Below are 55,824 nucleotides of genomic sequence, written 5' to 3'. Positions count from 1 at the left end.
TGCGGAGACCGGGCAGCTGCGCGCGGCTTCGGTGACGCGGGCGCGGTCGGCTTCGGGGACTTCGGTCTGGAGCAGCACGACGATCCCGTCGTCGTCCAGGTCGAAGTAGTCAGAGGCTCCGACGACGCAGTTCGCGTACCCCTGACAGGCCTGCAGATCGGCTTTTACAACGGGCATGGTCGAACTCCTTAGCTTGAGACGGTGGTGCTCTGGCGGTTGGGGTGTTTATTCGTCTTCGGCCACGAGCGGCCCGAAAGGGTGGCCGATCATGGCCGAGAACGTGGCCGGGGCCTGCCAGGTCAGGGACTCCAGTTCCAGCGGGCAGAGCGTTACCCACTGGCCCGAACGAGGAGATTGAATCATCAGCCGCGAACCGTTGCGGGTCTCGATGCGGGTGACCTGGACCTCCGAGAACTCGTTAGCGATCACGATCGGCTTGCCGGTGACGTGCTCTTCGAGCCGGCGGCGTTCCTCGGTGGCCTGGATCGCCGCGAGGCGGTCTTCCTCCTCGCCTTCCCATTCCAGTTTCACAGGAAGATCGCCAGGTTCTGCATGCGGATGACCGACTCGTCGACCATGATGGTGCGACGGGCCAGCTCCCACCCGGACCCGGATGAGGTACGGCGGAGGAGATCCTCGCGTCCTGCCGAGACAGTGGAGGACTCCCCGACGTCACCACGGCTGCGGAAGAGAAGAACCGCCGAGTCCACGATGATCTCTTGCGGGTCGGGGGTGCGGAAGGTGCGCACGTTGGTGATGTAGTGGCGCAGCCGCGACGGCGGATCTTCGGTCCACGCGTGCTCGGTGGCGAAGCGTGCCACGCGGCGACTGAGCGAGTACTTGTTCTCGTCCCAGTGCGCCATCCCCGGTGAGGTGGAGTATCCGGCGCCCAGGGCAGTGGTGACGCGGACGGGCATGAGATAGTGCACGTCATCGGCGATCCGGGAGAGCCACTCGTCGTAGTCCTGGGCGTCCAACAGGTACGCCTCATCGACCAGCCAACGATGCGCCTCCAGGTGAAGTTCATCGTTGAAAGGCAGGGTCTGCCCCGTCCGCTGAGTACGCGGGGCGTGGGCTCCCAGCGCCGATTGTTCGGACAGCGTCAAGTTCTCGTTCTCGTGTGCCGTTCCAACACTCATGATCAGACCTCCTCGTGAAGGGTTGCTGCGGGCGCGGTCTCTGCGCTGCCGCAGGCCGGGCGGGCGGGCCCCGATCCGGCGGCCGGTGGCGCTTGCACCGGGTCCGAGCCCACGTGCACCTGCGCTGCGGCTTCTACCGGACGTTCGAGGTGATCGGCCCACCGGCGCAACAACTCCCGCTGGTTGTACTCGCTGTAGCCGACACGGGTGGCGCCGGGTCCCGAGTATTCCTCGGGGGACAGGGCCTCGACGACGTTCTCGCCGTTCTCGAGCATGCCCATCCGGCTGTTGAGCAGCAGACGCCGTGCCATGGAGCCGGCGGCAGTATTGGTGAGGGACACCCAGTTCTCGACGTCGTCCTGCTCGAACATGCCGCCACTGCCGAAGCACATGAGATACGCCTTGTAGGAAAGCGCTTTGTACTCCTCCGGCGCGTTCTTGTCGACGGCGAACCACGAGAGGACTTCCGTCTCGTTCTCGCTGATCGGCTGCCACACGCGGATGGAAATGAAGGGGAGCACCTCGTCGGAGCCCTCTTCGACCCGCGGCCAGTTATGGACGAAGCTCATGTTCGGGAACAGTGAGGCCGCCGAGATCATGAACCCGTCCTTGCCGACCACGTCGAGCTGCTCCTGGGTCCACTGCTCCTTCATCCGGGCGATCATCTCGTCCGGGTAGCCCACGTAGCGCAGGCGCTCCTCCAGGCCACCTTCGGGCAGCTTGTAAGTGGTGCCGCCACCGTTGCCAGCCCAGTACGTGGTGCCGTCCTTGCGCTTCTCCGCCTTGGGCTCGCGGAAGAGGCCGATCTCCACCACCGAGGTGTGGGTCTGGGGCGTGTGGTACATGTCCCCGGCGAAGTTCTCGGCCCCGATCTTCCAGTTCGCCTTGACCCGCCAACGCTGAGGGCCACGCAGCTCGATGCCGTCCGCGCTCTGCTTCGTGTAGTAGTCCAGGTAGAACTTGAAGTCCCCCAGGAACTCCTCCAGGGGCTCGGCATCCGGGTCCATGCTGATGAAGATCAGACCGTTGTACGTGGCCAGCGAGGGAGCAGGCAACAGGGTCTGGCCCTTCTTCTTGAAGCCTTCCTCCCCGCCGTATGCCTCCTTGTGAAACGGCAGGCCAACGAGGCGCCCGTCGTTGCGGTAAGACCAACCGTGGTACGGGCAACGGAAGTGGGAGGCATTGCCCATCTCCGCCCGGCACACCTGCATGCCCCGGTGGAGGCACATGTTGAACAGGGCCCGGACCTCGCCCTGTTCGTCCCGAGAGATAATGAACGAGTCCTCGAGGACCCTGCGGACCACGTAGTCACCAGCCTCGGGGACCTCCGACTCGTGGGCGACGAACAGCCAGCTGCGGCTGAAGAGACGTTCCTTCTCGAGTTCGAAGAGCTCTTTGTCGTTGTAGATATGTGCAGGGATCATGCCCCGCCGTACGTCCTCGAGGACGCCGTGATGGTCTGCCATGGGAGAGCTCCTTCTCGATCATCGATCAGTCAGTCTGCAGAGCAGAGGTCCACTCTGTCGTGAAGAGGTTTCCGCATTTTGTGATCTACGTCAACCCCTCCCACTCTTCGTGCCAGGTACGGGTGGGTGCGGCAAGGGTCAGTGGCCGTTCTCGGGGGAGTCGGAGTCGCGGGCGGCGTTCTCTCCGCGGTCCAGCCTCGCCAGGGCGGCCATTTCCTCGGCAGTCAGGGAGAAATCGAACACCGAGATGTTCTCGACCAGCCATGCGGGTTTGGCGGCCTGCGGGATCGGGACGATTCCTTGCTGGACGTGCCAGCGGAGCAGAACCTGCGCCGGACTCTTTGCTGTCCGTTGCGCGATCTGCACCACGATGGGGTGGTCGCGCAGTCCCGATTCGCGACCAATAGGGCTCCAGGCTTCGGTGATGATGCCCAGGTCCTGGTGCACTGCCCGCGGGGGTAGCCGTGCGAGATCGGGGCTGAGCTGGATCTGGTTCACGTCGGGAACCACGCCGGTCGCGGCAATGACCTTCTCCAGATGGTCCGGCTTGAAATTGGAGACACCGATCGCTTTGACACGGCCTTCGTCCAAGAGCTTGACGAGGCCTCTCCATGCCTCGGTGTACTGGTCCAAGGCCGGCACGGGCCAGTGGCACATGAACATGTCCAGGTAGTCCAGGCCCAAGGCTTGGAGACTACGGTCGTAGGCCCGCTGCACACCGTCGACGCTGTGGGACTCCTTGTTGAACTTGCTGGAGACGAACAACTCTTCACGCGCAACGCCTGCCGTGCGGACACCGCGTCCCACCGCGTCTTCATTGCGGTACTGGAACGCGGTGTCGACGAGCCGGTAGCCGCTTCGAATGGCGTAGCGGACGGCCGTTTCGCACTCTTCCCCCACTAGTGGCCAGGTGCCCAGACCTAGATGCGGAATGCTATGCCCGTGCCTCAGGTGGAGCCTCGGGACCGTTGCGGGGTCATTGCTTGGATGGGTTTCCGTCGTCATGGATATCCTCTCGTCAAAATGTTTCCTGTCGCCGGAGGCAAGCAGCGCGAGCTTCAGGTCTTTGCCGGTCAGTCGACATCTTTGTTGGACCTCCAGGGGGTTGCGGCCGGGGTGATGATGAGCAGGCCCGCGGCCATCCTTATGCTCAGCCCGAACGTTCCGTTCGAGCTGCGAACCGATCGTCTCGATGCGTCGTGGCAGACGCCTCAGCTGTCCACCGATGACCTGGAGTTGCACGCGGCCGTCGGCGAACATCTCCCTTGAGTCCATCGCCAGACGTATGAAATGAGGAGTTCGAGCAAGGGCCCGATCGACCAAGTCGTAGTCGGCAACGAGCTGGCACAGCGTTCCCTCGAGTGACACGAAGGAAACGACTGGCGTTCTCCTCCGCTGTTGGGGACGTCGGGTCGGCTGAAATAATGGCCGGGACGATACGGTGGCGAGTCAGAGCGCCGTGATCCACCGCGCGATCTCGTCAGCGATCTCGTCGCTATTGTCTTCGACCATCAGCGAGTGGCCGTTCCCAGCGAGAAGAGGCAGTTCGGACGACCAGAAGGTGACGGCGGCGCCCTGATCGGTGAGCCAGGCCACGATGTCCTGATCCAGCTGCGAGGGGTGGTCGGTATCGGCTCCACCCGTGAAGACGAGAATCGGCTTGTTCGTGAACGCGTCGGTCGGCCCGATCCTCATTTGGCTCCCACCGATGTTCTGACGCTGATAAAGCATCCGGGCCGGGATCGGCCGAAGGGTGCGGCGGAACACCTCGATGCACTCGCGGGGGAACCGCCGGCTGGGTCCGATGGCCTTGTCGTTCACGAAGGCGCTTGTGGGTTCCCAGAAACCCATCTTCGGGATGGTCCAGTCGATGGCCGCTCCACGGATGGAGACCTCCTGGTCGGACTCCCTCACGATCTCGGGCACCGCCTGTATATTTCCAGGCGGGCCCGGAGCGACGGCTACGAGCCCGTCGATGAGATCGCCATGCGTCTCTAGGAGGCGGAAGCCAATCGGACCTGCCATCGAGTGCACGACCAGCACGACGTTCCGGCCGAGACCAGAGAGGAACACGCCCATCCCTCGGCACACGCTCTCATAGTCCAGCCGCGCAGACGCCGCACGATCATCGACGTGTTGGGCCGCCTCATAGGACAACCCCAGCCAGTCCACCACCAGCACACCGTAGCCAAGCGATACGAATCGTGCCGCCCAGCCCTGTCGGCCGTCGGGCGTCTCGAGATAGTACTCGTTCGAGGCACCACCCCCGTGCACGAGGACGATCCACCGAGCAGGCGCACCCGACGGCGCCAGTTCGGTGTACGAGATCGGCGCGACGTCGTCTGGGCGTGAAATCGAATCCATAGCTTCCCCAGGCCTGTTAGGCAATGACGGCGTCGAGGGCCCGTGCGAGCCTCTCCGGATGCGTGAGCATCACCAAATGGCTTCCGTCGATCTCGATCGTGCGCGGACTATCAAGCCGCCCGGCCGCGGCCTGGTAGATCTCAGCGGGAACGGCCTGGTCCTGAGCGAGGAACACATAACTTGACGGGATGCTGCTCGCCCAGAACCGGTCGAGGCGGATCGGCTCATCGGACCAGCCTGCCGGCGATGGGACGAGCCTCGGCTCGAGCGCGGCGAGCTGCTGCTGCTCGAACGGGGACATGTCCTGCATAGTCGCGGCCCAGAGCTCAGGCGGCATGACGATGGTGTTGTCGTCGGACTGACTCGCAAGCGCCTTCGTCGCTGCGACCAACGGATCGGGGAGCACGTCGTTAATGCTCTCGCCGTCGCGCAGCACCCAGGCGTCGACGAAGACGACCCGGCCGATGCGCTCGGGCATCGCCTCAGCGACGAGTTGGATGAGCGGACCTCCGCCGCTATGACCGACGAGCACGATGTCGAGCTGGGTGAGCTCTCTTACCTGATCGATCAGATCGCGCGCCATCATGCTCATCGTGACGCCGGAGCGGTCCACGTCACCGTCTTCGAGACCGCGCAGCGTCGGCGCGATCACCTCGTGCCCCATTCTGCGCAATTCGTCGGCGACGCCGTCCCACACCCAGCCGCCTACCCATCCGCCGTGCACCAGTACGATCTGCATTGATCATCCTCTTCGCATATTTATCTGCTGAGCAGAACTTGTTCCTAACTAGAAGACACAATAGCTTGCGCGGCGCCAACAGTCCAGCATGGCTCGAGCTCTCTTCAGAACGCGCCGAACGACCCCTGCACCAGGTCGCAGGGGAAAGAGACGACGAGCCTTCAGGAGGTCAGGTCGGCCAGACGTACGGCTGCCTCATCGAGGAGTGCGACGAGGGTCTTCACCTTGCGGGGAGGCAAGCGGAACACCGGGGCAGATGCGTTGATCGCCAACCGCAGCCCGCTCGCCGAGGGAACGGCCACGGCCACCGAGGCCACGCCCTCCTCGCTCTCCTCCCGGTTCGTTGCATAGCCCTGCTTCGCGACAAGATCCAGTTGTGCGAGGAGCTCGGTCTTGGTACGGATCGACTGCGGAGTCACCTGTGAGAGTTGCTCGTCGGGGTAGAGACGGTCCAATTGTTCTCGCGGGAGCTGCGCCAGGAGAACCTTTCCCGTGGAGGTGCAATGGGCCGGCATCTCCTTGCCCAACCGTGAAGCGACTCGCACCGCCGTCGTCGGTTCCGCGACCGGGGTCGTGCCCGACGTGAACCAGATCCAGCTCAGCCCCGACATCGCCCGTACCGTTCCTCGACGCGCGCACGAGGTGCTCGGTATCGTGACCGAGAGCTGGAGCCCGCTCGGCCGCGGGCCCGAGCTGCGGGAGAACCCGACGATCGTGCAGATCGCGGCGGACGTCGGACGAACGGCGGCACAGGTGGTGCTCCGCTGGCACGTGCAGCAGGGCCTCGTGCCGGTGCCGAGATCGTCAGACCCCAAACGCCTGGTCGAGAACCTCTCGGTCTTCGACTTCCGCCTTAGCACCGACCAGATGGCCACGCTTGCGTCCCTCGACAACGGCGAAGCCGCCGCGCGGGACTCTGACCTGCCCGAGAACGGTCATTAGTCCACCAAGAACACCAAAATCGTCACCGATCTGGTAAATTCAGCGCGCTCTGGAGACGCAGCAGAACGCCTCGCGCGGCTCCTGGACATTCGACTACACGCAGGACCGGCTCTCCGCCATCATGCGCTGCACACACGACCGCTGCCTCGAGACCGCCGACGAATACGGCTCGCCAGGCTTGCCCGGTGGACTTCGGCGACTGCGCGAAGCAACTGACCGGCGGCGAAGGTGATGGCTCGAACGTAGGCGCGATCTGCCTTGCTCGCCTCACCTTCGGCTCGCTCGACAGCCGCGTCCAAACCATCGCGAAGTCGCGTGCACTGCAGATGGCGGCGAGGGAGAGAGTAAGTTCTGCAGTGTGCCCGATCGGGAACAGGGGGTGGGCTTTAGTACCCCTGCCCGAATTCGCGAAGTCTGGGCCACAGATCGCCGCCGACAACGCCGAAGACCCCTACGTCCGCCAGCATGCCGCCGAAGCCCTGCTTGAGATCAACGAAGACCGGAAAGTCAACGGCCGCTACCTCGCCGTCAAGACCCGACAGAACCTCGCCCGCCTCACCGACTTCGCCGAACACACCCGTCGGTTTCCCTGCCTCTTCCGCCTCGATCAACGCCACCTGTGCACCCCTATCAGCGGGAGCGAGGGTCTCGGGAAGCTTCTCAAGCCGACGGGCAACTCGCTCGGCAGTGCTTGCGAATCGGCGGTACGGACGACCCAACTGTTCGCTCGTGTTGGGGTCCTGGCCGTGCCCCATGAGACGGCGGAGCTGCTCCTCGCTGACCTCACCACCGGGTTCGACGGCGCCAGAAATGTACGCGAGACCCGATCCGAGCCATGAGCCCGGCGGCGTGCTGTTCAGTCGTTCAGCCGGTGGAGCCAGTAGCCGGGTTCGCGGCGCTCGTGGGCGTAGGCGAGGATCAGGATCGTGTCCGGCTCCACCGTGTAGACGATGCGGTACGGGTATCCGCGAACGGCCTTGCTGCGGATCACGGTGCCATCGTCAGCGGTCGTGAATGGTGGGGCGGCGTTCGGCCATTGGTCGAGGTCTTTCCGGGCTTGCCTTGCTCGGTCGATGAGCGCAAGGCCGATCCCTGGCTCCTGGTCTTCGTACCAGCGCACGGCGGCGTCGAACTCCGCGACGGCCTCGGGGTGCTCTCGCTGGGCCAAGGTCATGCGGTGAGCAAGGCGCGCAAACGCTCGTAGTGCTCGTCGGCATCCACCAGATCGACCGCACCTTCACGCACCTCGGCCAGTCGCCGGGTAGCCTCGGCACGCCAGGCTGCATCGACCTCGCTCTCGTCGTCTGCATCATGGAGGCTTTCGAGCAGGGCGTTAGCGACGACCGCGCGCTGATCGGCGTCGAGCGCGAGGCCGTCTCGGATCAGAGTTGCGGTGTCGGGTGTCATGTATTCAAGTGTACGTCGAACGGCCGACAATCGCGCTGGGCGTCTGTGGCTCGGGTTGCGGGGCTGCTGTGAACGTCACGCCGACGCGACGTGCTGCTGATGCTCATAGGCCGCGTGCTGGCCCGTCATGTCGCGGGTCGTTGCGCCGCGGGTCGCGTTCGGTCGGCTCGCGGAGTTGCCGTTCGCGTTCGGCGAGTGCTTGCTGCCTTGCTTCGTGCTCGGCGCGGGTGGTTTCGATCCGTGCGGCGGCGTCGCGGATCGGTAGCGCGCGGAGGTAGTCGGCCTCGGCTCGGAGCGCGGTGGCTTGCTGGTGCGCCTGTCCTGCTTGCTGTGCTGGGTTCGGCAGTCGCATCCCGACCCGGTGGCGCATCACCGCCTGCGGCCCGTACTCGCTGACCAGCAACGCCCGGCGTTCCTGCTCGTGCCGCTGCCGCAACTCGTCACGGTCGGCTCGCGCGGCCTCGACGTGCTGGGCGGCGTCGATCACGCGGGGATCGGCCTCGGCGCGACGCTCGGCCTGTCGTGCCGCCCACTCGGGCAGGGTGTCGGTGGTGCGGGGTGGTTCGCCCCATGTTTCGCGCACCCGTGCCCGAACCGTCCGGGTGTGCTCGCTCGTCTGGCGGTGCTCCGCGCGGGCCTTGCGCCTGCCGAGCCTGCCGACGGTGGCGAGTCGGCTGCTTGCGGCGGCCTCGCGCTCGACAGCATCGAGATAGGTGGTGCCGTCTGCCTCGGCCTGCACCGTCAACGGTTCCGCGATTTCGGCACGGATGCGCGCCGCCTCGTCCTCGGCGTGGCGGAGCACGTCGGCGTGCTCGTCGTCCTCGGTCTTGTGTGTTGCGCGCTGGGCGTCGAACCTGGCAGCGGTCTGCTCCCAGCGTTCCGCCGCACGTTCGGCTCGTTCGGCTTCGGCGGTGAGGCGGGCGAGTTCTTCGGTGATGAGCTGCACGGGGCCATCGCTGACGAGGCCTTGCACGGCGTCGATGGCTTGGGCGGTGGCGTGGTCGAGGCCACGGTCTGCCGGGTCGCGTTCCATCGCCTCAACGAACCGCGCCCGCGCATCCGCCATATCAGCGGCGACGACGTGGAGTTGGTTCTGTTGGCGGCCTCTCGTCATGCCGACGTAGACGCCTGCCGCGCTCGTCGCCTCCGACAAGGCCGTGTGGGAGGCATCGACGGTTGCGCCTTGGACGCCGTAGGCGGTCGCGGCATACGACAGGTGCGCCCACTCGCTCACGTACTCGGCGGGGAGGGCGACGGTGCGGCTGTGCTTGCCTCCGCCGCTGACTTCGCGGGCGTAGACGCTGCCCTCGTCGGTCACATGCTGCACGATCCATTGCTGCCGGTTTGCCACGCCGAGGTCGCTGCTGTTCTTCCGGGTCTGGATCAGGTCGCCAGCGCCGATGCTCAGCCCGTCGCTGCCGGTCGTCGTCATAGTGTCGTCGACCTCGCCGCGCTCGACCCGCCCGGCGCGGATGTGCTCGTTCAGCTCGGTGGCCTCGTCGTTGGTGGCGACGGTGATCGCTTCGCCGTCGTGGGCGTGGGCGGTGATGTGCTCGCGGGCCGCTTCCTCGTCGGCATGCAAGGTCACGAGGCCCATCGTGGCGAGTCGGTCGAACACGTCGCCGGGGTGCTCCCGGTCACGCATGACCAACGTCAACGCCGCATACTCGGCATCGGTGAACCTGTGGAGTTCGGTCATGTCGTAGGTACGGCCACGAATCTGGGCGGCCATGTCGAGCACCCCGCCGCGCCCGACCGCCGGGAGCTGCGCCCGGTCGCCCACGAACGCGACCGACGCGCCTGCCTCGGCGGTGACGGTCAGCAGAGCGAGGGCGGTGTCCTGGTCGAGCATCCCCGCTTCGTCCACGATCACCCGCTCACCCCGCGACAGCACGGCGTCGTTTGGTGGGCCGGTGTAGATGTTCCCGGTTGCAGGGTCGGTGTCGCCGGGTGCGAGGCGTGTCCATACGCCGTCCTCGTTCCACCGCCACCCATGCGCATACACGAGCGCCGCGACGGAGGTTGCGGGCACGCCGAGTTCTTCGTGGGCGACCTGCGCCGCACGCAACGTCGGCGCAACCACCCGCGAGGATCGCCCGTGCTCGGCTGCAACCTCGATGGCGACGCCGAGCATGGTGGTCTTGCCTGCGCCCGCCGCGCCCTCGACAATCACGAGCGGGTTGGTCGAGGCGACGGCAGCGGCGGCCACGGTCTGCCCGGTGTCGAGTCCGGCGGCTTGCGCAGCGTCGGTCACGTCGGGGTGCTTCGGCTCCCGTTCCGGCGTCGCGGCGGTGAGTTGGTCGCGGAGTGCGGTCTCGGCGGCGACGACGCCAAGGCTGGTGAGGTGGGCGACGTGCTCGGGTTGCACCATGCCCGGCGGCAGCACCGAGAAACAATCCGAGGCGGCGAGTCCGGTGGCGAGGTCGATGAACTCGCGCAACTCCGCCGGGGTCGCTTGCACGCCTGCCTCGGTGGTGATGCGGGTGACGTGCTCTCGCACGGTGTGCGGTGTCCAGGTCGATGCAGCCGCCGCGCAGCGATCCAGCGCACGACTGGCGACCTGTTGCACGCTGAGGTCATCCAGCGATGCCGGCGCAACGGTGTCGGGGTGCTGCAAGCTCTCGGGGTGGTAGCCGGCGTCTCGGAGTTCCTGCTGCCACCACTGCTCGTTCTTCAAGTCCGCCGGTTTCTTGCCGGGCCGCTGGAACGCCCACGCCGCGTCCTGCATCCGAGCGGTCAACACCGGGCCGGGCGTCTCGCCGGGATGCTTCGCTTGCCACTCGGCCTCCATGCGTTCCAGGTTGCGTCTGATCTGCGCCGACCGCTTCGACATGACGGCGTTGAACGGCTCCAACTCCACAACCTCACCGCTTACGGGGTCGAGGGTCAGGCCATGCTCGGAGAGCGTGGCGGCGAGCTGGGGGTGCGCGGCGATCACCGCCGTACCGAGAGCACGGATCGCGCCCTGCTGCTGGAACAACGCCGCCGTGGTCAGCGCCCGCCACTTCCCGCCCGCCCACACCCTCGTGCCAATCTGGAAATGGATATGCCGGTGCGGATCACCCGCACGACTCGTCTTGTGCGTGATCGCGACGGTCTGCATGTGCTCGACCGGCAGCACCTCCTGCGCGCCGCGCGGCCCCGCCAACGTGACCGAATGCTGACCAAGGAAGTGCTGAATCTCCCGCGCCGCATCCCGCTGCGTCGCGTCCAACGCCTCGGACACGTCCGGGTGGAGTGCGGCGGCGACCGACAGGCTCTTCGGCGCGTTGATCGTCATCTCCGCGAACAACGGCGACCCCCGACGCACCTTGCCCGGCTTGCGCGGGGTACCCATCGACTCCCCGGTGTCCGGGTTCACCCAATCGACCCAGGCTTCGTACTCATCCGCCGACAGCGACCGAGCAGCGGTGACCTCGCCGGTCGCGTCGATCACGGCGTACTCGGCCACGGCCTGGTCTGCGCCGAGGTAGTACTCGTCAGCGCGGGAGCGGTCGGCCTCGACATAGGCGCGCGCGGCAGCACCGCTGCCGTGGAACAGCTTCACTCCACCCTTCACTCTGGCCTCCCTCACGAGTCGTCTCGTGAGAGAGGTGCGCACTACGGCCCCGCCGTAAAATACGTGCCTCACTGAGATAGGGGGCAGATGACTGATGGAGCCGAGCGTCAGCGCGAGAGCGTCGCACAGAGTGTCGCTGGCAAGAGTTGGCGTCACAAAGTTCGAGGGAACTTTCGGAGTTCGGTTCGATGAAGTGACTAGTCTTCTCGGCGAACTTCGTGACCTGATTACTGCCCGATGAGTCTTCGGGCAGCGGTGACGACGGAGGCACGGCGGCGTGCGTGTTCGGCGTCGCTCTCGGCTCCGGTGATCATGCGGGCGACCTGCGGTACCGCTGACCACCATCCGGCGAGTGAGAGCACGAGGAACATCAGGTGGTCGGCGTCGAGGTCGCTCGTTACTGTGCCCTTGGCCTGTCCGTCGGTCATGGCGGCGACTTTGTATCCGTAGTATTCGCGCCGCTCGGCCTCGTCGGGTACTTCGGTGTCGAAGACGAGCCCTTCCCAGCGCATGAGCCTGCCGAGTTCGGGGTGCTCGCGGTGGTAGTCGTAGACGCGCCCGGCGTAGTCGCCCACGTCCTCGGTTGCGAATGATTCGACGGGCACGTCGCGGGCTACCTTCGCCAGTTCCTCGCGCAGTACGGTGGCGAAAAGTCTGTCCTTGCCCCCGAAGTGCGTGTAGACGCGCTCCTTGTTCACCCCGGCGGCCTTGGCGATGCGCTCGATGGTCGTGCCGTGCGGCCCGTGCGCGGCGAACTCGGCCACCGCCGCGTCGAGGATGCGGCGCTTCCTGCCCTCAACATCCCAGCCCATCGTTCCCACCTCCCGTCTCGTGCGGCTCTACTCCCCGCGTGAAGGACGACGTTGCGGATGAGTCGGCTACAGAGCCATGTACCGACCAGACAGAAAACGACGACGAGTCACCCCTGCCGCCACAAGATAGCTAGGCCTCGTCATCACCGACGATTCCAACACCTCGACCCCCGTAGCCATCAACGCCTCCCGTTGCCCATCTCGGTGGACGCAGTCGTGAAAACCGAGACACAACAAGGAAGGGACCTCGCGCTGCGAGGCCCCTTCCTTCATTCCTATGTCCGTGGGGGGAGGCTTACGCCCGCAAGTCCCACGGCTAGTACGTCAAGTGTACGTTCTCAGAGTGCCGCCCGCCAAGCCCACTGATGCCGCAGCCATCCAAGCTGTATTGAGTGCCCCTCGAGCTAGTACCTACATCACGGCGGCCGGCGGGGACGCCGCCGGAGCCATGGCGCTGTACGGCTGGAACGCGCGCATCGCCGCCGCACTGATGCTGCCCTCCCACTTCGCCGAGATCTCCACACGCAATGCGGTCGACGAGGCACTTACCGCCGTATACGGGCCCAGATGGCCGTGGAACCAGACTTTCGAGCAGAGTCTTCCTTCACCCAAGGGGCCTATCTACAACCCACAGCGTGACCTAACCCAGACTCGAAGTCGTGAACAGACCGCAGGCAAAGTGGTCGCAGAGTTGAAGTTCTCGTTCTGGCAGGCCATGTTCACCGCTCGCCACGACGTGCGTATCTGGGACCACCAAATTCTGTCCCTATTTCCCAATGCCACCCAGGCCACCGCCAAAGCGCTTCGCGGACAGATCCGCGGCGACCTGGAGGCCATCCGGAAGTTGCGGAACCGCATGGCACACCACGAACCGATATTCACCCGCGATCTCGCTGACGACCTAGCGAGGATGCTTAATCTCGTGGAGCTGCGTTCTACGGCAACCGCGCAATGGGTCCGGCAGATGGAAGAAGTCAGCACCATCCTCGCCGAACGCCCGTGAACAGACACCCTCGTGGCACGACGCCTAGGTCCGTGGAACCGCGGCCGACTACGAATGCGCGCCGGCAGCGCACGCTACGCACCAAAACCCATTCGGGCGACTGCGTCGGCGGCGAGGGTGTTGAGAGAGTCGTTCATTCGGGCGACTGCGTCAGCACCGATGTTGCTGAAGGGGTGACCCGCCCGGGCGACTGCGTCGGCGGCGAGGGTGTTGAGAGAGTCGTTCATTCGGGCGACTGCGTCAGCACCGATGTTGCTGAAGGGGTGACCCGCCCGGGCGACTGCGTCGGCGGCGAGGGTGTTGAGAGAGTCGTTCATCCGGGCGACTGCGTCAGCACCGATGTTGCTGAAGGGGTGACCCGCCCAGGCGACTGCGTCAGCTCGTTCCCATGCCCGATGCTGTGGATCATCTTCTTGTGCCCGGATGGATTCAACCGTCACGTCAGATACTTGGTTGTCGGCAGTGAGCTCAATACGTCCAGCCAGAGTGAGTCTCTTCCTCACCAGCTCGACATCTCCAGATCGCCTGGAGACCTCAATGCCGGCATCTACTTCGCAAGTAAACCGCGCTGTCCAGGCTCCGCCTGCCCGGTACGCGGCCTCGGAGAGCGTCACACTATCGCTTGAGCGGACCGACGAGGCAATCCTCGCGGTCATCGTGTCTAGGGGGAGAGCGGCAGATCGCGGGTCGAGGGCCGTGGACAAGAGAACTTGTAACAAGACGGAATCAAGTTCGTGCCTATCGACCGTTCCCCACAATGAGTCACGGTCCGCGTCCTCGAGTGGCGAGAACTTAGCCAGAAGGTGTTGCTCCAAACGACGCAGGCTACGTGCATAGAACACTCGACCTGACAGGCCCAAGTTGCCTAGCTCAGGCACCAACTCAGAGTGCCAGTCCAACGGATAGTCCGCGGTGTCACGGGTGTCCTTGCTAGTCGGCTTCGCGCCGAAGTCCTTGAAGTTGTCGCTGACGAACCACACATCGCACTCGGGATGCCTCTGCGCGACATCAAGCACGCAGAACCAGATCAAGGTGTCCCGGTAGCCATCCTTGGATTTCGCGCTTTCTCCCTCACCAGCGACGCCGTAGGGTGCCCGACGCTCAGACGCTCTGCTTGCAATGTCCAGGTGGTCGATCGTGGCGGGCAAAGGCTCGATCTCAAACCCCAGGTCGTCAAGCCGGTCCCTGAGCGAGGTCTCGTAGGTGGCGGCGCGATCGTCGGCCGCGGCGAGGATCGACTGAAGAGCCTCACCCATACCGAGCTCGTGAACCCATGAGGAGAGCTGCTCCAGACGGCTCTTATCTGGCTTCCAGTCCCGGCGAACAACGTTCACGGTCTCCATCAGAACAACATCAGGGACTAAGAAGTGGAGATGCCACTCGTCTGAGCGGTTGGAGAGATCCGTCCACTCGGATGAATCCAGAAAGGGGCGCCGCACCAAGATGTTGGTGTCCAGGACAATGATCGTCTTGCTCACAGCGCGATCCTCTCATCCTGGATCCAGTGGTGATGTCGTACGTGCTTGCCATGCTGGGTCCCGTGACGACTTTCGACCTGCTTGAAGAGGCTAGGGATCTGTGGAGACTGGTCCCGCAGCCGATCCGCTTTGCGATTGTGTGTGGTGCGGTCTTGGTTGCGGCGATAGTGACGGACATGTCAGTGCTGGAGGTGCCAGTGGTGGCGACCTTCTGGGTCGCGCAGCAGGCGATAGAGAAGATGGTGCAGATACTGAACTACGTGCTTTCTGTTGACATTCCTGTTCCACAGATCCTCTGAGGGGAGACCGGCCATGTGGGATTCACAGACTGCTCTCCAGGCGGTCGCCGTTGTGGCTGTGGCCGCGGTGTTGGTGCCTCCGTTGGCCCGCAGGGTCGGGGGCTTCTGCGAGGTGATCGGGTTCTGTGGGGTGTTGCAGTCGAGCAGTTGGGCGCCCACGGTGATGGCACTCGGGTTGTTGGCGTGGTTCGTTGGGCACTGGTACTTCGCGGTGCGCAACGACGTGCACTACCGGTCGCGGCTTGCCCTGGTGGTGATCGACAAGACGCCGCTTCGCTGGACGATTCCGAGGTACTGGCAGCTGCGCCGGGAGCGGCGGCTCGCCACCGCCCGCTGACACTTCTCGTGTCGGGTTGGCGCAGGAAAGGCCCCGCCGTGTGGCGGGGCCTTTGTTGTGGGTGAGTGTACGTCAGGGCTAGAACAGCGGGGGCGTGTCGAGTGGTGCGGTGTTGCCGCTGACGCGGGCGTAGGCGCCCGCGTACCATCCGCCGGCGACGGCGTCGCGGACGGCCACAGATCGGGCGTGGCGATCTCGTCGTTCGGCGGGGTTGCGGATGATCCCGGTGCGCCCGCAAGCGACGGCGTAGAGCAGGTTCGCTGATTGGGTGGAGGCGATGAGGTGCCCCGGGTCGACGCGCACGCACAGCGGTTCGTTGCAGCGGTGTTCGCCGATCACGCCCTCGCGGAGCTGGCCCGCGATCAGTAGCGCGAACCGGTGGGCGTACTCGGTGCGGCTGACGCCGGCTGAGCGCCAACTGATCCTGCCGTACCCATCGGATACCGCTCCGGTCCAGATCCAGCATCCGTTGCCGGGCGCTTTGACCACGCGGGAGGCAAATGCCGCGATTGCGGCATCAGTGGGGGCTAGGTCCGGATCGTAGGGCCTGGATCGGAGAGGGAACGGCTGGGCCCGTGGTGCGTAGTCCATCCCGGGCAGCGGGATGTCGTCGAACCACGGGCCGCCTGGGGGATCAGTACTGCTCGGCACCGCGGTCGTCCGAGGGGTGCTCGCCGTTGTTCTGGCCGGCCGCGTCGTCGTTGGACGGGGTGGCCTGCTCGGCGCTGGTGCCACTGTCCTTGGCGCTGCGGATCGCCGCCCCCACCTCGCGGGCGGACAGGCCGGTCATCTCGGCCAGGTCGGCCTGGGCGACGCCGAGGTCCCGGAGTTCGATGAGTGCGCTGCCCAGAGCCGCTTCTGCTTCCTCGCGTGCGTCGATCGCCGAGAACACGGCCACGAGCTTGGACTCACGCTTACGCGCCCGCTCCAGCTCGAGGGACATCGCCTGACGGGCGCGAGCCCGTGCGGTCTGAGAACGTGAGTCAGACTTCGTCGTGGCCATGACCGAAGCCTATGGGCCCACCCGGTCCCCCGCAATCCTCACCCGCTCCCCCACGACCGCCTCCGTGCCGCACCCCGTCACTTCACGTCGTCGTCGCTTCGCTCCCGACTTCCGCAAACCCACGGTCTCGCTTCCGCTCCCCCTGAACTGCCATACACAGTAGGCACTACTAGTGACGTCCGGAAAATGCCTGCTCAGCGCGCCGCCGACGCGTCGTGCGTAGACGCCGCCCCGCGGCGGCTCTACGCTGGGGCTCATGATGAGCCTCCGAGCGGTACACGCGGGTACTGGATACCAGTACCTGCTGCGCTCGGTCGCCACCCACGACGCTGACCCCGAGGGCAAATCGCTGTCGGACTACTACGCGGCCAAAGGAACACCGCCCGGGCGGTGGATCGGCAGCGGATTGACCGGCCTGCTCTCTGAGACAGCAACTGCCGGCGCAGTCGTGGGAGAGCTCCAAATGGCCGCCCTGTACGGCGAAGGGCTACACCCGGACACCGATCAGATGATGGCCGAAGGGAAGAGCCTGGGCGCCTGCAAGCTGGGCCGGGCCTACCCCCTGTACTCCGGAGATGTCCCCGTGCTCGCGGCGATCTCCGCCGCTGAGAAGGCGTTCCTCGCCGCCGAGGGGCGCCGCCCCACTCCCGACGAGAGAAACCAACTCGCCGAGAGCGTCGCCCGCCCGTTCTATCGCGATGAGTTCGGCTACGAACACGCCTCCGGCAAGGACGTCATCGCCTGGGTAAACCGCGAACGGGACAAGGTCCGCCAGGCCGTCGCCGGGTTCGATTTCACCTTCTCACCGGTCAAAAGTGTCAGCGTTCTGTGGGCGCTGTCCGACGAGCGCACGGCCTCGAAAGTGGCGGCGCTACACCATGAGGCCGTGGCCGAGGCCCTGCGATGGGCCGAGGACAATGCGATCTACACCCGCGTGGGTGCCGGCGGCATCGAGCAGGTGAAAACCAGGGGCATCGTCGCCGCTGAGTTCACGCATTTTGACACCCGTGGCGGGGACCCGGACCTGCACTCGCACGTGTTGATCGCCAACAAGGTGCAAGGCCCCGACGGCCGGTGGCGCACGCTGGATTCGCGGACGATCCACCAGATGCACCAGGCGATCTCGGCTCGCTACGACGCTGTCCTGAACGACCTGCTCTCCCGCCGGATGGGTCTGGAGTTCCAGGCGCACTACCCGCACCCGGACAAGGCACCGATCTGGGAGATCAAGGGCATCGACCGCCGTCTCATCGACGTGTTCTCCACGCGTCGAGCACTAGCGCGCCCGGTCTACGAGCAGCTCGTTGCCCAGTACGTAGAGAGATGCGGACGCCAGCCCACCCAGCGAGCGGCGTACGCCCTGTGGCAGAAGGCGATCCTCGATACCCGCGACGCCAAAAAGCCCGCCCAATCCCTCGATGAGCACCGTGCCACCTGGCGCCAGGTGGCTGAGCAGGCCATCGGCGCCGACGCCGTCTCGTCCGTTGTCCGCGACGTCACCGAGCAGGCCACCGTCGATGCGCAGCGCAAGGTTTTTGACACCGACAGCCACGCCCGACAGGTCGCTGAGCAGGCCGTGAGGTCGGTGTCGTCACGCCGCGCTCAGTTCCGCCGGTCGCACGTCGACACCGCCGTATCCACAGCTCTAAAGGGCTACCGGTTCGCCTCCTCAGGCGCCCTCGACCAGGCCCACGCCAAGGTCATGGACATCGCGCTTCGCGAGCTCATGGTGGAGCTGACGCCGCCTGAGCCACTGATCCTGCCCGAGCCCCTGACCGGTCACACTGGCGCAGGAATCGACCGGCACGCCAACGCGGAGAAGTACACCACCCAAGCCGTGCTCGACGCCGAGACCCGCGTCCTCGATGCAGCCCGCACCCCGGTGACAGTGATCGCATCCCGCGCCACGCTCGAGAAGGCACTTGCCGCCCACGCCAGGACCACAGGCTGGCCGCTCAACACCGGCCAGAAGGAACTGGCCCACCACCTCGTCGGCGCTGGAACCCTGCTCGCCGCCGGCGTCGGACCGGCCGGCACCGGCAAGACCACCGCCATGAAAGTGGTCGTGCAGGCGTGGGAGAACACGGGCCGCCACGTCATCGGTCTAGCGCCCTCCGCGGCAGCGGCCAGCGTGCTGGCCGGCGACATCGGCACCGACTGCCACACCATCGACTCGGTGACCTTCACCTGGCTCGGCCGCAACCCATGCGCCCCGGGCCGTAGCCTCGAGGCGCTGCCGGTGACCATCCGCCCCGGCGACATGCTGCTAGTCGACGAAGCGGGCATGGCCAGCACCGAAAACCTCGCCGCGCTGACCGAAATCGCCGCCGAATCCGGCGCCGTCCTGCGCCTGATCGGAGACCCCAAACAGCTCGCCGCCGTCGAGACCGGCGGCCTGTTCGCCGACCTGACCCGCACCCCGGGAACAGTCGAACTGAGCGAAGTCATGCGCATGGGAGCAGACACCGAACAGGCCGAGGCAACGCTCGCCCTCCGCGAAGGCAACACCGACGCCCTGGGCCTCTACGCGCACCGCGGCTGGATCCGTGGCGGACACCGCGAGCAGATGCTCACCGACGCCGTTCAAGCCTTCCTCGACGACACCAAGGCCGGCCGCAAGAGCCTGGTCATCGCCTCGAACAACAGCGACGTCGACTCGCTCAACGAGGTCATCCGCGCCGACCGGATCGCCCACGGACACGTCGACGACACTCGCACCACGCGCCTTTCCCGAGGCGACACCGTCGGCGTCGGCGACACGATCATCGCCCGTGAGAACGCCAAGCTCTACACCTCCGACAGCAAGTACCTCGGCCGGGTGATCAACGGCCAACTATTCACCCTCACCGGCATCGCCGACGACGGCTCACTAAGCGTGCGTGACTGGGGCACCGGCAACGAGATGGTCGTGCCGGCCAGCTACGCGAGCAAGAGCATGCACCTGGGCTACGCGACGACTATCCACCGTGCCCAGGGCGCCACCGTCGATGTCACCCACGCAGTCGTCGACACCTCGGTGGACCGTGCCGGCCTGTACGTCGCGATGACCCGCGGCAAGAAGGAGAACCGCGCCTACGCCGTGTGCGAACCCACGGTCGACCTGTCTGCCGAGGACGCCCACATGCACTCAGCCGGCGACCACGACGCCCCCACCGCCGCCGAGGTACTGGCCGCCATTCTCAGGCGCGACACCCACCAAGCCTCCGCGACCGCAACACTGCGCGAGGAGATGACAGGCGCCACCGACCCGGCGCGCATTGAAGCGCTGTACCGCCACGGCGTCGACCTCGCTGCCCAAGCCTTCACCAGCTCCACGCTGCCCACGTACATCGACGCCCTGCCGCGCCTCTACGGCCGACACCTCGAGCCCGGAGGCGACCAATACGACGTCCTCGCCCGAGCCTGGACCGACGCCGCCACCACCGGCCACGACCCCCGCGAGCTGTGGGCCGAGGCCACCGCGAACCTGGAGACCGCCGACAATCCAGGGGCCGTCATCGCGCACCGGATACGTCACGCGACAAACCAGGAGCGGGACCGGGATGCCCTGCCCACCCCTCCCCCAATCGCGCCGGCCACCGACACCGAACTGGCAGCGTGGCTAGCGACCACATACGGCTCGCTCACCACCGCGCCGGCGCCCGCAGCGTCTGACGACTTCGCTGAGTCCTATCTGGCCCACCGTGCCGCAGAACAAGAACGCGGCCCGGAGACCCACACCACGACGAGCTGGCCATGGGGGCCGTCTACCGACTCCTCCCCCGACCTGTGGTGACTCGCCCCTGCTCGTTCGGCGCCAGTGGTCAGGCGGCGGTGCGGGCCCATTGGTGGGGTGCGAGCAGCATGTCGGGGGCGGGTAGTGCCGCGCGGGCTGCGGCGACCAGTTCCCACCAGCTTTCGGGGTCGGTCTCGCGATGGCGATCTTGGGCAGCCATCGCCGCGCCCCAGGTGGTGGCTGATACTGGCGGGCCGGTGGCGGTGGCGCCGTAGGCCAGCGCGATGTCAGTCGGATGGACCTGTTCAGCCTCAGCAGGGTTGGGGAACTCGCCCCACTCGGCCAACGCGTCGGAGCGCTCCGGCTGATGTCGGGTGGTGAACCACCACACAAACACCGCCGAATGCAGCCGGTACAGGCGCACCCGATCAGCGTGCGCACCATCAACACCAGCAGCAACAGCCGCTCGCGCTAACCGCGAACGACCGCGGTATACCCGGCCGTCAGCGGTGCACAGACCCAGAGAGCGCAGCGCGCGCAGTTTACTGCGCACAGTCGCCGGGCAGATACCCAGTGTGGTCGCCAGCTCACGCACCGATAAGCGGCCAGAGGCCAGCTGTGTCCACACGCGCATACCCAGCACCCCGAGTGGGCGGGCGTGCCAAATGTCCTCCCGAGCACACGCGAGCTCGTCCCGGAGCTGGCGATCCATTTCTGGGGAAAATACTGCGCCACTTCTCTGTTCCCCGCCCCCAGGCTCTACGATCCGCCACACTGCGGCCCAGGGGCCCGCTGCTTGCTGCACGCGGGCGACCCACCCCTGCTGCACCAGGGTCTTGAGGCGGTCGGCGACGGTGTCCCTGGTCAGGCCTGCCGCGAGGGCCCAGTCGCGTTCGGACAGGTGCACGGTGTCGGTGGCGGCTGCGAGCGTGCGGGCTGCCAGTGCCAGGAGCACGAGGCGGTCCTGGGTTCCGGTCTTGCCGGCCCACCTGGCGGGTTGGGCGTTCATGCGGGTGAGCAGGTCGGCGACAGCCGCTTCGGCGGCGTGGCGGGCAGGTGAGGGGCCCGAAGTGTCGCGGTTGGTGTAGCTGGCCGCGGTGACCGCTTTGGCCCACTGGCGGGCCAACTCGGCTGCTGCGTCGAATCGAGGGGTGCGTTCCGCCGCACTGGTGCGGCGGGTGCGGACAAATTCCAGGCCGGGCCAGCGGTCGTTGAAAGCGGCCTCGTGCACGTCGCGGTACTGCATCCGGGCGTGGGCGCAGGTCAACAGGATCGACCACCCCACCGCGGAGGCATCGGTGCGGTCGGTGATCGGGGCGCGGGCAAGGGCACGGATCTGAGGGTTCAGGGGGCGTCTGGGTCCGGAGAGGTACGGATGGCCTTGCGCATCGACGTGCACAGGAACCGGGGCGATCCCAGCACCGGCGGTGGAGGTGCCCTTGGTCTGAGGGGGTTGTGTCAGCTGCGTGAGCAGCGTGCGCAACGCTCGCAGGGACACCGGGCGGATATACGGATCTGTCAGGGGCACTGCTGTGCCGCCGGCGCGGTGGGGCGAGCCCGGGGCGCGGACACAACCCGTGCGCGAATTGGACAGCGGGCCCCGATCCAGCGAGGGCCACATGGCGCAGAAAGCGTCGATGAGCGGTGCCAGGCGGTGCGGGGAGATGGCGGTGCTCAGCCGGATCCATACGTGGTATCCCCCACCAGGTCCTGACGAGCACACCAGATGCTCGATGCCCGCGCCAGTCAAGGCAGCTGTGCACGCTGCAAGGTCTGTGTCCGCGGTTGAGCCAGCATGGTGGGCGTCAAAATCCAGGGCGAGGAGCCGAAACTTGCCCGATTCATCGGTCAAGTGCAGCGCGAAAGGCGTCCCCTCCCCCGGCGCGCCGTCGGTGAGACGCCTGGCGGCGGCGAAGGTGTGCGCCTTGTGCGTGTCGACGCGCACATACGGGCGCGGACTCCACGCGCACACCACAGAGTCCCACCACCAGGTGGGATCGGGGGGTATGATGATCCCTCCCGGGATTTCCGGAGGGCTCCTCTCAAGGGAGGATGAAACCTATGGCAGCAGGATCGAAGCGGTACTCGGCTGAGTTGAAGCGAGACGCCGTGGACATGGTGGCCCAGTTGGTGGCCCACGGGTCGGCGGAGTGGCCGGCGATGCGCAAGACCGCAGATCTGTTGGGGGTGACCTCGGCGGAGACTGTCCGTCAGTGGGTTCGTAAGGCCCCGGCCGCTGATGCGGAAGGCGCCTCGAGGGCCGACAACGAGGAGATCCGCAGGCTCAAACAGGAGGTCGCCGAACTCAAACGGGCCAACGGCATCCTGAAAGCGGCGTCGGTTTTCTTCGCGGCCGAAATCGACCGGCCACACCGGTAATTGTGGACTTCATCCGCACCCACCAGGGACATCGGGTGGGTGCGGATGGTCTTATCTGGGGTGTCGATTCGATGTGCGCCGTGCTCTCTGAGCACGGCTGGCGCATCGCCCCGTCCACATACTACGACCACATCAACCGCGGGCCGAGCGCCCGTATGCTCGCTGACGCGCAGGTCATCGATGCGATCTTCATGCTCCGCAAGAACAAACCCCTGACCCGCGTTCTGGGCTCACGAAAGACATGGATAATGCTGCGCAGCAACGGATTAGATGTCGCCCGTTGCACGGTTGAACGGGTCATGCGGGAGATGGGATGGCACGGCGCGATCAAGAAGAAACGGGTGCGCACGACCATCCCTGACGCGGCGGCCAAGCGGCCGACGGATCTGGTCGACCGGCAGTTTTATGCCGCGGCACCCAACCGCCTGTGGGTGGCCGATTTCACCTACTGCCGCACCGAATCCGGTTGGGCGTACACAGCCTTCGTGACTGACGTGTTCGCCCGCAAGATCGTCGGCTGGAAGGTGGCCACGGAGATGACGGTGAACTTGGTGACCGATGCGATCAACAATGCGATCGACAACAGAAAACGTTGCGGGGTAGTCGATTTGAGCAAACTCGTCCATCATAGCGACGCCGGATCGCAGTATACTGCCATCGTGTTCGGGCAGCGATTGGCCGAGGAAGGGATCGCGGCCTCTATCGGCACCGTCGGGGACAGTTTCGACAATGCCCTGGCCGAATCGGTGAACTCGGACTACAAGAACGAACTGGTCGACAACCAGCCCCTGTTCCATGGAGCCACTGAGTTGTCGCTGGGCACCGCCGAATGGGTGGCGTTCTACAACCGAGAACGACCACACAGCTACTGCCACGACCTCACCCCCGACCGGGCAGAGCAACTCCACTACGATCGCATGCGCACCCTCAATCCGGAGGAAGCGCTCACACCATGAGCTCTCCGGAAACGCCGGGAGGGATCATGAGGTTGTCACTGTCAGAGCTAGACACGCCGATCGGATCGACTGGACCATCCGATGGGTATGACTTACCCTGAGAGGTGCCTGGAAGCACAGCTCTCCTAATTGGTGAGCAACACCGAGTTTGAGCGGTAACTCGAACTCTTGACTTTCGATCCCGGTCCACCTGCCAGTGGGCCGGGATCAGTCATTTCAGGGTTGCGGGGTGTTCAACTGTTGGCCGGGCGCGGGCCGGCCACCGCTTCACGCTGAAATTGCCTCCTCATCTGCAGGTGGAACTACGGCCTCGGGCAGGCCAAGATTGATGGCGGCGAGGTCAGCCAAGTATTGAGACATCGAGACGCCTCTAGACCTGGCTTCCACCCGAAGTGCCTCGTACACCTCAGGGGCCATACGGACGGGCACGCGCATGCGCTCGCCGAATGACGGTCGCCCGGGGCCCCGCTGCTTCGTCGCCATGGGAGGAAAACGGCACTGTCACGTTAATCGAAAAGTATAGCGGCACAGCTCGTTTGGGACGAACTGCTACGGAACATCTTCGGGCCGTTCACTTCAGGCGGCGTCGGTCACGGTGACTTCCTCCCAGACCGCGAATCGGTCGGCCATCTCGGTGCGCCACTCGGTCGCGGTTAGTCGATGCCGGCGGGGCCGGAAGTGAGGTGAGATGCTGCTGAACGCTGACAGGAATCGTTGCGCGTGCCCAGGTGAGGTGAAGCGTTTCATCGCACGTTCGCGTTGTCGGGTCGGTTGGTGCGAGTTCTCGGCGCGATTATTCAAGTACTTCGACTGGCGATGCTCGACCGATCCCAGCAGTTCGCGGTGGGCGACCTGGTAGCTGCCGAGTTTGTCGGTGACGATCACCCGCGGCACATACTCCAGACTTTTGAGCAGCTTGCGGAAGAACCGTTTGGCCGCCAACGCGTTTCGGCGGGACTGGACCAGCACGTCGAGCACGTTTCCATCCTGGTCGACCGCCCGCCATAAGTAATGCAGTGTGCCGTTGATTTTAATGAAGACCTCGTCGAGGTACCACTTGTCACCGGGCCGGGCCCGCCGTCGGCGCAGCGCGTTGGCGTAGGACTGCCCGAACTTGGCGCACCACCGGCGGATCGTCTCGTAACTCACCACGACACCGCGTTCGAGCATCATCTCCTCGACTTCACGGAAGCTGAGCGGAAACCGGAAGTACAACCACACGCAGTGGTTGATGATCTCGGCCGGGTATCTGTGGCCTTTGTACGACAGTAGTGCGGTGCTCACCCCACCGATTCTCCCAGTTCGCCGACTTCAACAACGTGACAGTGCCCTTGGGCGGGCGTGGGGCGTTCAGGTCGTTCCATGCGGCTTTGAGCACCGACCGCAGTGGGCGATCGGCGTTGACGTATTTCGTGACCTTCGAGGTGAGCACGACACCGAGCGCGAGGATGATCACGATCGACTGGAAGTTGATCGGGACGTGCACGATCGCGCGGGCGATGATGAAGATCGCCACGGGGATGACGAAGCCGATTCCGACCGCTCCGTAGCGCACTCGGAACGGCAGTGTGAAGCCGGTCGGGCCGAGATAGTGCCGGTCCACGCGGTGCAGCATGTCGTCGTTGTCGATCACGGTCGTGCCCTTCAGTCGTCGGCCGGTGGTTGCAGGTAGCGGTCAGACCTGGATGCCGACCAGACCGAGGAGCCAGTTGCCGATCCCGGTCGCCGCGTTGGGGTTCGTCGCGACGCCCAGATACGCCATGCCTGCCAGCGACAGGCCGCCGACGGTGACGACCTTCGACAGGTTGCCGCGCAGGCCACCCATCAGCACCACGCACGCGATGAGAATGAGGATCGTGAAGACGATGTTGTCTTCGATCCATGCGCGCACCCCCGTGGTGCTGACCTCGGTGGTCTGGGCGAGTGCGTCGCCGGTGGGGATCGTTGTGATCGCCAGTTCGGCCAAGCTTGACGCGAGAGACATGAGCGCTCCATTGATGGTTCGGTCGATACACCCGAGTTGGGATGGGCGAGACCGTAAAACGGCGAGACGTTTTTCCCCAACAGGGTGACCGCACCTATCGCGTGTGTCCGCAGAGGTCGACAAGCAGATCGAACGAGACGGACACGCACCGCCGAGCGCCCCCGAAATGCGGTGCAGACATGACGCATCCGACGGTGGGCCGTAGCAGTGTCCACGAGCTCGCTCTCAGCGTCCACGCAACGATGCGCTCGTCGATGCCTATGGGGCGGTAGCAGTTATAGCTCTCATATGGGTACCCAGTACGCCTATCCCAGCGCCACTCTCGCGCGATGCGGCAGTGGTGGTCGCCCGGCGGTGATCGAGCACGGGAGAAGGGCGGCGCGGGTCAGACGTACGCGCACGGGGGGAAGAGCGCTCGTGTGAGCGCATGAAATCAGCGGTGGATTGGGGGATCGATTCGAGCGGTGGATTCGACCGCTCGAAAAAGCGCTCGTAGCGCCTACCCCTCCGGGGTCACTCCCCCCCGGCGTTCCTTGGGGGGGAGTGTAACTCAGAATTCCGCCGAGCGCCAACGCTATTCGCGACCGCCCATGTCGAACGCTATTTCAAGCGCTCGATGCACTGGTCGTACACACGCGCAGCGGCGGTGACGTCCAACGCTGTCGTGACCGCTCATCGGAGCGATCGTGAAGGCGGGGCGACTCGCACGATCGAGCACTCTTTCGCGCGGCGCGCGACCACTCCAGCGAGCGCTCGAAGAGCGCGACGCACGTGCATCGACGACCGCCATGTCGAGCGCTCGGCAAAGCGATGCGCACACAGGTTTTCGACCGCTGATTCGAGCGCTCCAAACAGCGGCGCCCAGCCGAGTGGAAGAGCGCTCGATGCAGCGATCGAACGAACAGGGGACGTACGCGCCTTAAGCGTCTGCCGAACATGTTGGAGAGCACGTCAATCGGCGGCCGGCGTCCCGATGCGACATGCCATCGCTCGAAAGGGCGGAAGGTGTCCACCCTGTTGGTGAAAACAGCACCCCTCTGTAACTCTGCTCGCACCCACCGAACAGCAGCCACATCGTCAGCGACGTCGACACGAGCGAAAGGCACAGGCAGTGAGCGGAACTCCAGACCCACTCAAAGACTGGTTGGTCGCTGTGTGGCGCGACACGGTCGGAGACAGTGGCGATGCTCGCGGCCCCCGGATCGGTGACGATGGCCGCCCCACCGGAGTCTCGCGCTTCGTGCCGTTCTCACCGTTCACTGCGGTACCTGCCGCAACGGCCTTCGCCAGCTCCCATCTCATTGCCTCCGCAGCCGGCAACCAGGCTGCGATCGACGTGCTGACTCAGCTGCACGACTACCGGTGGCCGCTGGCGGTAGCGACCGCACCGCTGATCGGTCTCGACCTTGTCCGTCACCGTGCCCGCCGGTGGTCGCAGATGCTCGAATCGATGGTCCGGCAGAGCACCGGTCACCTGCCCACGAAGGTGACTGTTCCGCTGTCCGCTGGTCGGCGCACGATGCGCCGCGCGACGATCAAGCTGCCGCGTGGTGCGGTGATCCGACCCAAGCAGTTCGAGGAATTCTCCCAAGCGGTCGAGTCGGCATTCGGTGGCAACGACTCGTGGGCGATGACGGTGCGGCACGACGCGCACCGCGACCGACTCGTCCTCACCCGCACATCGATCGCCCCGGACACCCGCAGCGAACGGCAGAAGGCTCTTCAGGACGCGCTCGATGCGGCGTCGATCTTCTCCGACCCCAAGGTCACCGTTGAAACGATCGATGAGAACGGCATCGAGACCGGCTATCGGATCACCTTCGACAAGTCGATGAATACCGGCTCGCCCGGCTTCCAAATGAAAGTCGAGGAAGCGCTCGCCTCGTTGGCGGGGGAGCACGAGTCAGGCCGCAATTGGACCACTGATTGGTATCCGAGCAGAGGATTCCTCGTGATGCGTTTGGTCACTGCCATGCCCACGCGTGTGGACCACCCCCTCGAATTGGTCGACGAGAACCTGCGGCACCTGCCCTATGCGACCGGTGCCGCGGACCGGATCATGTTCTGGGATGTGTCCACCAGCTCGAACAAGCCGCACTGCCTGATCGTCGGCCCCACCGGCGGTGGCAAGACCTCCGTGATCCGCACGCTGCTCACCGAAGCGGCGCGGCGCGGGATCCCGTTCGTCGGGGTCGATCCGAAGATGATCGAACTCGACGGCCTCGAGGGCTACCCGGGGTGCGGGGCGATCATCTACGACGCGCTGCGCGCGGCGATGTTCGTGCGCGCCCTGCACACCGAAATGATGGCGCGCAACGCCTACATCCATCAGATGAAGATCGAAGGCTCGCAGCTGCCGCTGATGATCGCGGTGCTCGACGAGTTCTTCATCCTCTCCGGCAAGTGGCAGCGCCTGGCCAAGACCGGCGACGACGAAACCAAGACGCAGCTCAAGGAACTCGATCCGCTCGGCGCGTGGGCGGATCTGGCGGTGCTCGCGCGCTCGGCCGGCATCCGACTGTTGCTCGGGGTGCAGCGCCCGGATGCGTCCCTGTTCGGCGGCGCCTCGGGTAATGCGCGCGACAACTTCGGCACCCGCATTTCCCTCGGCAATCTCTCGCAGGACGGCGCGCTGATGATGTGGGGCGACTCCACCGTCGGGCGGGAGGTCGACACCTCGGTCAAAGGCCGCGGGATCGCCCTCGGCGACGACGGTAATCCGGTCGATGCGCAGATGTGGTGGACCCCGAACGTCGACAAGCACCCGAACAAGTGGAACCAGCTCTCGGAGAGCGAGAAGGCGATCATCGACGGGTTGGTGCCGGCGGAGGCGCCGCAGTTCACCTGTTACTCGTCGGAGTTGGCCGAATTCATCGAATCCGAGCGGGCGCTGGCGAAGCGGGCCCGCAGCCACGGCAGCGTGCCCGAGCCGGTCGTCATCGGGGCGGGTCGTTCCGACGATGCCGCGGTGTCGATGGTCAAGGCAGAGCCCGAGTCGGCCTCGGAACCGGAGGTGGAAGACGACGACTTCGCCGATGCCATTCCGGCGTCGAGTGTGCAGGCCGGTCAGACGGTGCTTCTCGACGACTCCGGCGGCGAGCTGGTGCCGGTCACCGTCGACGACGTCGAGGTGCGCCGCAACAAGAAGGGCGAGGTCAGCTCGACCGTTCTGATCGTGGGCACCGGCCGCGTCAAGACCCGCATCACCTTCGATGCGACCGGCGTCGTAGCCCTGCCCGATCCCGACTCCGTAGGAGCGCCCGTATGACCTTGTGACCGTGCCGCATCGCACCGATGGGCCGACCTTGATCAGTGGCTCTCGTGCCGAGAGTCCATCCGCTACCGCAACACCGGAAAAACACCCTCGAAAGGATCACCATGACCCGCCGTATCTCCCAGTCGATCACCCCCACCACCGAGGACGTCGTCGCGCTGCGCGGACCGTTCATCTCCAAGGGCGCCAACGATCCGGTCATCGCCGCGCTGCGTGAATACTTCAAGGCATCGGTGCCTGCGTGGCTGCCCAAGCTCGACGAGAAGCAGGAACTGACCCGCGAACGTCTCGCCGAGATCCGCGACGCTTCGACCAAACGCCGCGCGGTCATCGAGGCGTTGCCCGAGGGCAAGGCCCGCGAGCAGGCGTTGGCCGAGTTGGAGCAGACCGAGGCCGTCGTCGAGGACATGGACACCGCGCTGGCCGGCGCCGGTGCCTTCGGCGGGAACTGACGATGACGCCGACCGTAGAAATCGAGGCGACCTCTGCGACGACAGCGCGCGCACAGCTCGCCGGTGCCGACGTGCCGCCGATGGAACTGGCTGCGACCGAGTTCAAGAATCTGGCAGCTGTCGTGCACGAGTTCGTGCGCACCATCGCGGTGGAGCAACAGGCGGCGGTCGAAGTCGTCTATCGGACGGGCAAAGACACTCGTTTTCTCACGGTCGGCCCTGACGGTAAGCTCACCGAGAACGCCCCGAGCGTGCCCATCCCGGTCGTGGCGACCGATCCGGAACCGGCGGCCGCGGAGCCTGCCTCCCCGCCGCCGGCCGGACCGGTGACCGTGGCCGCCGAATCGATCCCGTACGAGGCGCCCGCTCAGCCTGTCGAGCCGCCCGTGCGGCCCGCGCACACGGCTGCACCCACCGCGGGGCTTGTCCGGCCCGTAGACGCGGCCACAGGCCCGATCGGGGTGGTGCCGGCACTGTCGGCACCGGGCGTGAATCCCGCGGCGAGCCTGCCCGCCCGGATCGGTATGCGGGGCCGTCTCAATGCGATGCTCGGCCTGGCCTTGGCCCCGAAGGCGGACTCGCTCGAGATGCGGCTGCGCGAGGCACAGGCAGCGATCGCGGGCCCGCTGCCGGAGGGCGCGGTGATCACCTTCGCCAACCTCAAAGGTGGCGTCGGCAAAACGCCGATGTCGATCGCCCTGGCCGAGACGATTGCCGAGTACCGCGGCCCCGCCACGGCCGCGTGCTTGGACCTCGGGGAAATCGGCGGCAGTTTCGCCGACCGGGTCGCGGTCCCCCCGGCAGCAGGACACGACGCGGTGAGCTTGCTCGCGGATCTCGGCCAGGCACCGCACCAGGTGCGCCCGTCCACCCTGGCGCGCTATCTGACCCGCCAGCCGAACGGCTCCTACGCCCTGGCAGGACCGGCTGGAGCCGAAGCGCCACTGAGCTTCGACGATGCCGCCACACTCGGGACGATCCTCGAACGGCACTACGACCTGCTGCTCGCGGACACCGGAAACTCGAGTCACTCGGGCAGCTGGCAGTGGGCGATCACCGCCGCGAACACCGTGGTGGTGCCCGTTCCGCTGCGCCGCGACGCCGCGGTGGCCGCGCAGCGCACCCTCACTGCGATCTCCGCGGTCCGCCCGAATGTGCTTGCGCGCACCGTCGTCGTCATCACTGACGGACCGGGGGATGCGCCGATGGTCGAGACCGAGGCCGTCGAGGCGTTCACCGCGCTCGGGGTGTCGGTGTGCCGGATGCCGTTCGAGCCGGTCTTCGCGTCCGGGGAACGGATCGTGCTGTCACAACTGCGCCGCGAGACCTGCGATGCGCTGACCGTGCTCGCGGCGACCGTCACCCGGATCGGCAGTGATGCCGCTGGCTGAGTCGTTGCCCCCGCTGCGCGGTGGGCCCGTTTTCTTCACCTACTTTCACCGAGAGGTACAGATGAGCATCGACACCACTATCGGAAACCGCGCCGCGCGCCGCGCACAGGGACGGCATCGTCGTCGGTCGGCGAGAAGCACTGCGACGGCGCTGGCGGTGGCCTCCGCTGCGTTCGGGATGTCCGCGATGGTGGCAGGCCCGGCGTCGGCCGAACCGATTCAGGGCGGGGTGACCGGCGGCACCACGCAGGAAGGTGTGACCAGCGGCGCGCAGACCGGCGGCACCACCGCGGCCGAGACGCCTGCGCCGAGCGCCGCGGAGCCGAAGGCCGACAGCAGTTTCTGGGTCGCGCCGCCGGCACAGTACAACCAGGGCACGCGTGCCTACGACCCGCAGACCGGTGGCGGGGTGACCGTCGTGGACTACTCGACCGACTATTTGACCGACTACTCCGGTGGGGGTGGATACGGCGGCGACAGCGGTTACGGCCACTCGGGTGAGGCGACGCCGGCTGTGGACTGGAGCCAGCTGCGTGCCCCGACCCCGGTGATCGACCCGACCGTGCCGATCGAGGCACCCAAGGACACGATGCGCATGGGCCGCGTGGTGTTCGACCAGCCCAACTGGGTCTCCGACATCGACGCCGAACGCACCAACAACACCACCGCAGTGATCGAAGCTCAGGTCACCGATGCGTGGCGCTCGGTCGGCCTCGATACCACCGAAGCCGAACGTGTCGCCTCGGCGCAGGTCGCCGGCGCTGCGCTCGGTGCCGGTGCCGGTGCGGCTGCCGGGTGCGCAGCGGTCGGTGTCCCGGCCAGCCTCGTGGTCAGCACGGTCGCCGGTATCGGCGGCGCGATGGCCGGAACGATGGTGCCGCTTCCGATCCCCGGCGTTGCTCCGGTCACCAGCGGTGTGGCCGCGACAGCGGTCGGTGCGGCCGGCGGTCTGGGTGTCGGGTGCGCGATCGGCGGCGGTATCGGCGCTGCTGTCGGTGGTGCTGCCGGCCTTGCTGCCGGCACGGCCTACGGCGCCGGTGAGAACGCCACGCCGATCGAGGCTGAGGTTCCCGACGTCGAGGCCGAGACCGTCGGCGAGCAGGTCGACGCCACGCTCGAACAGTGGTCACAGGACCCGGTCGGTCAGGTCGTCGTCGACGCTGTGCAGACCTTCACCACCGACACGGCCCCGGCGATCGACACGCAGGCCCGCGATTTCGTGCAGGCACAGCCGGGCGGTGAGCAGATCATCGAACAGGTCGACCAGACCCTCGAGACGTTCTTCAACGACGCCACCCCGGGCCTGGCCGGAAACCTGATCACCAACGCCATCGGCGACGGAATCACCCAGTTCGGTATCTGAGTCGAGATGAAAGTGGGCAGCGTCATGAGGAAGCCGAACATCAAGCGGCGGACCCCTCGCCATCCCGCGGTGGTCGACCTTCTCGGTGGTGCACCCACCTCATCTGCGGCGACGCCGTCGACCCCGACCGCTTCGGCGGCACCGGGACCGGCGGCGTCGCCGCGCGCGGGTGGCCGTCGGCGAGTCGGCCGCACTGCCGCTGTCGTTGTGGTGGCCGCGGCCGTCGTGGCAGGCGCGATCGCCGTCGCCGGACAGTTCACCGCAGGTCACAGCGCCGCCGAATCAGCCGCGTCGACAGAGGCTTCGGACCCGGCATTCGCCCCGGTCGACGACAACGGTCTGCCGGTGCTCAATCTGCCAGAGGACACCGAGCCGGCCGCTGCCCCCGCCGATCCGGAGGTCAGCGATGAATGCCGCGCCGATCGCGGTGATCAGCGCAGTGGGCAGGGCGTGATCGCCGCGTTCAACTACGCGTACTACAACCGCCGCGATGGGGTCGCCGCCCGCGCCCTGGCCACCCCGACCTCGACGGTCACGCCCGCCCCGGAGTTGCAGACCTTCATCGACAAGCTCCCGCAGGGCACCAACTACTGCCTGCGCACCGTCGAGCTGTCGGCCGGGGTGTTCCTCGTCGACCTGTCGGTCATGCGACCCGGTGAGCCGGTCGAGCGCGGCACTCAGACCGTGACCACCGCAAAGATCGACGGCCTCTGGTACGTCGACGTGTTCAAGTGACCGGGCCCCGCGCCGCCGTCCCTGCTGTTCCGAAAGGACCACCCGGAGATGTTTGTGACCGACCAGCTGCGCCGCGCGGCGCTCGCGGGGGCGGCCCTCGCGAGCGGACTTGCCGTGTTGACCGGATGTGGCGACCAGCCGCGCGCCGCTGCGGCAGTGTCCACGTCGTTCAGTGGCCAGGTTGTCACCGGTACCAGCACCGATCTGGGAAGCATCGTCTTCGGCTGGGGAGATACGCACTCGGACACCGAGATCACTACACCTCGACCGGACGAGGTCACCGCCCGGTGCACCGGCCACGGCCACGACTTGGCCGTCGAGATCACTGCTGCGCACGGGTGGACGATTCGCGCTGCGTACGGCTCACCGGTGCTGACGGTGGCCAACACCGACCAGCAGCTGCCGGCCGCCGAGATCGACACCACCACCGCGTTGATCGCTGCGCCCGAGCCGGTGGACTGGTCCGAACCCGACCAGCTCGATATCGCCGTGGCCGCCGACCGCCCGGACGAGTGGAGCAGCGAGCACAGCGGTCGGGTGTATGTCTCGGTGCACGTGGACTGCCGCTGACCGGTGTCACATCACGTCCTTGGTGGACGTTGCTGGCGCACGTACACGACTGAGGTTCGTACTACGTGAACAGCGTTTATAAGTTTTCCTATATGCAGGTATGCTGGTGGGTGCGATCTCAGACAAGTGCGACGCCAGCAGGAGGTGCGCCATGACGACGATGATGAAGCCCGATGAGCAACTCATCGCGGATCTGGGCCGGGAGAAAGCCCGGGAAACCGCTGCGCATATCGCGTATCTGCGGCATCTGCGTCAGCTCCACGAGCGTGGTTTCATCCAGGTGCGCTTGGCCAAGATCGTCGGCGTGAGTCAGCCGACGATCAGTGACATGCTGCGCCGCGCTCGTGTCGATGCTCCTGATGTGCGGCCCGGTACGCACGGGGGGACCGCCTACGAGATCGCCGCCCGCTATGCCGCTGGTGAGATCTCGCGCACTGCCATGTTGCGTGAGCTGACCGGATGGAAGTACGAACGCCCTGCCGAGCCCAATCCCTTCGAGTGGGCCGAGGACGGAAACCCTGCCACAGAAGGAAGTTTCACCGTGCAGGTCGGGCGTGCTCTGCGTGACGGGTTCCTCACAGACGAGGACTACGATGCCCTGCTCGAGGCGCTGGCAGACCGCTGACCTGTGCTCACACCCGCCGACATCGACGCCCGCCGTAGTTTCCTCACCTCCCTCTCCGCAGGGGAGGGACCGCTCCAGCCTGATGCGCCCCATGCCACGGTCAACAATCGCCGCTGGTTCCGGCGGATCGACGGCGCCCCGGTGCCCACCAGCGCGCGCCGACGACTGCACGAGCAGATCCTCGAGCGGTGGCGCGCCGCGAACCCGCATGTTGCCCGCGAACGCTCGGCCATCGTGATGGCCGGCCCACCCGGTGCGGGCAAGTCCTCGTCCCACGATCAGCTGTTTCGGGGCCGTGATCGGCGTCGATGGCGCGAACTCGACGCCGATGTGTTCAAGCGCTACCTGCTCGAAGCGGCTCTCGCCGACGGCACCCTCGAGGAAATGTTGCCGCCGGAATTGCGCGCAGCACAGGGAGAGGACAGTCGGTTCTATCCTTTCGAGTTGTCGGCGCTGGTCCATCGTGAATCGACCGATGTTCTGTTCGCTGCTGCCGAACGCGATGCTATCGCGGACGGGGAGAACCTGATCATCGATGGCACTCTCGCGTGGAAAGCCCACGCCGAGCGGCTCCTGCGTCACTTGCAGCAGGCCGGTTACACGATCCACGTCGTCGATGTCGAAGCGCCGCAGCACGTGGCCGCCGAGCGGATCGTGACCCGCTGGCGTCAGGGGCTGCTGCGGGCGTTGAGCGAGCCTGCCGATCCCGTCGCACGTCTCGGTGGCCGTTGGGTGCCGGCCACCGCGGTCGACGCGCTGTTCACCGAGTTTCGCCAGCCCGATCATTTGCCGCTGCGCGGCCGGTCGGTCACGCAGGTCAATGCGCTCGAGGTGAGTGAGGCGAACACCGCGGTCGGGTGCTACGACCTGTATCGCACCGACGATGCGAGCCGCGGTGCTGAGCACATCGAACGTCGTGAGCGGTCGACCGAGGGTGGGGAACTACATCTGACATGGACGGCGGCTTCGACGCCGGTCGAATGAACAAGGCGCCGAAATCGCGAGAGTGCGTTGAGGTTCTCTCACGCCAGTGCATGTGATGTCGAAGATGCTCACCCGTGACAACAGTGAGGGGGTTCAGGAACGTGGGGTACGCGTAATCTCGCCGGGAAAGGGCGACGATCTACAGTTTTCGCCAGGGGGCTCTCGGGTCCGCGAGTGTGTCGAGCATGAGCTGGCACCAAAGGTAGGCGGCGTTCACAGCCAGGTGTCCATGACGTGGACCGAGACCTGTAGGTCTCCGATCGCGACCGTGGCCGGTGCCGTAGGCGTTGCGCAGTTCGGCGACGCCTATCGCGATGCTGAGCGCCCCGCCTAAAGATGTTTCGGTAATAGGGCGTGTCGTTGCACGTGATTCGCGCCGTGCTGCTTGATCATTGACGAATGGCAGGGAAGAAGACCGGTTCCGGCGAGGAACCCGACCCCCGGAAAGTCAAGCAGCGCGGTACCCGCCGTGATCTGGGGGCGTTGCGTGAGCGGCGGATGCGGGCGGCGGAGATGTTCGCTGCGGGGCGGCGGCAGATCGATGTCGCGGTCGAGCTGGAGGTGTCCCAGCAGACTGCGTCCCGCTGGTTTCGGCAGTGGACCGAAGGCGGAAGTGAAGCGCTCGAAGGTGCAGGTCGGGCGGGTCGCAGGCCGCGTCTCGACGACACCCAGGTCGAGGTGATCCGAGAAGAACTGCTCAAAGGACCCCAGGCTCACGGCTTCGCCACCGGGGTGTGGACCCTGGACCGGGTCGCGATCGTGATCGAGCGGCTCACCGGCGTGACTTACGGTCCCACCCAGACCTGGACGATCCTGCGGACCCGGCTGGGTTGGAGCCGGCAGCGGCCGACGCGGCGGGCGGTCGAACGCGACGAGGATGCCATCGTGGCCTGGCGCGAGAACGAGTGGCCGCGGATAAAAAAATAGCGCGGCGCCGAGGTGCATGGATCTGCTTCCAGGACGAAAGTGGCGTATCGCTGCTCCCGGTGGTCCGCGCGACCTGGGCGCCGAAAGGTGTCACACCCGTACTCCGTCACCGTTTCTCGTGGAAGCGCATGTCCATGGCCGGGGTGCTGGCCTATCGCCCCGACCGCAGCGAAAGCGCGTTCGTGTTTTCCATGACCGACGGCGCCTACAACACCGACAGGCTCATCGAGTTTCTCACCGAACTCCGCGCCCACTTCGCCGGTGAGAAGCTCATCGTGCTCTGGGACGGGCTCATGGCCCACCGGTCCCGGGCGATGACTGCCTGGCTGGCCACCCAACGTGACTGGCTCCACGTCGAACGCCTCCCGGCGTATGCGCCCGAACTCAACCCGATCGAACAGGTCTGGGGGAACATGAAATCCACCGAACTGGCCAACCTGTGTCCCGATACCCTCGACGAGGTCCGCACCGCGACCGAGACCGGGCTGGCCCGGATCGGCTCGAGCTACGACCTGTGCCTCGGTTTCCTCGACCACACCGGACTTTCCTTATGATCCCCACTCACTCAATTACCGAAACATCTGTAATATGCGCTTGACGCCGGAACCGCCATCAGGGCTGTTAACACCTGCTTGGTTAGGTCGGAGTGACAGTGATTCTTGTGCGCGGGTGGTGAGTTGCCCGAGGTCGTCGTCCTTGGTGAAGGGAACATCCCGGTCGTTGAGTACCAGCTTGGCGGTTGATTCGATCAGCTCTTTCGCGCTGCCGATTGCCAACTCGGGATCGTTCTCGACCGCTGATTGAATGCGTTTCAAGTGTGAACGAATCACAGATGCCTCGGTAAGATTTGCCAGCGCGCCTTCCGGCAGGCTGCGTGAGGGGAACTCGAGGCGTCCGGTTTCCATGTCGCGCTTGTATCCGTCCCGGGCTAGAGAAGACCAGAACTTCTCGACGTACTGTTCCTCGAAATCCTCGAGTATGCGTTCCATCGCCCGTAGTGCGCGGGCGACATGGTTTTCGTCGGTCCAATCCACCGACTCCATGTATGCCTGAGCAGTCTGTCGGCGAACGCTGGAGTCCTCGTAGGTCGAGTCGGGGTTCGGTGCGAAACCCTCGTCCTGGAATGCGGTGGTAATTGCCCCCACTGTGCTGTCGGTGGCAGCGTCTCGGAATCTTCCGCGTGTGCCTGGGCTGACGAGGTCCACCCGGATCATTCCGCAGCGTCCTTGGTGGGGGTGCGCCGGCGTGGCTTGCGTAGGTCGGTGCGCGCGCCGCGTCCTGGCCGGTTGCGGGCCCATTCGACGATCTCGCTGCGCTTCCACAGGGGTGTGTTGCCGATCTTCTCGACCGGTTTGGGGGCGTGGCCTCGGTTGACGTAGGAGTGGAAGGTCACCGGCTTGATCTCGTCGCCGGTTTCTTCTTTCAGTACCTCGACGCATTGCTGTGCCGTGAGGCGGTTCGGGTTCGCCATCGTTTCTGGCCTTTCGTTTCTCGGGCACGGTCATCGCGGATGTGCCGGGGTCCGGTTCCTGCAACTTTACATAGAGGGCTTGCTTTGTGGAAACGTGCGCGGGCCTGCTGGGATGTAGCCGGAGTTGCAACATAACAAATGTGAATTGTAAAGTTAGGGGCGAAAGAGCAGACCAGGGAAGGGGAATCGGATGTCGATCATCACCGCTATGGCAGCGACTGCGCTGGCGGCACTGCTCGTCTGGACGATCGGTGCTCCGATTGCCCGCCTCGGCGGCGCTCTGCTGGCGATCGCCTCGCTGCTGTGCATCATCTCCGGTGACCCGATCGCCGCCCGCACACCGCTGCTCCTGGGCGGTGTGGCGCTGTGGCTGGCCGGTCACTTCCTGACCGCCTACAAAACCCGGGTCTGGTCCTCACGGCTGGCCGAGAACTTCGTGACCCGCACGCCGCTGCGCTACCTCGATCCGGTCCGCGGCCATGAGCACCGCCATGCACGCCGCACCGCTGCGCACCGCACACCGGAGTCGAACACCCACCAGATTCAGTCCCCGATCGACCACTTCGCGCAGTGGGAGCAGGAACTGGCCGCCCACACCGCTCCCACCGTCCCGACCACATCCACTCGCCCCGTGGCCAAACGCGTCCCCGTACGTCCGGCCGGACCCTCGCGCAGCACCGTCTACGGCAAACGCGCCGCCAAAATCGCCACCAACATCGCCGTCCGCAAGGTCCCCGGTGCACGCGCCGCCCGCTCGGCCTGGCGCTTCGTGCGCTGACCGCTCCTTCTATCGGCTCCCTTCATTCGCACACACCCTCAGAAAGGTGGACCGCTCATGTCCGCACTGACCATCACCCACACCCACGCCGACGGCACCCTGATCGACGGCACCGCGCGCGGCGACGGCTCCGCCCAGATCCTCAAAGCCCAGCGCTGGCGCTGGTCCCGCAACCTCGGCTCGTGGTACCTCCCGCAGTCGCGGGACCGCCGCGCCAAGCGCACCCAGATCGACGCGACGGCCACCGCGTTGCGTACCGCAGGGTTCACCGTCGAGGTCGATATCGGCGACACCTACCGGCCCACCGCCGACGTCGAATCCGACAAGATCGCCCGCCAGGCCGATCGCGTGGACGCTCTCGATGCCAAGGCCGACCGCAAGGCCGGCACCGCCGAGGCCGCGTGGGCCGCCGACCAGGCCGCACATGATGCGCTGCCCGAGGGCGGTAAACCGATCAAGGTCGGCCACCACAGCGAGACCCGGCACCGCCGCGCGGTGGAGAAGTCCTGGAACGCGCTCAGCAAGGCCGTGGCAGCCGAACGTGAGGCCGCAACCGCGCGGGGTCGCGTCGACGCCGCAGCCAAGACCACCGATCGTCGCTACGCCCCGGTCACCGTCGCGCGCCGGATCGACAAGCTCACCGCCGAGCTGCGCCGCCTCGAACGTGACCGCGACGGATACACCCGGACCCTGCACACCAACAAGCAGACCGGCCAGAAGTACGTCGAGACCCACGAGGCTGCGAGCGGGGACTACCGCGAGCGGATACTCGCCGAGATCGAGCACACCGCCGACGAGCTCGTCTACTGGAAAGGCGTGCGCGCACACCAGATCGCCGCAGGCACCGCGACCGCCTACAGCCGCGACGTTGTGGCCGTGGGCGATGTGGTGCGGTACGTCGGGCACTTCCACCGAGTCCTCAAGGTCAATGCGAAGACGGTGACCATCGGCTCGATCGTCGGAGGTTCGTGGACAGATCGCGTCCCCTACACCGAGATCCGGGGCCTGCGAGACGGGCAAGGCCGCCCGGTACGTATCGACGACGGCGCGCGGGTGGTCGACACCGACGCCGACACCGGGCCTGACGCCGCCTGAACTGCTGCTTCCCGGGGCGCTCGGACAGTCCGAGCGCCTCGACCCTGCGACCTGGACACGATGGGAGAACACATGACCGAGACCCTCACCAACCGGCACGGCGACGAGATCGCCGTCGGGCAGCTGTGGACCGACGATCCGCGCCGCACCACCGTGCGGACACTGCGCATCGACGACCTCGTTCGCGAAGGCAACCTGGGCCCGCGCGCGGTGTGCACTGTCATCCGCTCCTACGACACCGAGACCGGGCAGGTCACTACCCCGGGGAGGGTGGTGTCGATCAAGGTCGACAGCCTGCACACCACCGCCTCGGGCCGGGGCTACCGGCTCGAAGCTGGCCACCCGCCGGCCCTCGGCATGTAGCGCCTTCGCGTACCCCGAGAAACCCCGTGACCTGCTGAGATGACACGTCCCATCGGGTCGCGGGGTGCTGGCGTCCCTGGACCGGGCCGCGGTTCGTGACAGAGGAGCGATACAGCCTGTGACCAGCACGAACGACACGTCCCGACGGGGGAGTCGGACCCGCGCACAAGGTCGAGATACGTCCCCACTGCGGCCCTAGGATGTCTGCCGATCATGATCGAGACTCGAGGAGGTGCAATGCCGCTACAGACACAGACGCCACGCGCATGGGCGAATGCCGTGCTCGCCGACGGGGCGGCCTGCATCGTCGATGTGGAAACCAGCGGACTGGATGGGTCGATCATCGAGATCGCCGTGATCGACGCCGCGACCGGCGATGTTCTGCTCGACACGCTCGTGGACTGCTCACCGGTCGAGATCGAACCCGGAGCCATCGAGGTGCACGGACTGACCGCTGCTGACCTGGTTGGTGCGCCGCGCTGGCCGGAGGTCTTCGCAACGCTCGCAGCGGTCACCGCGAGCCGTGTGGTGCTCGCCTACAACGCGAAATTCGACCTGGGCCGGGTCCTGCACGACTGTCGACGGGAGGGGATCGACCCGGCGCACCTGGCCGACCCCGACCGCTGGCAGTGCGTGATGGCCCGCCGCTGCGAGGCGCTCGGCCTCGGACCGGATGGTCGATTGCGGCTCGGTGGTGGCCATCGCGCGCTCGCCGATGTGCACGCGACTCGCGCGGTACTGCGGATGCTCGCCGATGGGCGACCCGATACCGATGGGTCTGCTGTCTTGGCGATCCGTGCCAGGGAGGGATCTTGAGAGGTGGCCGTCGACAGTCGATCACCCGGACGACGTCTCTGATAACTCGCCTGCTCATGCGAAGCTCAGCCCGTGGATGAACTGCGGATGGTGGGTAAGTGGTGGCTGTCGGAGACCCCTGAAGTGCGGGTCGGTGGGGTCCTGGAGATCGATACGAATGGACGGAGTCGTCTGGAACTGACGGATTCGCTCGCCGCCGACATGGGTGCGAAGGTGGTGCATGGCGCGGCTGATGGGCGCCATGTGACGCTGCTGGAATGCCTGCCCGCAAATGGCGGGAAAATCACCGTGGGCGAGCAGTACACAGTTGTTGAGGTCTTTCGGTCGCGGGTGGTACTCGTCGGCGTACATCTCGGGTCGGAGGACGAGCAGGCGTTCGATGGTCTTGAGGTGGAGCTTGCGAATCTCACGGCGTGGACACAGCGGACCGGCATCGATCGCAGGAGCTTTTACAAAGCGGATGAGGACGGCTCGGACAAGCTGAAGTTCCGTAGGATCACTGTGGACCCCAGTGAGCTGGATTCGGTCTCTGCTCAGTTGAAGGAGTCCGAGGAGACCGTGACGCTGGGTTGGACGGGACTGCTGCACGGATAGGTGACATCTGAACTGTGGTGCCGTGAGGCACTGCTGGAAGGATGGACCCCGTGCCCAAGCCCTATCCGAAAGAGTTCCGCGACGACGTCGTCCGCGTGGCCCGCAACCGCGAACCAGGTCAGCACCTGCGGCAGATCGCCGCCGACTTCGGCATCAGCGAATCCTGCCTGACCAACTGGCTCAGGAATGCCGACGTCGAGGACGGCACCAAGCCAGGGACGACGAACGAGGAGTCCAGAGAGAACCGCGAGCTGAGAAAGCGGATCCGGTTGCTTGAGCAGGAGAACGAAGTGCTGCGGCGGGCCGCGGCGTATCTATCACAGGCGAATCTTCCGGGAAAATGATGTACCCGCTCGTCCGCGAGCTGGCCGCCGGCGGGATTCCCGTCGCGGTGACGTGCCGGGTTCTGGGGATCGCGCGCCAGCCGTACTACCGGTGGCTCGCCGACCCGGTCACCGACGCCGAACTCGAGGAGGCGTACCGGGCGAACGCCCTGTTCGACGCCCACCGCGAGGACCCGGAGTTCGGCTACCGGTTCCTCGCCGACGAAGCCCGCGATGCGGGCGAGTCGATGTCGGACCGCACGGCGTGGCGGATCTGTTCGACCAACAGGTGGTGGAGTGTGTTCGGCAAGAAACGTGGCTCGAAGAAGGGCCGCTCCGGGCCGCCGGTGCACGATGATCTCGTCGGCCGCGTCTTCACCGCGGATGCTCCAAACACTTTGTGGCTCACCGATATCACCGAACACAGAACCGAGGAAGGCAAGCTCTACCTGTGTGCGGTCAAGGACGTGTACTCGAACCGGATCGTCGGCTACTCGATCAGCGATCGGATGAAATCCCGTCTGGCTGTCACGGCCCTCGAATCGGCAGTGGCACGGCGGGACTCGGTTGCCGGATGTGTGGTTCATTCCGACCGTGGATCGCAATTTCGCAGCCGGAAATTTGTCCGCGCCCTCGCCCGCCACGACCTGGTCGGATCGATGGGTCGGGTGGGTGCGGCCGGCGACAATGCCGCGATGGAATCGTTCTTTGCGCTGCTCCAGAAGAACGTCCTCGACCGGCAGAGATGGGCCACACGCGAGCAGTTGCGCATCGCGATCGTGACTTGGATCGAGCGGACCTATCACCGCCGGCGACGTCAGCTCCGGCTCGGCAGATTGACGCCTGTCGAGTTCGAGACCATCATGACCACACCAGCCACACAGGCTGCGTGACCGAATCTGTCACCGGATCGTGCAGCAGTCCCGACTCTGAATATGCCGGGAACGGCGGTAGGAGCCTGGGAGCGCGGGTTCACCGTAAAAGAACGTGCAACCGTTACCGTTCGCTCCGACGAGAAAAGAGCATGGAACGGGTTCGACGACACAGTGTCCGCAGTGCGTGATCTGGTCACGTTGGCCACCCAGGTGGGGTGCCGTGTAGGGAAGAAAACCCTCCTCATGAGGGACGATGACGCGGACTTGAGGGATTACCGCGTAGGGCTCTATTTCGATGCCGGCTCAGGTAAGGAACGCGCGGTGTCTCCCCACGACATCATCTTCACCCTGAAAGATGTGGACTGGGACACCCTCTTGCCCGCATGGGTGGCGCTGCGGAAAAAGGTGGGATTGCCGCTCGATGTGCTTTTCAGCCTGGACTACAACGAGGGCGGTTACTACGAGAACCAAATCTTCAACGCGGCGTCCGCCACCGAAGGGTTCCACGCCGCTTTGTGCCCCGAGTCAGTCGGACTCCCAACCGAGCTGCACGAGAAGGTGAAAGCCGCAATACGGGACTTGTTCCCAGAGGATAAAGACGCCCGTGCATGGATCAGACAGCGCACAGGTGACAACCGACCTGGACTGAAACAGAGGATCACGGAGATCGCGAAGATCCCGGACCAGACAGCAGTGGAGAAACTACTGACCGATGTGGATATGTGGGCAAGGTGGTTGCGAGATGCACGAAACGCTCTCGGCCACCTTAATACCGGCGAGCTAGAGGAAAGAGTTCCCGAGCAGGTCCGGTACCGGCTCGCCTATGTCACAAAGGCGTTGCTCCACTTGGTGCTCATGCAGGAGCTCGGGTTGAGCGCGGCTACACAGCAGAAGGCTGTAGAAAACAACTTCGGCTACTCGGCTCGCGCGTTCGGCGAAGGGGTCCGCGCGGCGAAGGCGTAGACGCCAGGGATGAGGGTCTGTGGTTGGGCGGGGTGCTCAATGCGTACAGCGAACTACTGAAAGTGGGCTCTGAGCTGCATAGATGACACGTCCCGCCGGGTAACCGGCGGTCAAGGCCGGGTGTGGGGAAGCGTTCCCTGCGCCCGGCATTTTGTTGTCGGTTTTCTGGTCCTCGAAAGATGCGTTGATCTGCGGTGACGGCACCCGAGTTGCACCAGGTGAGGTGGTTTCCGGGGTAGTCCGGTGCGTCTGTGCAGGTAGCAGCGGTGCGTGTACGGAAAATGGCACACTAACGGCTCGGTAGACTCCGCCTCATGGCCGCCTACATCCGCAAAGTCCGCATCGCCTCGGGAGCGACCGCGGTGCAGATCGCGGCCAAGCAGGGCCGCCGGGACAAGGTGCTCGAGCACCTCGGATCAGCCCACACCGACAGCGAACTCGCCGCCCTGCTCGAGGCGGCGCGGGAGAAATTGCTCGCCGGCCAGCAGGAACTCGACCTCGACCTCGGCACCACCAGCTCTGCACCGACGATCACCGGGAAGCGGTCCCGGTGGCTGGTCGAGGTCATTGCTGCTGCGTGGCGACGTCTCGGCTTCGATGTCATCGACAACGAGGCGTTCTTCCAGCTCGTGGCAGCCCGGCTCGTCGAACCGACCTCGGTTGCGGATGCGGGCAGAGTGCTGCGGGAGATCGGGATCGCCCCGGCCCACCGCAACACCTTCGTGCGGACCCTGAAGCGGTGCACTGGCCACGGTTACCGCGACGACATCGCACGACGCTGCTTCGAGCATGCCGCCACCGCGGGGGATCTGAACCTGCTGCTCTACGACGTCACGGTGCGCCGTGAGGCGCTTGCTGTTCGAGCGGAGGTGAGAGACCTTTGCCTTGAGCCTGGCCGTAGCCAGGAGTCTATGAAGCTGGGGGCAGCCTGACCGGGGAGACGCCCGGGAGGGTGGGAGCAGCCCTGACAAAGCCGTGTCGCGTCAGCACCGCTGGATGACGTGGGCGCGGCGAGCGATGCCGAAGAGGTATACGCGAGGAACCGGTGTCATCACCTGTCTTGACGTATAACCGCCTCTAACCCTGCGGATTTGGGGCGGGCGCGGTGAGCTGTCTGCCGGAGTGACGGGCAGGCAGACCGTCCGGGGGACGAGTTACTTTTCCCGGGCGGGGCCGGCGGCGAAGGACTACGGAGTAGTCGCCGGTGGGTGCCGCAGGCAGATAGCCGGGTGCCTCCTTCGGTGAGCGAACAGCGAGTGAACACGGGAAGGTTCTCGGATCTGCCACGACCGTGGTGCAGCCGGTGCTGCGGGGTGGCTGGGTGCGTCGTCCACCGACCGATCCGGGAGCTGGCGGAGCCGCCGTAGTACTGCGAGTCCGGGAGAGCCGGACACATCGGGAAGGGCGGCAGCGACAATGGATAGGAGGTACTGCGATGGCGCAAGACGCGTCGGTGAACTCCGGCGCCGGGCCTCGGGCGGATATCGCCCGGGATCGGGTAGCGCGGACGCAGATCAAGTATCACCGGTGGGCCAAGACCGACCGCAGTGCGCGGTTCGGGGACTTGTTCAACCTCGTGTCCCACCCGGACTATCTTCGGATGGCCTGGTCGGTGGTGGCACGCAACAAAGGAGCTCGCACTGCTGGGATCGACGGTGCGACAGTGCACCGGATCGAACAGCGCGGCGAGGTCCAGGCGTTCTTGTCCGGGATCGCCGCAAGCATCGAGGACGGCACGTATCGGCCCGCGCCGGTGCGGCGGGTGCTCATCCCCAAACCGGGCGGCAAGTCCCGCCCGTTGGGGATCCCCACCGTGACCGACCGGGTCGTGCAACAGTCGTTGAAGATGGTGCTGGAACCGATCTTCGAGGCCGACTTTCTGCCGGTCTCATACGGTTTCCGGCCGAAGCGGCGAGCCCACGATGCGGTCGCCGAGATCCATTACTACGCCCAACGCGGGTACCGGTGGGTGCTGGACGCGGACATCGAAGGATGTTTCGACCACATCGATCACCGGGCATTACTCGCACGGGTGCGGGCACGGATCACGGACAAGAAGACCGTCGCATTGGTGCGGGCGTTCCTCAAGGCCGGGGTGCTCGATGAGCTCGGCCGCCAGGGCGGCACCGATGCGGGAACGCCTCAGGGCGGGATCATTTCACCGCTGCTGGCCAACATCGCGTTGTCCGCTCTGGACGAGGCGATCATGGCTCCGTGGCAACCCGGTGGCGATCAGGCCACGCAGTGGGCTCGTCGCAAACGGGTGCGTAGCGGGATGGGCAACTGGCGGATCGTGCGCTACGCGGACGATTTCGTCATCATGACCAACGGCAGCAGAGATGACGTACTCGCCTTGAAAGAACAAGTCACCGAGGTGCTCGGCGGGATCGGACTCCGTTTGTCCGAGACCAAAACCCGCATCACGCACCTCGAGCATGGGATCGACTTCCTCGGCTTCCACCTCCAGTGGAGGCAACGACGAGGAGGCGGAAAGTGGTACTGCATGACCTTCATCGCCGACAAGGCGTTTCGATCGATCAAGCAGACCATCCGCCAGTTGACCCCACGCCGGTCTCCTCGGCCCCTGACGGCTGTGATCGTCGAGGTCAACGCGGCACTGCGTGGCTGGACCTACTATTTCCGCCACGCGCTGGCCGGGCGACGGTTTTCCTTCCTCCGGTATTTCACCTGGCGAAGGTTCGTGGCCTGGCAGCGCGAGCAGCGTCGTTGGAACTGGTCCAAGGTCAAACGATGGCTCCGCCGTTCCGACGGCAGTTGGAGACCCATCGCGACCTCGGATGCGGTCCTGTTCGATCCCACTCGAGTGCGGATCGAACGCTACTGGTACCGCGGGACGAAGATCCCCAGTCCCTACGACCCGATCATGGCTGCCTGACCGGCACCATCGTCGTGGAGAGCCCGTTGCGTTGAAAGGCGCACGGCGGGTTCGGCGGGAGGCCCGGGGAAACGGAGCAGCAGCAATGCCGCCACCGCGCCCCGGGTCCACCCAACACCTTGTATTTCGAAGCTGAGAAGGAAGACGAGCTCCGTAAGGTCGGCTACTCCAAGGAGCGCCGGGTCGACCCGCAGATCGTCGTCGGGCTGCTCGTCGACCGCACCGGATTTCCCTTGGAAATAGGGTGTTTCGAAGGAAACCACGCCGAAACCCGCACCATCGTGCCCATCGTGCGGCAGTTCCAGGCCCGCCACAATATCGACGGGGTGGAGATGGTCATCGCCGCCGACGCCGGCATGTTGTCGGCGACGAACCTCAAGGATCTCGACGCTGCAGGACTGAAGTTCATCGTCGGATCGCGGGTGACGAAGGCACCGGCGGATCTGGCCAGTCATTTCCACTGGAACGGGGACGTGTTCACCGACGGGCAGATCATCGACACCGTCACCCCACGGCACGCCAAAACCGTGGTCAACGACCTCACCCGTCGCAGTGAGCCGGTATGGGAGCCGACCGACGCGACGGCGTGGCGGGCGATCTGGGCGTACTCGACCAAGCGTGCCGTCCGGGACAACCAGACGCTCAACGCGCAGGAAGCCCGGGCCCGGGAGGTCGTCGACGGCACCCGTGCTGCTCGAACACCGCGGTTCGTCAAGAGCACCACCAGGGGCAAATCCCTCGACACCGATGCTCTGGCCCGGGCGCGTTCCCTGATCGGCCTGAAAGGCTACGTGACGAACTTGCCTGTCTCGCTGATGAATCCACAGGAAGTCATGGCGAAGTATCACGATCTGTGGCATGTCGAGCAGTCGTTTCGGATGTCGAAGACCGACCTGCGGGCCCGCCCGATCTTCAGCCACACCCGCGATTCCATCGAGGCGCACCTGACCATCGTGTTCGCCGCCTTGGCGATCTCACGCTACCTGCAGGACGCGACCGGGATGTCCATCCGGAAGATCGTTCGGACCCTGCGTCCCTTACAGGAAGTCACCATCACCATCGCCGGCCACGAGCACACCGCCTTCGATCCGCTCACCGACGACGCCGTGCACATCCTCCACTCCCTCGGCATCGCGAATCCCCGGTCGGGGTTGGCACACTAATCTGGTGCAACTCGGGTCAAGGCCGGGTGTGGGGAAGCGTTCCCTGCGCCCGGCATTTTGTTGTCGGTTTTCTGGTCCTCGAAAGATGCGTTGATCTGCGGTGACGGCACGTCCCGGAGGGATGCGAGCGGAAGGAGTGGCGGCCAAGGGGTTGCAACAATACAAATGTTGGTTGTATAGTTACCCCTGTCCGGAACGCCCAGCGAAGGAGAAGGAAATGTCGAATACCCCTGTTGCAGAACTGGTCACCGTCACCATCACCGGAACTCCGGTGCTCACCGAGATCGCCGAAATCCTCGACTACCGAACCGACTTCTTCGGCGGCCGGGTCGCCGACGTGCGCCTGGCCGACGGCACCATCGCCCGGCACGTCGATGCTCTCGACATCGAGGTGGGCGTCGCCGCGCGCGCCGCGCGCACCGCCGCCTGATGTGCCTGCCGATCTCGAATCCACGCCCCAGTACAGGAGAATGCCCATGACTGCACCCGTCACCGCACTGCCCGCCGGGTTCGCCACCGAGGTCGACGGAGCCGCCGCGCTCATCGTCGGCGGCGTCCACAGCTTCCCGCGTCATCCGCAGCGCGGCGCGCTGGGGCAGCCGTTCGCGGGTGCGCAGAGCTCGGCGTCGGAGGTCGGGGTGATCGGCGTGCCGCTGTACGCGCTGGTTGCGGTCGAATGGGCCACCGAGGTGCGCACCATCGAGCGGGACGGCAGCACTCGCACGGTCTTCGTTACCGGCTGGCTGGGCACTCCGCAGGGGGTCACCTGGTCCTTGCGCCCGGCTGTCCATGACGTCGAGCGTGGGCTCTACCGGCTCGATGATTCTGAACGGTTCGCCGCATCGGCGTCGACGGCCGAAGTGCCTGCTGCGATCGCGGGTGTGGTGCGGTCCTGGGGGCTGGGTGCGGTTCCGGAGCGGGTGCGGGTCCACAACTTCCCGCTATGAGGCGCATAGGTGCAGGTAGAAGGTTTGCCCACCTTGAAGTTGTCAAACGACAACCACAGATATAGAATCGAGTTGTCATTCGGAAACGGAAGGTGGAGGATGGACAAGTACAAGGGGATCGACAAGGACACCCGCAAGATCCTCAAGGCGGTTGAGGAGGCAGGTTTCGTGGTTCACCGCGCCAAGAGCTGCCACCTGATGGTCTACAAGGACGACGTGCTGATCACGACGTTCTCGGCCACCGCGAGCGATCCGCGGGCGTTCCGAAACGGTCTCGCCCCGCTCAAGCGAGCGGGCTTTCAGTGGCCACCGCGTCGCTGACGATCAAGGGCCGGGGGTGCTGATATCACCCCCGGCCCGGCCTCATTGTCCACCACCGACCGCGCCGACCCCGCACCGCACCCGAGAGGAAACACCGACCGTGACCGCACAGTCCTACAACGTCATCGCCGAACTCGACACCGAGTTCGGACCGGAAAGCGCCGAGCAGCTGCTGGGCCCCATCGCGGACTACAGCGGCGCGGCCGGGCGCTCCGAACTCGGCCACGCCGAGGTTATCTTCACCGTCCCGGCCGACTCGGTACGTCAGGCCAATTCCACCGCGCTGGCGATCCTCGAGACCTACCCGTGGCCGCTGCGCTCGGTACGGGTGCTGCTCACTGCCGATTACGACCGCCTGCTCGACGGCGTGGATCTGCCGCCGTTGCTGTCGGTTCAGGAGGCTGCCGACCGGCTCGGAATCAGCCGCCAGGCCGTGCTCAAGGCGATCACCGCCCAGCGGCTGCCCGCCGTCCGTGTCGGCGGCACCTGGATCGTGCGCGAATCCTCGGTGCTCGCCCACGCCCGCCGCAGCGCGTGAGAGTCACCCTGTTGGTCGAACCTGGCCCTCTCGAGGACAATTCGCGTCCCCGGGCACGCTGTCGTGCCCGGATCACTGCTCGACCTCCACCACAGAATCGACAAGGACCGTCATGCCCACTTCAGCGCTCGTGCTACCGGGAGATCGCCAGTGCCCGGTGCTCATCCACGTCCCGCACGCCTCCCGCGTCATTCCGGCCGAGATCCGCGCCGACCTGATTCCCACCGACGTCGAGCTGGCCGCCGAACTCGATGAATCCACCGACACCGCGACCGACGAGATCGCCGCCGCCGCCCGGCGACACAGCAGCCTGCGGCCGACGACCGTGGTCAACACACTCTCGCGACTGGTGATCGACCCGGAACGGTTCACCGATGCCGGCGAGCCGGCCGATGTCTTCGGCCGGGGCGCGGTCTACACCCGCACCTGCGCCGGCCGCCCGCTGCGCACCGAACCGTATCCGCGTGCCGCCGAGCTGATCGATGCCTATTTCCGTCCCTATGCCGACACGGTCACCGCCGCCGTCGACGAGTGTCTGCACGCGTGCGGGCGTGCGGTGCTCATCGACCTGCACTCCTATCCCGCCACCGCGTCCGGTTTCGAGGACCGGAGCGCCGCGCGCCCCGCACTGTGTATCGGCACCGATCGGGTGCACACCCCGGCGTGGCTGACCGAGGCTGTCCGTGGCGCATTCACGTCCCTGCCCGAGATCGACCGGATCGGCGAGAACACCCCGTATGCGGGCAGTTACGTGCCGCTGCGTCACTACGGTCGCGACGAACGCGTGGTCTCGGTGATGATCGAGCTGCGCCGCGATGTCTACCTCACCGACCCGCGCACCCCCGATCTCGCGCGCGTCGACCGGCTCGGCCGCGCCCTGGCCACCGTGATCGACCACGCCACCGCGCAGGTGGCCGCGAATGTGTAAACCCAAGCCCGGCCCGCGCTGCACCCCACACGTGCGCGCCCGCCTCGATCAGGCCACCGCGCGCGTCGCGACGGCCCGCGCTCGGCTGGCCGAGCATCCGACGCACACGCGGGTGCAACGCCGCCTCGCCGCCGCCGAAGCCGACTACGCGCAGACCCTGGCGCTGTACGACTCCACGCCGGGCGGCCAGGACGATCTGCGAGCTGCGATCGAGGCCGCGACCGACCCGCACGACCGACACGCGCTGACCGTCCGTCTGCGGGACGCTGAAAAGCTCAGAGCCGAGCAGTCGGACGCGCTGCGCCGTGCCCGAGCAGAACACACCGATGAGGAAGGAGTCGACGATGAGCAACGAGGAACCGATGACGCAGGAGCGGCGCGAAGCGTTCTGGAGGACGTTCGGCTGGAGTCCGGACCTTCCGGAAGCCGAGCGGAAGCAGATCGAGGATCGGTGGACCGATCCGAAGATCGAGGAGGCCGAAGCCCTCGGCTTCTGATCAACGGCCAGCAGATCACCCCGGTCGCGACGCACCCCCTGTCCGGCGACGTGCGCGCGAAGCTCGAGTCCCGGGGGTTGTCTGCGCCGCCACTGCACGAGTTGGCACCGTCCGATGCTGGGGTCTATCGCGAGCAGGTGCTCGAGCTGACCCGCAAGAATCCGCACGCGGCGTCGGTGTACGTCTACGACGAGGACGAATACCGGGCCATGCGGCTGCTGGTGACCGACGACGGCAAGGCTGGTGTCGCCCTCAAAGGCGACGAGATCGTTTCGGTGTTCGCGCACAAGGACTGCGCACACCCGCGCGCGGCGCGCGCGATGCTCCGGCACGCCACCGCGCTCGGCGGGCACCGGCTGGACTGCTTCGACACCGTGCTGCCGGACCTGTACGCCGATGCCGGGTTCGTGCCTGTGGCACGACTGAGGTGGAACGACGACTACGCCCCCGACGGTTGGGACTACGAGACCTTCCGCGCGTTCAATAACGGCCGCCCCGATGTGGTGTTCATGGCCTACGACTCCGATCGTGTCGACGGCAAGTACACGCCCGGGGCGGGGGAGTACGTCGAGGACTACGACGACGGTATCGCTCGCGCGCAGCGGTACCGCCCGAGCTGACCGGTGCGGCGCGCTGTGGCTCGAATCCGTCCCCGCAACCGATTGTGTCGGTTGCGGGGGCGGTGCTTTTGCCGGTCCGACCTGGGCAGATGGCATGTCCCGTGGCGGGGCTGCGGGCCTTCGGGGAATCGGCAACCTCGCACGGTTGACACATTGCAAACGATATTTGTATTGTTGGGGTGCGCCGCCCGGTGCGGCGAGGGTTCGCAGGCGAGTAGTTCGCCCACCTTCGGTCGGCGCGTGAATCCCCAGATCCGAGCAGCACTTCCGCAGATCCAACGATACAAAACACGTTTGTTTTGTACTCGATCGTGACGTGACCATTTCGGCAACGTCCTGACGACGGGAGCCCGACAGTGACCCTCACACCTCCGCAGTGGACCAACCCCACCGACTACCGCAGCCTGATGCGCCTGCGCCGCGCCCTGCCCGCCCCGATCCTCCACAAAGCCCTCGGCACGCTCTTCGAGGACATCGACCTGCACACCCTCGCCGTGCGCGGAACCCACCTCGCCCGCCGCGCCCCCGCCGACACCGCCGCCGCCGCAGAGCTGGCCGCCATCGCCCGCGTCCTGGCCGAGGTGGTCGCCTCGCCGAGCGCCGCCCGCATCACCACCACCATTGCCGCGCTACGCACCCGTATCGGCCACACCCACCGCAACGGCTTCGAGCTGCTGATGTTCGCCTACCGCGACCTGCTCGACGACCCCTGCGCTCGGCACTACGGCGCCGACGCCCAGGCAGCCGCACCCGCACACCCCCACGACACCCGCTGGAACGAGGCAGCCGCATCATGAGCATCGACTACGCAGCACTGCGGGCACAGGTTCTTCTCGCCGCCCGCGAAGGCCGCGCCACCTACCTGCCCGCCGGGGCACGTGCGAACCCCACGGCACAGGTCTTCATCGACGGCGAATACATCGGGCAGGCAAGCACGGTCGCGCACTACGTCCGCACCGACCACGACAACCCGGCCTCGGTATACGCGGAAACCGTTCTGCTGCCCGGCCGCGACCACCAGATCCCGGACCGCCTCAAGATCCCGAAGCACTGAGGCCGACGTCGAGACTCTCCGGCCACCCGGCACCACCGAATCTCCGACGAAAGGACCATCACCATGACCAACCCCACCGCCGCAGCGCCCGAGCCGTACCTGTGCGGCGGCGAACGCGCCGCCGCCCACGGCGCGCACTACATCGAAGAGACCGTGCGCGTGTACCTCATGCGCGACCTGGCCGGTACCGACACCTGGGTCATCGACCCCACCTGTTTCGGTGACGCGCTTCCCTCGGAGTACGACGAGCCGCAGAACTCCGAATGCCGGTGCGAGACCCCCGACGAGTGCGCCGACATCGTCGACCGGATGGACAAGGTCGGCCTCCCGGACGGCGAGGACCTGATGTTCATGCTCGCCGCCGCGCTCGGCTACACGCTCACCCAGACCGACGCCTGAGCGGAGCAGGCCGGGACGCGCAGCGCGGCCCGGCTGTGCGGCATGTGCTCATACGACCGACGACAAGGACCTGCCCGATGAACTCTCCCGACCTGTTCTCCACCACGCGCACGATCGCCGATCTTGCCGCTGTGCGCGACGCTCACGCCCCGATTGCTCTGGACCCTGCCACCGCTGCCACCGACATGGCCCCGGACCACACGAGCGCCACACGGGCGCTTTCGGCGCTGTGGGCGCTGGTGCCGTACGCCGAGCGCACCGGAGCGACCCCTGACGACCTCGAGTCGGTCCTGGCCGACCTGACCGCTGATCTTCGTCACCTGGCGGACCGGCTCGGCACCGACTGGCACGAGATCACGCGCCGCGCGGATGGCTACTACGGCGACGAAACCGATGGCACCGATCAGGGGCCGGCCCCCGCCCGCCGTCCGGCGGCTCCCGAGCTGGAGGTCATCGTCGTGCGCGATCCCGACGGCCCGTCCGTGATCGAGGCGTTCCTCGACGGCGTGCCCGTCCGGCCCACCGAGTACGTCATCGACGCCGGGGCAGGCTGGCACTGGAACGACTGGACCGAGGCACGCGATGCGAATCTGGCGACAGCCTCGCCCGCTACCCGCGCCGCGCTGCTGAGCCACTACGACAACCCGCCCGGTGGGCAGTACGTCGAAGACCGCGACGACGCCCCGTGGATCGATTCCGTCCCTGCGCCTGCCGCTACCGTCGACGGAGCGGCGCAGTGACCACGATGGCGTACCTGACCCGTCGCGCGTTCCCCTCGTCCGCCGATCGCTATCGAGCCCTGCTCGCCAGTCGCGCAACAGTCGCCGAAGTGCCGGACTACCTGCGGATCTTCGACTCGATCGGCATCACCACCGTGGCCGCGCGAGCGGTGCGCCTGGCGACCCGTCAGGCCCGAGGGACCGCGGAGGAGGTGGCCACCCTCGAGATGCTCGACCGCCGCACCGGCGAGATCGTCGGGCACCGGGTAGGAGCGGAGTTGTACGCGGCGGCAACAGTGCTCGGCGAATACCTGCGGCTGCCTGCCACCGATCAGTTCGTGACGGACATGGCCGATGTGCTCGCCCGCGAGCGGCGCTACGAGCTGCGTACCGACGTCGAAATGGTGATGCTCACCTACCGGCTGCTGCTGCTCGATCCCGGCGGGAGCGCAGAGAACATCCTGTGAACTGCGACGACGGCACGTCCCGCCGGGCACGTCCTGCGGCCGGATCGGGTGGTGCGAAAAAGCCGCTCCCCGGGCTTGACACGATACAAATCAGATTTGTATAGTTAGGGAGTCCCCAACGAGAGGAAGAATCATGGAGAACACCATCGAGCAGGCCCGCACCCGCTACGCCGCTGCGATCAAGGGTGGCGACGACGCCGAGTTCATCGCCGCGAAGTCCGCGCTGATCGCCGCGACCACCGGCACCGTCGTGACCGCCGAACAGGCCGCCTACATCTGAGCGGCCCCGCGAAGAACCCCACCGGCTGATATCCGGTGGGGTTCTTCCATTTCCAGCCCCTACCAGCGAAAAGGCGACACGACGCCGACGCTGGGCCTCGATCCCATCGACTATCCCGCCTTCAACGTCCCCGGCCTGGCCGGGAACATTCCCGGCGCAAACCTGTTCGACACCGTGCGGCACTGCCGCCAGATGATCACCTGGGGTGAACTCGTCAAGGCCGAGCCGCTGTGGGACTCCGAGCCCGATCTGTGGGTGGCCCTGCGTGAGCCGCCCGCCGCCTGAAGCTCGACCGCGAACACGAGAAACCCGCCTTTACCTGCAACGATGGCACGTCCCGGCGAGAGGGCCGGCACTTCGCCTCGATGGGGCCGACCGCGCCGATCCCCGCCCTGACCTGCGTCGACGCCACGTCCCGCACGGCGCGCGGGGTCCGTGCGATGCCGATGTCCGCCACGGTCCCCGGCTTGAACTATGCAAAACAGATATGTAAAGTAACGGGTGTTGGAAGCGTGACTGACCAGCCCGAATAACCCCGCCGAATCAGGCGGAGACAAGGAGTTCACTGTGGACAAGATGGTGACGGCAGTGCGGGTCGATGTGGATGGCACTGCGGCGGTGATCGAGCTGGCGGGCACCGAGGAACGGGGAGTCGGTGCGGCCCTGCGCGCGGCGCTGGATTGCCGGATGTTCGATGTGGTGCGGATCGGTCCGGGTCTGGACATGTGGATCGACGAAGAGGGCCTGTTGGTGGGGGAGCCGGTGGTCAATCGTGTGGCGACCCTGATCGCAAAGGCCCACGGCTTCGTGTGGCAGCCGTATGTGGGTGCGGTGGTGTTCACCTCGGTCGACGACGAGGGGGAGACGCAGAGCCTGCGTGAGGGGCAGGTGGAGGCGTTGTTGACGACGGCGCGTGTGGGCGGTGCGGTCGTGGTCGACGCGACTGTCGACGAGGCGGAGGTGGGCGCGTGATGCGTTCGGTGGTGATCGAGTGGACTGAAGTGTCGTCGCACCGTGCAGTGGTGAATGTGCCCGGCGATTTCGATCCGGAGGTCGTGGATCTGGGTGATGCGCTGGGTTCGCTGGAGGATGACGGTTTTCTGGGGGTGGTGAGGGAGGGGATTGTGGTGCGGTTTCTGGATGCGCCTGATCCGGCGGCTGAAGAGTTGTTCGGTTGTTGATGGGGTGGGGGCCGGGTCGTGTGTGGCGGTCCGGCCTTCTGCCGTGTTGGCGGTGGTGGTGTCGTGGTCTCGGTGCGTCCCTCGGCGTGTGTGCCCGGTGGTGGGTGTGGGGGTTGTTGTGTGCTGTGAGCTGGGGTGATGGCATGTCCCGGTGTGGGGCCGGCGGTGGTGCCGGCGGGTGTGGGTGGGGTCGGTGTAGGGGGTGTGTGGGGTGGTGGAGGCGCGGTGGGGTGCTGTTTTCGGCGTGTTTTTGAAATGTGTTGTGGCGCAATGCTTGTTGTGAATCATGTTGGTGTGCAAGGTTTCACTGTTGTAATGCGCATGGCGGTTCTGTGATATCGGGTTATATCCTTGCTGTGTAATGGAATTGGTGATTGGTAGCGTTTATTGTTGTCTGGTGCCGACTTGGGGTGTGGGGTATGATGGGAGCATGATGTCGGGACGGGGAGTCAGCAGCGCGGTGGTGGTGTGCGCGGCGCGCGCAGCGCGTCCCGGCCTGTCGTTGCTCTCCGGTGTGGCATGTGAGGTGACGATGAAAAACGTTGGTGAGCAGAAAATCTCGCTGTTGAGCGGAGCGCAGCGACGCGGGCGACGGCAACGTGACTGGACTCCCGCTGAGCCGCGCAGCGGCTC

Annotated in this window: 64 protein-coding genes and 1 pseudogene (1 of these 65 only partly in view); 42 read left to right on the top strand and 23 right to left on the bottom strand. The window is 66.0% G+C overall.

Features of this window, described 5'->3' with window-relative positions:
- The 8 genes from KXC42_RS24550 to KXC42_RS24515 all read right to left on the bottom strand — a co-directional run.
- Positions 1-177: the 5' portion of a ferredoxin gene (locus KXC42_RS24550; RefSeq protein ID WP_006897055.1), read on the bottom strand. 21 nt of this gene lie to the left of the window's left edge; only the first 177 of its 198 coding nucleotides appear in the window; the start codon lies at positions 175-177; its stop codon lies beyond the left edge, outside the window.
- Between the two features lie 48 nt (positions 178-225).
- The gene (locus KXC42_RS24545; protein WP_006897056.1) at positions 226-531 is read right to left on the bottom strand and encodes a hypothetical protein; all 306 of its coding nucleotides are present in this window, start codon (positions 529-531) and stop codon (positions 226-228) included.
- Positions 528-1,139, bottom strand: a complete 612-nt coding sequence (locus KXC42_RS24540) for a 3-phenylpropionate/cinnamic acid dioxygenase subunit beta (protein ID WP_006897057.1) — start codon at positions 1,137-1,139, stop codon at positions 528-530. The genes KXC42_RS24545 and KXC42_RS24540 overlap by 4 nt, the downstream gene beginning before the upstream one ends.
- A gap of 2 nt (positions 1,140-1,141) precedes the next feature.
- Complete coding sequence (locus tag KXC42_RS24535) at positions 1,142-2,605, bottom strand: Rieske 2Fe-2S domain-containing protein (RefSeq protein WP_219130567.1); 1,464 nt, start codon at positions 2,603-2,605, stop codon at positions 1,142-1,144.
- Between the two features lie 138 nt (positions 2,606-2,743).
- Positions 2,744-3,610 carry an aldo/keto reductase gene (locus KXC42_RS24530; RefSeq protein ID WP_219130585.1) on the bottom strand — a complete coding sequence of 289 codons (867 nt, stop codon included), beginning with the start codon at positions 3,608-3,610 and terminating at the stop codon, positions 2,744-2,746.
- Positions 3,611-4,054: 444 nt separating this feature from the next.
- On the bottom strand, positions 4,055-4,969 hold the full coding sequence (locus tag KXC42_RS24525) for an alpha/beta fold hydrolase (RefSeq protein ID WP_195692260.1): 915 nt from the start codon (positions 4,967-4,969) through the stop codon (positions 4,055-4,057).
- A gap of 16 nt (positions 4,970-4,985) precedes the next feature.
- Positions 4,986-5,708 carry an alpha/beta fold hydrolase gene (locus KXC42_RS24520; protein ID WP_219130566.1) on the bottom strand — a complete coding sequence of 241 codons (723 nt, stop codon included), beginning with the start codon at positions 5,706-5,708 and terminating at the stop codon, positions 4,986-4,988.
- A gap of 161 nt (positions 5,709-5,869) precedes the next feature.
- Positions 5,870-6,223: an IclR family transcriptional regulator gene (locus tag KXC42_RS24515; RefSeq protein ID WP_229382131.1), complete on the bottom strand. Its 354-nt coding sequence runs from the start codon at positions 6,221-6,223 to the stop codon at positions 5,870-5,872.
- Here KXC42_RS24515 and KXC42_RS27655 point away from each other — a divergent pair.
- Both KXC42_RS27655 and KXC42_RS27650 read left to right on the top strand, forming a co-directional pair.
- Positions 6,201-6,650, top strand: a complete 450-nt coding sequence (locus KXC42_RS27655; protein WP_024476682.1) for an aldo/keto reductase — start codon at positions 6,201-6,203, stop codon at positions 6,648-6,650. The two genes, KXC42_RS24515 and KXC42_RS27655, sit on opposite strands and share 23 nt — an antisense overlap.
- A gap of 37 nt (positions 6,651-6,687) precedes the next feature.
- Complete coding sequence (locus tag KXC42_RS27650; RefSeq protein ID WP_120298671.1) at positions 6,688-6,882, top strand: hypothetical protein; 195 nt, start codon at positions 6,688-6,690, stop codon at positions 6,880-6,882.
- A gap of 154 nt (positions 6,883-7,036) precedes the next feature.
- Here KXC42_RS27650 and KXC42_RS24505 read toward each other — a convergent pair whose 3' ends face one another.
- The 5 genes from KXC42_RS24505 to KXC42_RS24485 form a co-directional block, all read right to left on the bottom strand.
- Positions 7,037-7,462 carry a hypothetical protein gene (locus KXC42_RS24505; protein WP_231734932.1) on the bottom strand — a complete coding sequence of 142 codons (426 nt, stop codon included), beginning with the start codon at positions 7,460-7,462 and terminating at the stop codon, positions 7,037-7,039.
- A gap of 44 nt (positions 7,463-7,506) precedes the next feature.
- Positions 7,507-7,824: a type II toxin-antitoxin system RelE/ParE family toxin gene (locus KXC42_RS24500; protein ID WP_024476684.1), complete on the bottom strand. Its 318-nt coding sequence runs from the start codon at positions 7,822-7,824 to the stop codon at positions 7,507-7,509.
- The gene (locus KXC42_RS24495) at positions 7,821-8,057 is read right to left on the bottom strand and encodes an addiction module protein (RefSeq protein WP_024476685.1); all 237 of its coding nucleotides are present in this window, start codon (positions 8,055-8,057) and stop codon (positions 7,821-7,823) included. Before KXC42_RS24495 ends, KXC42_RS24500 begins: the two co-directional genes overlap by 4 nt.
- Positions 8,058-8,160: 103 nt before the next feature.
- Positions 8,161-11,616 (bottom strand): MobF family relaxase, encoded by a 3,456-nt coding sequence (mobF, locus tag KXC42_RS24490; RefSeq protein WP_024476686.1) that lies wholly within the window; start codon positions 11,614-11,616, stop codon positions 8,161-8,163.
- Positions 11,617-11,843: 227 nt separating this feature from the next.
- Positions 11,844-12,428: a TetR family transcriptional regulator gene (locus KXC42_RS24485; protein WP_024476687.1), complete on the bottom strand. Its 585-nt coding sequence runs from the start codon at positions 12,426-12,428 to the stop codon at positions 11,844-11,846.
- Between the two features lie 448 nt (positions 12,429-12,876).
- Here KXC42_RS24485 and KXC42_RS24480 point away from each other — a divergent pair, with 448 nt between their 5' ends.
- A complete protein-coding gene (locus KXC42_RS24480) occupies positions 12,877-13,431 on the top strand; it encodes a hypothetical protein (protein ID WP_257606221.1) in 555 nt (184 codons plus the stop codon).
- A gap of 74 nt (positions 13,432-13,505) precedes the next feature.
- Here the strand turns inward: KXC42_RS24480 and KXC42_RS24475 are convergent, their stop codons facing one another.
- Positions 13,506-14,909, bottom strand: a complete 1,404-nt coding sequence (locus tag KXC42_RS24475; protein WP_219130564.1) for a PIN domain-containing protein — start codon at positions 14,907-14,909, stop codon at positions 13,506-13,508.
- Positions 14,910-14,971: 62 nt separating this feature from the next.
- On the opposite strand from KXC42_RS24475, the gene KXC42_RS24470 reads away from it, so the two are divergent.
- Both KXC42_RS24470 and KXC42_RS24465 read left to right on the top strand, forming a co-directional pair.
- The gene (locus tag KXC42_RS24470) at positions 14,972-15,208 is read left to right on the top strand and encodes a hypothetical protein (protein ID WP_219130563.1); all 237 of its coding nucleotides are present in this window, start codon (positions 14,972-14,974) and stop codon (positions 15,206-15,208) included.
- A 13-nt stretch (positions 15,209-15,221) separates the two neighbouring features.
- Positions 15,222-15,545 carry a hypothetical protein gene (locus KXC42_RS24465; RefSeq protein WP_219130562.1) on the top strand — a complete coding sequence of 108 codons (324 nt, stop codon included), beginning with the start codon at positions 15,222-15,224 and terminating at the stop codon, positions 15,543-15,545.
- A 78-nt stretch (positions 15,546-15,623) separates the two neighbouring features.
- On the opposite strand, the gene KXC42_RS24460 is transcribed toward KXC42_RS24465, so the two are convergent.
- Both KXC42_RS24460 and KXC42_RS24455 read right to left on the bottom strand, forming a co-directional pair.
- Positions 15,624-16,034, bottom strand: coding sequence for a hypothetical protein (locus KXC42_RS24460; RefSeq protein ID WP_257606220.1), 411 nt, complete (start codon positions 16,032-16,034; stop codon positions 15,624-15,626).
- Between the two features lie 145 nt (positions 16,035-16,179).
- Positions 16,180-16,488 carry a hypothetical protein gene (locus KXC42_RS24455; RefSeq protein WP_257606219.1) on the bottom strand — a complete coding sequence of 103 codons (309 nt, stop codon included), beginning with the start codon at positions 16,486-16,488 and terminating at the stop codon, positions 16,180-16,182.
- Positions 16,489-16,804: 316 nt separating this feature from the next.
- On the opposite strand from KXC42_RS24455, the gene mobF (KXC42_RS24450) reads away from it, so the two are divergent.
- Positions 16,805-20,323, top strand: coding sequence for a MobF family relaxase (mobF, locus tag KXC42_RS24450; RefSeq protein ID WP_257606218.1), 3,519 nt, complete (start codon positions 16,805-16,807; stop codon positions 20,321-20,323).
- A 28-nt stretch (positions 20,324-20,351) separates the two neighbouring features.
- Here mobF (KXC42_RS24450) and KXC42_RS24445 read toward each other — a convergent pair whose 3' ends face one another.
- Positions 20,352-22,208 (bottom strand): helix-turn-helix domain-containing protein, encoded by a 1,857-nt coding sequence (locus tag KXC42_RS24445; RefSeq protein WP_219130560.1) that lies wholly within the window; start codon positions 22,206-22,208, stop codon positions 20,352-20,354.
- Between the two features lie 116 nt (positions 22,209-22,324).
- Here KXC42_RS24445 and KXC42_RS24440 point away from each other — a divergent pair.
- Positions 22,325-23,598, top strand: a protein-coding gene (locus KXC42_RS24440; protein WP_156354424.1) for an IS3 family transposase whose coding sequence is annotated in 2 segments (ribosomal slippage) — positions 22,325-22,604 and positions 22,604-23,598 — 1,275 coding nt in all. Because the reading frame shifts where the segments join, the coding sequence is not laid out codon by codon here.
- 576 nt (positions 23,599-24,174) lie between these two features.
- Here KXC42_RS24440 and KXC42_RS24435 read toward each other — a convergent pair.
- The 3 genes from KXC42_RS24435 to KXC42_RS24425 are packed head-to-tail and all read right to left on the bottom strand — an operon-like array spanning position 24,175 to position 25,582.
- Positions 24,175-24,882, bottom strand: a complete 708-nt coding sequence (locus tag KXC42_RS24435; RefSeq protein ID WP_064257844.1) for an IS6 family transposase — start codon at positions 24,880-24,882, stop codon at positions 24,175-24,177.
- A complete protein-coding gene (locus KXC42_RS24430; protein ID WP_219130559.1) occupies positions 24,782-25,231 on the bottom strand; it encodes a hypothetical protein in 450 nt (149 codons plus the stop codon). Before KXC42_RS24430 ends, KXC42_RS24435 begins: the two co-directional genes overlap by 101 nt.
- Positions 25,232-25,273: 42 nt before the next feature.
- Positions 25,274-25,582, bottom strand: a complete 309-nt coding sequence (locus tag KXC42_RS24425; RefSeq protein ID WP_068156914.1) for a hypothetical protein — start codon at positions 25,580-25,582, stop codon at positions 25,274-25,276.
- A gap of 1,111 nt (positions 25,583-26,693) precedes the next feature.
- Between KXC42_RS24425 and KXC42_RS24420 the strand changes: the two genes are divergently transcribed.
- The 8 genes from KXC42_RS24420 to KXC42_RS24385 all read left to right on the top strand — a co-directional run bounded on the left by KXC42_RS24420 (position 26,694) and on the right by KXC42_RS24385 (position 34,976).
- A complete protein-coding gene (locus tag KXC42_RS24420; RefSeq protein ID WP_068156917.1) occupies positions 26,694-28,850 on the top strand; it encodes a type IV secretory system conjugative DNA transfer family protein in 2,157 nt (718 codons plus the stop codon).
- 110 nt (positions 28,851-28,960) lie between these two features.
- Positions 28,961-29,308 carry a hypothetical protein gene (locus KXC42_RS24415; protein ID WP_064257753.1) on the top strand — a complete coding sequence of 116 codons (348 nt, stop codon included), beginning with the start codon at positions 28,961-28,963 and terminating at the stop codon, positions 29,306-29,308.
- Between the two features lie 2 nt (positions 29,309-29,310).
- Positions 29,311-30,699, top strand: coding sequence for a ParA family protein (locus KXC42_RS24410; RefSeq protein ID WP_219130558.1), 1,389 nt, complete (start codon positions 29,311-29,313; stop codon positions 30,697-30,699).
- Between the two features lie 61 nt (positions 30,700-30,760).
- Positions 30,761-32,062: a hypothetical protein gene (locus KXC42_RS24405; RefSeq protein ID WP_064257751.1), complete on the top strand. Its 1,302-nt coding sequence runs from the start codon at positions 30,761-30,763 to the stop codon at positions 32,060-32,062.
- A 24-nt stretch (positions 32,063-32,086) separates the two neighbouring features.
- Positions 32,087-32,797 (top strand): hypothetical protein, encoded by a 711-nt coding sequence (locus KXC42_RS24400; RefSeq protein WP_064257750.1) that lies wholly within the window; start codon positions 32,087-32,089, stop codon positions 32,795-32,797.
- 48 nt (positions 32,798-32,845) lie between these two features.
- The gene (locus KXC42_RS24395) at positions 32,846-33,367 is read left to right on the top strand and encodes a hypothetical protein (RefSeq protein WP_231912158.1); all 522 of its coding nucleotides are present in this window, start codon (positions 32,846-32,848) and stop codon (positions 33,365-33,367) included.
- Positions 33,368-33,518: 151 nt separating this feature from the next.
- Positions 33,519-33,992, top strand: coding sequence for a hypothetical protein (locus KXC42_RS24390; RefSeq protein ID WP_068156919.1), 474 nt, complete (start codon positions 33,519-33,521; stop codon positions 33,990-33,992).
- A 3-nt stretch (positions 33,993-33,995) separates the two neighbouring features.
- Positions 33,996-34,976, top strand: a complete 981-nt coding sequence (locus KXC42_RS24385) for a zeta toxin family protein (protein ID WP_064257748.1) — start codon at positions 33,996-33,998, stop codon at positions 34,974-34,976.
- A gap of 139 nt (positions 34,977-35,115) precedes the next feature.
- Here the strand turns inward: KXC42_RS24385 and KXC42_RS24380 are convergent, their stop codons facing one another.
- A complete protein-coding gene (locus KXC42_RS24380; RefSeq protein WP_082921222.1) occupies positions 35,116-35,325 on the bottom strand; it encodes an abortive infection family protein in 210 nt (69 codons plus the stop codon).
- A gap of 50 nt (positions 35,326-35,375) precedes the next feature.
- Here KXC42_RS24380 and KXC42_RS24375 point away from each other — a divergent pair, with 50 nt between their 5' ends.
- Both KXC42_RS24375 and KXC42_RS24370 read left to right on the top strand, forming a co-directional pair.
- Entirely contained in the window at positions 35,376-35,903 is a 528-nt protein-coding gene (locus KXC42_RS24375; protein WP_064257835.1) for a winged helix-turn-helix domain-containing protein, read from the top strand.
- On the top strand, positions 35,882-36,457 hold the full coding sequence (locus KXC42_RS24370; RefSeq protein WP_197481974.1) for an IS630 family transposase: 576 nt from the start codon (positions 35,882-35,884) through the stop codon (positions 36,455-36,457). The genes KXC42_RS24375 and KXC42_RS24370 overlap by 22 nt, the downstream gene beginning before the upstream one ends.
- 15 nt (positions 36,458-36,472) lie before the next feature.
- On the opposite strand, the gene KXC42_RS24365 is transcribed toward KXC42_RS24370, so the two are convergent.
- Together KXC42_RS24365 and KXC42_RS24360 are read right to left on the bottom strand one after the other, a co-directional pair.
- Positions 36,473-37,048 carry a hypothetical protein gene (locus KXC42_RS24365; protein WP_064257777.1) on the bottom strand — a complete coding sequence of 192 codons (576 nt, stop codon included), beginning with the start codon at positions 37,046-37,048 and terminating at the stop codon, positions 36,473-36,475.
- A 65-nt stretch (positions 37,049-37,113) separates the two neighbouring features.
- Positions 37,114-37,374 (bottom strand): AlpA family transcriptional regulator, encoded by a 261-nt coding sequence (locus KXC42_RS24360; RefSeq protein WP_064257778.1) that lies wholly within the window; start codon positions 37,372-37,374, stop codon positions 37,114-37,116.
- A 208-nt stretch (positions 37,375-37,582) separates the two neighbouring features.
- On the opposite strand from KXC42_RS24360, the gene KXC42_RS24355 reads away from it, so the two are divergent.
- The 25 genes and pseudogenes from KXC42_RS24355 to KXC42_RS24235 all read left to right on the top strand — a co-directional run.
- Positions 37,583-38,152 carry a hypothetical protein gene (locus tag KXC42_RS24355; protein ID WP_231912163.1) on the top strand — a complete coding sequence of 190 codons (570 nt, stop codon included), beginning with the start codon at positions 37,583-37,585 and terminating at the stop codon, positions 38,150-38,152.
- A 57-nt stretch (positions 38,153-38,209) separates the two neighbouring features.
- A complete protein-coding gene (locus KXC42_RS24350) occupies positions 38,210-39,247 on the top strand; it encodes a DUF3560 domain-containing protein (protein WP_064257780.1) in 1,038 nt (345 codons plus the stop codon).
- 72 nt (positions 39,248-39,319) lie between these two features.
- The gene (locus tag KXC42_RS24345; protein ID WP_064257781.1) at positions 39,320-39,610 is read left to right on the top strand and encodes a hypothetical protein; all 291 of its coding nucleotides are present in this window, start codon (positions 39,320-39,322) and stop codon (positions 39,608-39,610) included.
- 279 nt (positions 39,611-39,889) lie between these two features.
- On the top strand, positions 39,890-40,426 hold the full coding sequence (locus KXC42_RS24340; protein WP_254584556.1) for a 3'-5' exonuclease: 537 nt from the start codon (positions 39,890-39,892) through the stop codon (positions 40,424-40,426).
- Positions 40,427-40,498: 72 nt separating this feature from the next.
- A complete protein-coding gene (locus KXC42_RS24335) occupies positions 40,499-41,020 on the top strand; it encodes a hypothetical protein (RefSeq protein ID WP_219130557.1) in 522 nt (173 codons plus the stop codon).
- A gap of 50 nt (positions 41,021-41,070) precedes the next feature.
- Positions 41,071-42,236, top strand: a protein-coding gene (locus KXC42_RS24330) for an IS3 family transposase (RefSeq protein ID WP_112320133.1) whose coding sequence is annotated in 2 segments (ribosomal slippage) — positions 41,071-41,343 and positions 41,346-42,236 — 1,164 coding nt in all. Because the reading frame shifts where the segments join, the coding sequence is not laid out codon by codon here.
- 42 nt (positions 42,237-42,278) lie between these two features.
- Entirely contained in the window at positions 42,279-43,181 is a 903-nt protein-coding gene (locus tag KXC42_RS24325) for a HEPN domain-containing protein (RefSeq protein ID WP_219130556.1), read from the top strand.
- Between the two features lie 314 nt (positions 43,182-43,495).
- Positions 43,496-44,113 (top strand): hypothetical protein, encoded by a 618-nt coding sequence (locus tag KXC42_RS24320; protein ID WP_219130555.1) that lies wholly within the window; start codon positions 43,496-43,498, stop codon positions 44,111-44,113.
- A 503-nt stretch (positions 44,114-44,616) separates the two neighbouring features.
- Positions 44,617-46,077 carry a group II intron reverse transcriptase/maturase gene (gene ltrA, locus KXC42_RS24315; RefSeq protein ID WP_219129438.1) on the top strand — a complete coding sequence of 487 codons (1,461 nt, stop codon included), beginning with the start codon at positions 44,617-44,619 and terminating at the stop codon, positions 46,075-46,077.
- 116 nt (positions 46,078-46,193) lie between these two features.
- Positions 46,194-47,240, top strand: a pseudogene (locus tag KXC42_RS24310) (IS1634 family transposase); the annotation flags it as partial.
- 217 nt (positions 47,241-47,457) lie between these two features.
- The gene (locus KXC42_RS24305) at positions 47,458-47,670 is read left to right on the top strand and encodes a hypothetical protein (RefSeq protein WP_064257719.1); all 213 of its coding nucleotides are present in this window, start codon (positions 47,458-47,460) and stop codon (positions 47,668-47,670) included.
- 46 nt (positions 47,671-47,716) lie between these two features.
- Positions 47,717-48,187, top strand: coding sequence for a hypothetical protein (locus KXC42_RS24300; RefSeq protein ID WP_064257718.1), 471 nt, complete (start codon positions 47,717-47,719; stop codon positions 48,185-48,187).
- 99 nt (positions 48,188-48,286) lie between these two features.
- On the top strand, positions 48,287-48,508 hold the full coding sequence (locus tag KXC42_RS24295) for a hypothetical protein (RefSeq protein ID WP_064257717.1): 222 nt from the start codon (positions 48,287-48,289) through the stop codon (positions 48,506-48,508).
- Positions 48,509-48,608: 100 nt separating this feature from the next.
- On the top strand, positions 48,609-49,046 hold the full coding sequence (locus tag KXC42_RS24290) for a helix-turn-helix domain-containing protein (protein WP_064257716.1): 438 nt from the start codon (positions 48,609-48,611) through the stop codon (positions 49,044-49,046).
- A gap of 112 nt (positions 49,047-49,158) precedes the next feature.
- Positions 49,159-49,974 (top strand): N-formylglutamate amidohydrolase, encoded by an 816-nt coding sequence (locus KXC42_RS24285; protein ID WP_064257715.1) that lies wholly within the window; start codon positions 49,159-49,161, stop codon positions 49,972-49,974.
- Complete coding sequence (locus tag KXC42_RS27470) at positions 49,967-51,091, top strand: hypothetical protein (protein ID WP_257606212.1); 1,125 nt, start codon at positions 49,967-49,969, stop codon at positions 51,089-51,091. The genes KXC42_RS24285 and KXC42_RS27470 overlap by 8 nt, the downstream gene beginning before the upstream one ends.
- A 356-nt stretch (positions 51,092-51,447) precedes the next feature.
- Positions 51,448-51,888 (top strand): hypothetical protein, encoded by a 441-nt coding sequence (locus KXC42_RS24275; RefSeq protein ID WP_219130554.1) that lies wholly within the window; start codon positions 51,448-51,450, stop codon positions 51,886-51,888.
- Complete coding sequence (locus KXC42_RS24270; protein WP_121209305.1) at positions 51,885-52,145, top strand: hypothetical protein; 261 nt, start codon at positions 51,885-51,887, stop codon at positions 52,143-52,145. The genes KXC42_RS24275 and KXC42_RS24270 overlap by 4 nt, the downstream gene beginning before the upstream one ends.
- A gap of 63 nt (positions 52,146-52,208) precedes the next feature.
- Positions 52,209-52,544, top strand: a complete 336-nt coding sequence (locus tag KXC42_RS24265; protein WP_012476935.1) for a hypothetical protein — start codon at positions 52,209-52,211, stop codon at positions 52,542-52,544.
- 77 nt (positions 52,545-52,621) lie between these two features.
- Positions 52,622-53,284 carry a hypothetical protein gene (locus KXC42_RS27465; protein ID WP_012476934.1) on the top strand — a complete coding sequence of 221 codons (663 nt, stop codon included), beginning with the start codon at positions 52,622-52,624 and terminating at the stop codon, positions 53,282-53,284.
- Entirely contained in the window at positions 53,281-53,730 is a 450-nt protein-coding gene (locus KXC42_RS24255) for a hypothetical protein (protein WP_219130553.1), read from the top strand. Before KXC42_RS27465 ends, KXC42_RS24255 begins: the two co-directional genes overlap by 4 nt.
- 133 nt (positions 53,731-53,863) lie before the next feature.
- Positions 53,864-54,010, top strand: coding sequence for a hypothetical protein (locus KXC42_RS24250; RefSeq protein ID WP_012476932.1), 147 nt, complete (start codon positions 53,864-53,866; stop codon positions 54,008-54,010).
- 576 nt (positions 54,011-54,586) lie between these two features.
- On the top strand, positions 54,587-54,982 hold the full coding sequence (locus KXC42_RS24245; RefSeq protein ID WP_219130583.1) for a DUF3846 domain-containing protein: 396 nt from the start codon (positions 54,587-54,589) through the stop codon (positions 54,980-54,982).
- Positions 54,982-55,191 carry a hypothetical protein gene (locus tag KXC42_RS24240; RefSeq protein WP_012476929.1) on the top strand — a complete coding sequence of 70 codons (210 nt, stop codon included), beginning with the start codon at positions 54,982-54,984 and terminating at the stop codon, positions 55,189-55,191. The genes KXC42_RS24245 and KXC42_RS24240 overlap by 1 nt, the downstream gene beginning before the upstream one ends.
- Positions 55,192-55,621: 430 nt before the next feature.
- Positions 55,622-55,824 (top strand): hypothetical protein (locus tag KXC42_RS24235; RefSeq protein ID WP_219130552.1); only part of this gene is annotated, 203 nt, incomplete at its 3' end.

Source organism: Rhodococcus sp. LW-XY12 (genome assembly GCF_019317345.1).
GTDB lineage: Bacteria > Actinomycetota > Actinomycetes > Mycobacteriales > Mycobacteriaceae > Rhodococcus > Rhodococcus pyridinivorans.
Note: the sequence above shows the minus strand (reverse complement) of the source record. Positions and strands in the feature narration are given on the sequence as shown.

Excerpts from the sequence above, each read along its gene's own strand:
- KXC42_RS27470 (WP_257606212.1), top strand. The coding sequence starts at position 49,967 with ATGTGTAAACCCAAGCCCGGCCCGCGCTGCACCCCACACGTGCGCGCC.
- KXC42_RS24350 (WP_064257780.1), top strand. The coding sequence starts at position 38,210 with ATGTCCGCACTGACCATCACCCACACCCACGCCGACGGCACCCTGATC.
- KXC42_RS24480 (WP_257606221.1), top strand. The coding sequence starts at position 12,877 with ATGGCGCTGTACGGCTGGAACGCGCGCATCGCCGCCGCACTGATGCTG.
- KXC42_RS24485 (WP_024476687.1), bottom strand. The coding sequence starts at position 12,428 with ATGGGCTGGGATGTTGAGGGCAGGAAGCGCCGCATCCTCGACGCGGCG.
- KXC42_RS24390 (WP_068156919.1), top strand. The coding sequence starts at position 33,519 with ATGACGACGATGATGAAGCCCGATGAGCAACTCATCGCGGATCTGGGC.
- KXC42_RS24515 (WP_229382131.1), bottom strand. The coding sequence starts at position 6,223 with ATGCCGGCCCATTGCACCTCCACGGGAAAGGTTCTCCTGGCGCAGCTC.
- KXC42_RS24245 (WP_219130583.1), top strand. The coding sequence starts at position 54,587 with ATGGTGACGGCAGTGCGGGTCGATGTGGATGGCACTGCGGCGGTGATC.
- KXC42_RS24455 (WP_257606219.1), bottom strand. The coding sequence starts at position 16,488 with ATGTCCCTCGAGCTGGAGCGGGCGCGTAAGCGTGAGTCCAAGCTCGTG.
- KXC42_RS27465 (WP_012476934.1), top strand. The coding sequence starts at position 52,622 with ATGAACTCTCCCGACCTGTTCTCCACCACGCGCACGATCGCCGATCTT.
- KXC42_RS24305 (WP_064257719.1), top strand. The coding sequence starts at position 47,458 with ATGTCGAATACCCCTGTTGCAGAACTGGTCACCGTCACCATCACCGGA.
- KXC42_RS24520 (WP_219130566.1), bottom strand. The coding sequence starts at position 5,708 with ATGCAGATCGTACTGGTGCACGGCGGATGGGTAGGCGGCTGGGTGTGG.
- KXC42_RS24425 (WP_068156914.1), bottom strand. The coding sequence starts at position 25,582 with ATGTCTCTCGCGTCAAGCTTGGCCGAACTGGCGATCACAACGATCCCC.
- KXC42_RS24375 (WP_064257835.1), top strand. The coding sequence starts at position 35,376 with ATGGCAGGGAAGAAGACCGGTTCCGGCGAGGAACCCGACCCCCGGAAA.
- KXC42_RS24400 (WP_064257750.1), top strand. The coding sequence starts at position 32,087 with ATGAGGAAGCCGAACATCAAGCGGCGGACCCCTCGCCATCCCGCGGTG.
- KXC42_RS24405 (WP_064257751.1), top strand. The coding sequence starts at position 30,761 with ATGAGCATCGACACCACTATCGGAAACCGCGCCGCGCGCCGCGCACAG.
- KXC42_RS24410 (WP_219130558.1), top strand. The coding sequence starts at position 29,311 with ATGACGCCGACCGTAGAAATCGAGGCGACCTCTGCGACGACAGCGCGC.
- KXC42_RS24495 (WP_024476685.1), bottom strand. The coding sequence starts at position 8,057 with ATGACACCCGACACCGCAACTCTGATCCGAGACGGCCTCGCGCTCGAC.
- KXC42_RS24540 (WP_006897057.1), bottom strand. The coding sequence starts at position 1,139 with ATGAGTGTTGGAACGGCACACGAGAACGAGAACTTGACGCTGTCCGAA.
- KXC42_RS24355 (WP_231912163.1), top strand. The coding sequence starts at position 37,583 with ATGGCAGCGACTGCGCTGGCGGCACTGCTCGTCTGGACGATCGGTGCT.
- KXC42_RS24265 (WP_012476935.1), top strand. The coding sequence starts at position 52,209 with ATGACCAACCCCACCGCCGCAGCGCCCGAGCCGTACCTGTGCGGCGGC.
- mobF (WP_257606218.1), top strand. The coding sequence starts at position 16,805 with ATGATGAGCCTCCGAGCGGTACACGCGGGTACTGGATACCAGTACCTG.
- KXC42_RS24535 (WP_219130567.1), bottom strand. The coding sequence starts at position 2,605 with ATGGCAGACCATCACGGCGTCCTCGAGGACGTACGGCGGGGCATGATC.
- KXC42_RS24240 (WP_012476929.1), top strand. The coding sequence starts at position 54,982 with ATGCGTTCGGTGGTGATCGAGTGGACTGAAGTGTCGTCGCACCGTGCA.
- KXC42_RS24415 (WP_064257753.1), top strand. The coding sequence starts at position 28,961 with ATGACCCGCCGTATCTCCCAGTCGATCACCCCCACCACCGAGGACGTC.
- ltrA (WP_219129438.1), top strand. The coding sequence starts at position 44,617 with ATGGCGCAAGACGCGTCGGTGAACTCCGGCGCCGGGCCTCGGGCGGAT.
- KXC42_RS24395 (WP_231912158.1), top strand. The coding sequence starts at position 32,846 with ATGTTTGTGACCGACCAGCTGCGCCGCGCGGCGCTCGCGGGGGCGGCC.
- KXC42_RS24250 (WP_012476932.1), top strand. The coding sequence starts at position 53,864 with ATGGAGAACACCATCGAGCAGGCCCGCACCCGCTACGCCGCTGCGATC.
- KXC42_RS24320 (WP_219130555.1), top strand. The coding sequence starts at position 43,496 with ATGGCCGCCTACATCCGCAAAGTCCGCATCGCCTCGGGAGCGACCGCG.
- KXC42_RS24525 (WP_195692260.1), bottom strand. The coding sequence starts at position 4,969 with ATGGATTCGATTTCACGCCCAGACGACGTCGCGCCGATCTCGTACACC.
- KXC42_RS24285 (WP_064257715.1), top strand. The coding sequence starts at position 49,159 with ATGCCCACTTCAGCGCTCGTGCTACCGGGAGATCGCCAGTGCCCGGTG.
- KXC42_RS24500 (WP_024476684.1), bottom strand. The coding sequence starts at position 7,824 with ATGACCTTGGCCCAGCGAGAGCACCCCGAGGCCGTCGCGGAGTTCGAC.
- KXC42_RS24295 (WP_064257717.1), top strand. The coding sequence starts at position 48,287 with ATGGACAAGTACAAGGGGATCGACAAGGACACCCGCAAGATCCTCAAG.
- KXC42_RS24300 (WP_064257718.1), top strand. The coding sequence starts at position 47,717 with ATGACTGCACCCGTCACCGCACTGCCCGCCGGGTTCGCCACCGAGGTC.
- KXC42_RS24270 (WP_121209305.1), top strand. The coding sequence starts at position 51,885 with ATGAGCATCGACTACGCAGCACTGCGGGCACAGGTTCTTCTCGCCGCC.
- KXC42_RS24360 (WP_064257778.1), bottom strand. The coding sequence starts at position 37,374 with ATGGCGAACCCGAACCGCCTCACGGCACAGCAATGCGTCGAGGTACTG.
- KXC42_RS24465 (WP_219130562.1), top strand. The coding sequence starts at position 15,222 with ATGTGGGATTCACAGACTGCTCTCCAGGCGGTCGCCGTTGTGGCTGTG.
- KXC42_RS24530 (WP_219130585.1), bottom strand. The coding sequence starts at position 3,610 with ATGACGACGGAAACCCATCCAAGCAATGACCCCGCAACGGTCCCGAGG.
- KXC42_RS24325 (WP_219130556.1), top strand. The coding sequence starts at position 42,279 with ATGCCGGGAACGGCGGTAGGAGCCTGGGAGCGCGGGTTCACCGTAAAA.
- KXC42_RS24345 (WP_064257781.1), top strand. The coding sequence starts at position 39,320 with ATGACCGAGACCCTCACCAACCGGCACGGCGACGAGATCGCCGTCGGG.